The sequence below is a fragment of the Shewanella sp. DW31 genome, assembly GCF_015767295.1.
GTDB classification, from domain to species: domain Bacteria; phylum Pseudomonadota; class Gammaproteobacteria; order Enterobacterales; family Shewanellaceae; genus Shewanella; species Shewanella oncorhynchi.
Map to the genome: position 1 here is coordinate 1 of NZ_JADWMP020000026.1, position 57,671 is coordinate 57,671.

The window sequence follows — 57,671 nt, forward strand, 5'->3', positions numbered from 1 at the left end:
CACTCAATGAGTGGCTTTTTTGTATCTGAAATTTGAAGTGTTCAGTACAAAGCGCAACTGACTTACTCTCGATAATTTCAGCAGGTCCCGAGTTCGACTCTTGGTGCCCGCACTATATAAACAATGAAGCCACTCAATGAGTGGCTTTTTTGTATCTGTTTTTTGTATATGAAATTTGAATCGTTTCAAAGCAAAACACAACTGACTTTCCTCAATAATAACGATAGCGCCCTCAATACTGGCACAATAAGCGCTCAAATTGAGCGTATAAGATAATTTATTGACTTCACGCAACAGACAATCACTTCATCCTTTACCCCTATAAATGATAGTTTTATATTCGCCACATAAAAAAGCCACTCATTATTGAGTGGCTTTGCGTTCTTATACAAACTATCTAGTTCCAAATGACTCAATCGTGCTTATTTGATGAGCTCGAGTGGCATAGGCCTATCACCTGCTTGAACTTGATGTTGAACATGGCGCCACCCTTGAGTGAGCTCACTTAGATGTGCTTTTCTCTCGGGGAAATGTGTAGCAAGTTTTTCGATAACATCGATTTGCTTCTTACACAATAATGACCAACGATCTGCATTTGATAAGTACATGGCGTTTTCCTTAACTGAGGGGTTACTTTTCCTTAGCCAGTTAAGTCTAGGCTGGAATCATTTTATTGCCAATTCAAAATTGCGCGTTAGCGCACTGTTAAAACAACTAACTCGGGAGTATCTTGGTTCTATAAACATAAGATAGGAGGCGTTATGACAGCCGATATTTTCAAACTCATTTTTGTCGCTATTGGTATATTTCTCGTTTACAAACTGATATTTGGTGGCAAGAAAGGTCTGACTATTTTTGAAATGCATTTTAAAGATGGCCGTATGACTCAGCATAAGGGCAAGATCCCCGAACGATTCGAACGGGAATGCCGCCAAATCGCTAAAACCGAAAAACTGACTTGTACTGTTAGGGCTGAAAAATCAGGAGATGTACGCTTACATATTTCTGCCAACGTGAGTGACAATGTAAAGCAAAGGATTCGTAATCTGTTTCCGTTTGAATATTATGACAAAAAATCGATAGATAACAGTCGTCAAGCGGGTTAGTTCTTCGCCTCTCCCCTAGCAACCTTAATACTTGCTATTGATAGTTAAGTATTGAGGTTGAAGTGAGTTCCTAAGGCATTTTCTTATTTAAACTTAACTGGATACCTAGGTTTTAGAAAATCGGATTCTAACTGACCGTCTTTTCTCGCATCTCGAATACGACGTTCATTATCTTGCACCATAGGATCGCTTGCGGGTTGATGAGGATCGACTTGTTTCTCAGAATGATCCTCAAACTTAAAGTCAAAAGATGAACAAGCAGTTAACGACAGACTTAAAAATACTCCCCATAAAACAACGTGTTTTTTCATCGACTCCCCCTATCTATTTAGACTTAGACTTAGACTTAGACTTAGACTTAAGCTCAGATTAATTAAATTTAAACAATGGGTTGCAATAACCTTACCCCCATATATCGCTTATGCCACTAGCAAAAATGCCTAGCTGCAACTTTGGTTTGACTTCAACACTTTAATGCAGAAAAAAGGGGGTTATTAGCCAAGCTATACTGTTTAAGCCAATTTAAGTCTTAATCAACAGAGTTAATCCAAGACAAGCTGGGGTAAGCCAACTTAACTAAAAATTGCTGAAACTATTTTTGAATAACTAAAGTGACTTTAGCAACTGTGATGCCAAACTTAATAATATCACTCTGATTTATAATGGTATTATCATTCACTAAGAACATCCAATCGTCGAAATGAACTTGATATTCCTCACCATCCACAGGCAATAACATATCGTATTTCCAATGTAGCGCACTGCCACTAGATTGGCCATCGGCAGTCCCGATAATGTCACCTGCAGTTCCTGAGTATCGCCCTTCCCCTAGTGCCTTGATGCGCCACACACGAGTTTGAGTTTCACCATCATCATACACAAACCATTCATTAATGACTCCCTCACTTCCCTGCCAACTGGCTTCCATAATGACATTGAATTTGCGGATCACTTTGCCACTAAAATCATGTACAACCCCAGAGGCTTTTAATGGCCCATTAAAAAATGACTCCAAAACCAATGTCGGATGAGTATCTTTATAATCAGTCACTTCCACCGATGAACAACTCGACAACAGCCCTATCATTATTAAACCTAAAAATAACTTTCGGCCGACAAGCCGTTTCAACAATCGCATGGTTTTTCTCCGAGTAATTGCGCCCGCAAACTAGGACGACTAGTGGCTTTCGATAACCAAATCGCTAAAAATGCCTCAGCAAAATTAGCATCATGGATAATGTCGAGTGGTTGATGATTAAAGAAAAACTGACTCGTTTGTCCATCTATCACCTTAAAACTTAAATGGTCGCTCTGCTTCACATCGGGCCAAGTCGCATTTAATAAACCCAACCAACGTTGGATATCATTTTCGGCAAACGCTAGATGCTGCCATTGATCTTTTGTCGCTTCGAGCAAATCCTCTGACTCAATATCTCGATAATATTCAATATCTAACAGCAGAGGATATTGCCCCTGTTGATAACGGCCATTTACCGTCATCAGTCTCGCCTTATACAAACTAAACCACAGCCAATCCATTTCTCCGCGGCCCACTTCCTGAAAAGTCTGCGTCACATCGGCGGCATCATTCAGTTCGATAGTAATGTTTTCAAAATCAGGCGTTTTCGCCTCTAACGCTTTTAAAGGTGCGGCCAATAAACTAAGGGCCAATAGACTTAAGCAGCTTGAATTCAAAAATGAAAAACCAAGATTTGGGCTACGATTACGAACTGACGACATGGGATCCCCCTTTTACTGCATGATGTCTTACAACAGGTACTTAACTAAAAACGGCATAATGACTTAACCGCGATCAATTCCTAGATTTCAATAATTAACGCCCAAACACAGTAAAAGAGCGAGCCTTAGTGCTTCGATTAAATCCATAGGGATTAGCAAGTTGGATTAAAAATGGCAGCAAGACTAGCCAAACCAAAAATAACACCACAGCAGAAATAACATTGCCATAGGGCAAACTCACGGCATTAAATTGTGCGCCAGCCAAATAGCTTAACCCACCAAATATGCCCCCGAGTAACGCCTGAAATATCAGCGGTAAAGGTCGCATAAAGGACAAACTATGATTCAGAGTCAAAACAAAATGCAGCCACAGGCAACCAAGCCACCAAGGGAAAAGAGCAAACTCAAACACCCCTAAAACAGAGAGTACTGTATCGACGCCTATTCCTAAGGCTGCAACCTTTAGCATCAATAGCAAATCCACTTTGCGATACTCGGGCTTACTTAAGGAAGCTAGCAGGATAAAGTGAAATAATAACAAAGGGATAGTTAACAACAGTGAGGTGTTAAGCCAGAGTATACTAGACCACCACACAGCCTGAAAACTCAAGGCGTTATAGAGAATAAAGCCCTGATGTTTAAAAGGAACCCGAGAGTTAGCTAACATGGACTTCATCTTTGCCTCACTTTTATCTTGCTGCAAACAAAGCGGCTCATTCCAACGAAAATGGTTATTTCCACTAAAGTGACTGCTTAATCAAAACAGATTACATCGCATTAGGGCTATGGCTTGGGAGATGATGGCTAGCAATGCGATAGTCCGGACGCACAGCCACTAAATGCACTGTGCTTGTGGTGCGTTCTAAAAATCCACCTTCACAATAACTTAGGTAAAATTTCCACATCCGAATAAAATCATCGCCATAACCTAAAGCTTGGATTTCGCCTATCGCATGATCAAAATTCTCATGCCAATGTTTTAAGGTTTTAGCGTAATCGAGCCCCATATCATTGAGCGACCAAACCACCATGTCCGTCTGTTTGGCAATGTGACCGACCATTTGGCTCACTGAGGGTAAGCAGCCACCGGGGAAAATATAACGCTGAATAAAATCCACACTTTTGCGATAGCTGTCATAACGTTGATCGGCAATCGTTATCGCCTGTAGCAGCATGCGCCCATCGGGTTTTAACAATGATTCCAGCTTTTTAAAGAAGCCTGGTAAATACTCATGCCCCACAGCTTCAATCATCTCGATAGAAACAACCCTGTCGTATTCTCCGGTGAGATTGCGATAGTCCTCTGTCAGCAGCGTCACTTTATCGCTTAGCCCTTCGCGTTCGACACGGGCTTTGGTATAGGCGTATTGCGCATCTGAAATCGTTGTTGTTGTCACGTGCACGCCATAATGCTTAGCCGCATAAATAGCCAGCGCGCCCCAGCCAGTACCAATCTCAAGCAAGGTTTGACCCGGCTGTAAATCCAGCCGCTCACAAATAGTCATCAGCTTAAACAACTGCGCTTCCTGCAAACTGGCTTCCTCATGGGGATAAAGCGCGCTCGAATACAACATTTCACGGTCGAGGAATTGCTCATACATAGCATTACCCAAATCATAGTGGGCGAGAATATTCCGCTTTGAGCCCTCTTGAGAATTGCGATTCAGCACATGCTTCACACGGTTTATCGTGCCAGTTAACCAAGAGAATTTGGCTTCAATCTTATCGAGTAAGGCTAAATTGCGGGCAAACAGTTGTACGACTTTGGTGAGATCAGGGCTCGTCCAATGGCCTTGAATATAACCTTCACCCGCACCAATGGAGCCTGAAAGCATGATTTGACGATAAAAACTCGGGTGTTTAACCACAAGCGTGGCGTGCAAGTCGGTATGACTCTCACCAAAACGATAACTCTTGTCGCCCTCAACCAAGGTCAAGCAGCCATGTGGGAGACTTTCCAGCGCCTTAAGCAAGACTTTACGCGCAATACTGTCGGGCAGTTTCCCTGTGGTGACTGAGGTTTGCGAAGCCGTATTTTCCATGTTATTTCTCCATCTGAGCTGGATGCGGCACAAAGGGCACACGTTTAAAAAAGAGTTTTAGCGCTTGCCAATAAATCCCGAAGAAAATCTTGAGAGTCATAAAAGGGAAGCGAAACAAAAGCGTCCGTAAATTGGCCGCCGTGATCGGTTGGCGTTTCATCACTAAATTGGCATTAAACAGTTTTTTGCCATTCTCTTGCATCGACTTGTTTTCAATACCGATGTTTAAGTCCTCACTCGGCGCAGACACATGCCAGAGATAACGCATATCGAGGGTCATAAAGGGAGACACGTGAAACACTTTGTCAGAAGGTTTGGGCGCGGCTAAATCGACTAAATAGCAATGGCGCTGATCCCAAGGCGTGTTACTCACTTCGGCCAACATGTATAAAGGCGTTTGATCTTGATAACAAAAGTAGAAATTTACTGGACTAAAATACACGCCAAAATGGCGGATCTGACCCACAAACAAAACTCGATCGCACAGTTTATCTGCGCCTAACGCTGCCACTTGAGTCAATACGCGACTCTTAAGTGCAGCTGCGCTCGGATCAACAACAGCCACTTCACCGCTGTCATTGGATTTAGTCGTAAAAGAAGTTAAATAGTCTTTAGGATTGAATCTCAGTAAAGCGCGGCGCTGGCTGGCAAAAACTCGCCCCATGGCACTGATCTTATCGACTTCATCTAAATCAATCGCCAACAGCGCCATGGCATAACTAAAGCTATGTTTAATCGGTGTAAAACGGCTGTGGGATACAGTACCGTAATAAATACCGCTATTGAGCTCTGTCATATTTAGACCTGTCACATTTAAACCTGTCATAGGCTGACACCAAAATGGGCACACACATCAAGTGCACTGCGAACGCCATCTTCATGGAAACCATTGTGCCAATAGGCGCCAGCAAAATGGGTATGATTTTGCCCAGATATTTCCTCACGGCGGCCCTGAGCCTTAAGACTGGCTTCGTTAAACACTGGGTGGGCATAATTGAAGCGGCGTATCACTTTCGACTCATCAATCAACTCTGACTGATTCAAGGTGACACAAAAGGTCGGCGCATTGGCTGGCAACTGTTGCAGTATGTTCATGTTGTAAGTCACTGACGCTGGACGTTTTAGATTACCATCTAACCTATAATTCCAACTCGCCCAGGCTGCTTTTCGCTTAGGTAAAATACGCGTATCCATGTGCAGCACCACATCGTTATTCTGGTAGCTGAGATCGCCTAAAATGGCGCGTTCTGTTGGCGTAGGATCGTTTAACATCCGCAGTGCTTGGTCGCTGTGACAGGCTAAAATTACCTCATCAAATTCCAACCATTCACCGTGGACTTGTAACTTCACCCCATGGCCATGGCGCTCAATACCTGTCACGGGTGAGTTAAGGCGGATATTGTCTTTAAAGGGCGCAATAAGATCAGGAATATAGCTACGCGAGCCACCCTTTAGCACATACCACTGGGGTCTATCACTGACATTTAATAAGCCATGGTGCTGAAAGAAACGAATAAAAAACTTCAACGAAAACGAACGCATATCTTCTATGCTCGAAGACCAAATCGCCGCGCCCATGGGCAAAATGTAATGCTCAGCGAAAAATGGTGAGAAGTGTTCATTGTCTAAATAATCACCTAAGTTACCTTCGGGATAAATATCCTGTTGATAGAGTGCTTTACAGCCTTTATTGAAGCGCAAAATTTCTTTTAAAAAGGCCCAAAAGCGTGGATTCAGGAGGTTACGCTTTTGGGCAAACAAACTGCCTAAATTGTGGCCGTTGTATTCAAGCCCAGTCAGAGCATTGTGCACGCTAAAACTCATCTCAGTCGGTAATATGGTGACATTAAGGCGAGCTAATAAACGTTCAAATCGTGGATAGGTTCTGTCATTAAACACGATAAAACCTGTGTCTATAGCGTAGGTTTGCCCTTGATGCTCCACATCGACTGTCGCCGTGTGGCCGCCGATATAGTCATTGGCCTCAAACACTGTAACCCTGTGCGACTCACTTAATAGATGGCCACAGGTTAATCCAGAAATGCCGGTGCCGATGATGGCGATATTTTTCATAAACTCTTGTCCTTTAGCGGCTTGGCTTGAGTATCGTTTGCAATCATTTTTTGCCACACAAAGGCAGGTAAAAACGACATCAACTTCAATAGATAAGTAAAGCGTCGCGGAAAATGGATCTCGCGCTTGCCACCTTTCAGCCCATTACGTATCGCCTTAGAAGCGGTTTGTACACTCACTTGCATTGGCATAGAAAAATCATTTTTTGCGGTCAGTGGTGTCGCCACAAAACCAGGGCAAATCAAGCTCACGCCTATGTCGTTCTTAGCAAGATCGAGCGCGAGACTCGAGGCTAAATACTGCACGCCGGCTTTAGAGGCGCCGTAAGCTTCAGCGCGAGGGAAAGGTAAATAAATAGCGCTGGAGCTCATTAAGCCAATACATGAACCCCTTGGCATTAAAGGTAAAAATGCCCCGAGGCAATATCCCATTGCAATTAGATTGGTATGGATAACGCGCTCGAACAACACATCATCGAAAGCCTTAGCATCATCAATATATTCACAACTGCCCGCATTCAAAATGACCAAATCGAGCTGAGAATCTGTTTTCGCCAATAGCTCAGCTACATTTTGGCCAGCTTGTTGAACTTGGTCGCGCTGGGATATATCGAAGATAAACAACGTAGCACCTACTAGTTCATTCAAGGCTAACGCCTCTAACCTTTCTTGGGAGCGGCCACAGGCAATGACATGCCAACCTAGGGACAAATAATCCTGCGCCAGTTGCAACCCAATGCCAGAGCTTGCACCTGTAATCAGCACTGTATTTACTTTCATCGGCTTAACAGCGTCCATTACTTTGCCGCCCTGTCTTTGAGCAAGCGGATAAGGCCGCCCATGCAAGGCAAATGCTCATACAACATTTGCCCTAAGTCGAAGTAATCCCTGTGAAAATAAATCTTGTCGTTAAATTTAAGTTGACTCATGCCATCAACACGGATAAGTCCGCCTTTATTCAACTTAGGGTGGCTATATTCCATCTGCCAAAACAGCGCGGCTTGATTCGCATCCTGCTGCACTTCTTTAATCTCAAACTGAATATGCTTAACATTCTTATATAACTTCGCGAAGTACTGAGTTAACGACGCTAGCCCAGTGATTTGATGCATAGGATCGGTAAAGCAAATATTGTCGTCATAAACCTGAGCTAACAGATGCAAGTTATCTTTATTTAAAGCTTGATAAAGCTGAATAAAATGCTCAACAAGCGTATTAGCCTCAGTCGTCGCTTGGTTTATCATCTTGTTATTGCTCCTGATCCTATTTATTGGGCCGTGGCCTTTTTCAATACGCCTAATACGGTTAATGCCCTTGCTCTTGCTGCACTGTGCTCGACAATCGCACTTGGATAAGCCGTTTTAGTGTTGAATAACGGTTGTTCAAACAAGGACGGTGTCTGCGCTGTACTGGGTTGATGTAATTGCTTAATTCCCCAAGATGCGAGCTCTGGTAAATACTTACGGATAAAGCTGCCATCTGGATCAAATTTTTCACTCTGGCTTATAGGATTAAAAATACGGAAATAAGGCTGAGCATCGCAGCCACAACCCGCAGACCACTGCCAGCCGCCATTATTCGCGGCTAAGTCACCATCAATCAGTTTTTGGCGGAAATAACGCTCCCCCCAGCGCCAGTCAATCAGCAGATGTTTAGTCAGGAAACTCGCCACCACCATACGCAGCCGATTGTGCATCCAACCCGTTTGATTGAGTTGGCGCATAGCCGCATCCACAATCGGATAGCCAGTACGACCTTCACACCAAGCAGCAAACTCCTGCGGGTTATTACGCCACTGCACATGGTCGGCTTGACGATTGAAATTGTGATTCTTAGATAAATCGGGAAATGCCACCAGCAAATGACGGTAAAACTCACGCCAAGTAAGCTCATTTAACCAAGTACGAGCAGGGCTAGTGTCGTCGACAATCACCTCAGGGAATTGATGCAGTAGCGCGGCAACGCATTGTCTTGGGCTCACCACACCAATGGCAAGATAAGGTGAAATTGAGCTAGTACCATCAATGGCGGGGAAATCCCTATCTTGCTTATAATCCTGCACTTTCTGCTGAATAAATGCGCAGAGCAAACGCTTTGCCTGCCCTTCTCCCGCAGCCCAAAGTTCACTCGACACTTTAGTGACATTGTTAAACAAAAGCGGCTTTGGCTCGGCCAACACAGGTCCAAGTGGCGCCGGAACAGGAAGCGGCAAAATGGCATAGCGGGCGGCAATTTCTCGCCACTTACGGCTAAAAGGAGTGAAAACCTTGTACATGTCGCCGGACAAATTCAGCACAGTGCCCGGCTTAAGCAAACAATGCTCATCGGTTAACACCAGAGGAATCCCCGATTGAATACAGGCTTGGTCGCGCTGTTGCTCGTTAATCTCAGGCTCTCGACCAGCAAACACTCGACCAATCCCCAGTTGCTGGCAATAGTGACCGATAAACTCAGGTACATCAGCAAAGGTATCTAACTGAATTAACTCGAATCCAATACCAAGACTCGCCAGTCCTTGGGCAAGTAAATTGATATGACGTTCGATAAAATCCAACTGAATGGGCGCAACGTCATGGCGCTGCCACTGAGCTGGCGTAGCAATGTAAATGGCCTTAAGTGCCACGCCATTCTCCCGCGCCCAATCGCAAGCGGCGGTTAATGCCTGATTATCGGCAAGGCGTAAATCTTGGCGAAACCACATCAGCGCATTATTGCCCTGCACTTTTATTGGAATTGAATCTATTGGCATTGAATCGTTAGCTAATGTCATTGTTTTTCTCGCTATTTATCTGCTCGCTTTGATTCACGGTATTCATCTTTCCACTGTACTTAAGGCTTCTATTCACCTTCCCCGCTAAACGAGATGACATTTTTCCAATCAAGTCCGTCGTCGAAGACGCCAAAAAAGCAGATAAAGAGCTTAACGTTGGCGCAAAAGGACCCATAAACCAGCATGGGAAAGTCATTTGTTCCAATACAGTCAGCATTTCAGTCTGTTCAGAACCCGAATGATTTGAGTCGGGAATAAGCAAAAGTGCATCGACGTTAAGCCTGCCTCGCAGCAAAGGTAAACTGCCCATGGCTTGCTCGCCAAGATCAATAACCGATACCCGCAGCGACGCTAACTCGAGCGATAGAAGTAGAGAAAACAAAATGTTAGTGCGGGTGGAATTAAGCGAGGTATGTACCCCACGGGATAGACTCACCACAGCGATTCTCGCCGTCACGGCCTGTCCATTAAAGGCATGACGTCCACCCACTCGGTTAAGTAACTCGCTCTTTAACCAAGCAATAATTAACTCGGCATCAAGCCGCTCATTCACTAAGTCCTCGAGTTGATTAAGCCAAGGTTGTAGCAACTTTTCTTTCACCAATTGGAAAGGATATAAGCCAAATGCATCATCTAATATCTGCTGTAATTTGTGCTGATTGAAATCGAATAATGCCGTATTGAGCGCAGTGACTTGCTCGCACCATAAATCAATGGCTTGAGTTTGAACTATTTCTGTAAATGAAGATTTAGCAGCACTCATCAGCAAAGGTTTAACCTTACTGATCGCAACACCTTTAGCTAGCCATGCATTAATCTCATGGATTTCTTGGATATTTTCGCTCGTATATAATCTGTGTCCCTTGGGTGTACGTGCAGGGATCACTAAACCAAAACGGCGCTGCCATGCCCTTAAGGTCACGGCATTCACGCCCGTTAAGGCCGACACTTCACCGATGGGGAGTAATATCTCACCATTGGGTTCTGTGTGGGCCGTGTTCTCTATAGTTTGTTTCATATTCCAGTAATAACTCACTAAATCAAAAGCTAAAATCAACTGAATGCGATTAGATAAACGTTAATAGGCATAGCGCAGCTTTAACGCCTCAGGATGAGGGTTTAAGTACACTTGCTCTTCAATATAAGGTGTTGGAAATTCGCGTAAATAATGGTTAATGAGCGTGATAGGTACTAATAACGGCAATAGACCTTGGCGATATTTCATAATCGCTTCAGACAGTTCTATCTTTTGCTCTTTGCTCAAATGCTTTTTAAAGTAACCCTGAATATGCTGCAGCGTACTGGTATGATTTTTACGGGTCGCATTAATTTTCAGCGCCGTCATAAAGCCTTCAAAGTAGCGGGTCGCGCTTTGCTCAAGATCCTCAATATTGGCCACTATCGGCCCAAGCTCGCGATACCATGTCGGGCTGTGTGCCATTAATAGGTATTTATAGCGGGAATGAAACTTCACTAACTTATGCTTAGTCAGCCCTTCATGTTTCATCAGGTGCCAATCGTGATAGGCATAAACGCGGGTGAAAAAGTTCTCCCGCAGCACCATGTCATGCAAGCGGCCTTCTTCTTCCACGGGCAATAGTGGATACCGTTCCATCAACTTGCGAGCAAATACACCAATGCCAGACTTAGAACCATTGTTAGTGCCAATTTTATACTCTGTTACCCGCTCCATGCCGCAGGTTGGCGACTTAGCGCAAAGTAAGTATCCTCCGAGGAAATCGAGCTCTTCAACCTTGTTTTCGCTGTATTCATTGAGCTTATCGGTCACATCTAAGCTACCGTCACCACTCTGAACTAAGATGGTTTCCCCATCACGGACTAGTCGGATACTTTTACGGGGCGCACCTAAGCCAATCGCTATTTCTGGACAGATAGGCACATAATCGAAAAATTGCTTAATCTCTTGATTACAATAGGTCGAATTTTTATGTCCGCCATCAAAACGAACCTTCTCCCCCAATAGACAAGCGCTGATCCCAATCTGAATTCGCTGCGGGTTAAACTTGTACATAAGTAGACTCCTTGTATCACTATGCCTTTAATTACGGACCATAGTTGTACAAGGATCAAGTTTTTGTATAAATATTTTTTAAAAGTATCGTTTAACAGTGACTCCTGATAAATCAACCACAAATAAACCTAACTTGGCCTATAACTTGCTAATTCAAATTGCAAAGTTGTCATCAGATAATATTGAAACGTCCAGCAACACCCATTAGTTAACCGCTCAACATTTTAAACCGCTGGTGGCCAAGGGACAGATTCATATATAAAGGAGTCGGATATGAGCACAATTAACCCTAATAGTTATACCAATACCTTTGCGAAAAGTTATGCCAATGTGCCACTCAAGCAAGTCGAGCCGAGCCGAGCACAAATGGCCTAGGAACTCGTGCAAATTCAATGACGGCGACGAATCTAACATCATCAATAAGCCAAGATACTGTAACGCTCTCCTCTGCAGCATCGGTAACGACTGCCGATACCTATAGCCATCTGGCCCCTAACGCTAAACAAGGCTACACGGGTAATCTGCAAGCCATTGCAGGCACGCCTGAACCAGACAAAAGCATCAACAGGTTGGACAAAGCCATGCAGGCTATTTTAGATAACCGTACAGGAGTCGATAGGGATAAAATTAATAAGATAGATGAAGAAATGGCGAAGGTTGCAGCCGATGAAAATCTATCTGAAGAACAAAAAGCCAAGCAACTAGAATTACTGCAAGCGCAAAAATTGGATCTGATTAAGGAATCATCGGAGAAAAATGAAGAGCGGCAACGTCGTATCGAGCCCGAGGTGTATTACAGCTAACGAAGAAATGACCCGCAAAGGAAAAATTTGGCAGTGAAGGAAGTAACAAGTGGGATACAGAGTGTATTTTCTCGGTGAAATATCAGTCTAATCATTTAAAACTAGACTGATATTTTATAATGTCGCTCAATCTGTTACTAAAGACACCAACGCTTAGGATTGTTTTTCTACCTTATTAATACTGCCCTTATACCCAGTTTCGTCGACAGCCTTAAGCAAACTATCTAGATTAAAATCCTCTGGCACTGTCACTAAGGCTTGCTCAGTTTTTAACGAAGCCTTAGCCTTAATCACCCCATCGGTTTTACGCAGCGCTTTATTCACGACAGTGACACACAGCGGACAAGTCATGCCCTTAACATCTAAGGTGACCAGCACGTTTGCCGCCCAGCTCGACGCTGAACACAGACTTAAGGCGAGAAATAACACTAACTTCATTCAAGCACCTCTAATAACCAAGGTAATACAAAAGGATATGACTGAAATGCCAGCACAACAGGTACAGTTAACCAGTACAGCCACAGCATCTGAGTACGACTCAACGTCGCGGTACACAGTGGCTTTTTAGCAAAATAGAGCCGCCAAAATCCCATCAGAATCAGCCCAGACGACAGTATCAACATGGGTACTTGCAGCCAGCTAAGTTGCTCAATCCCCGATAGACTTGCGGCCGACACCCCGAACACCAGATAAATAAGCGGTGCAATACAGCATAGGCTTGAAGCAACCGCAGCAACCACTGCGGCGGCCATAGTCGCTAAGAGGCCCTTAGCGTTGTTCGGTTGACTGGTAGTCATAGGCAAACACTTTAGGCTCATAATAGTTCACGGGATCGCCATCAACTTCGGCATACGGGTAGCCAAAATTATTCAGTGGTGTCTGTTCGGCTGTAGGGAATAAATCAAAGTCACGGCCATAGTTAAAGCCAACCCAGTTCATTTCCCAATTGCCAAAGAGGTAATCATTCACGGCCTGAACTGCGGGATCGTTGTGTTCCTTTTTCTCCGTCAAACGCATTTTTGTCACATCAGCAGGATCGGCTGGCAACCAACCATAACCCGCTAAATAGAACATAGCGCGACAATGTTGACCACCACTGACATCGGCAACCCCTTTGTCATCGGCACTACCAAAGGCCTTTTTAGAGTATTCGCCCATCTTGATCGCCTGACCTAAGCGAATCCCAAACATCTCACGGGCAGGGATCCCCACTGCGCGCATTAGCGCCACAAATACTGAGTTAATATCAGTACACTTACCGCCTAACTTGCCACTTTCGAGGATACTTGCTACATCACCCGTACCACAGCCAATCACGCTATTATCGCGAAACATATTAGCGCTAACCCAAAGATAAATCAGTCGTGCTTGCTTCAGTGGTTCAGTCTCGCTACCAACGATCTTATCTGCTGTTTGCTTCACAATACCATTAAGCGGCATGTGTTTAGTCGGCAGCAAATAACGTTCAACATCTGCAGGATAATGTATCTGCTCTGGGGTGCGGTAATGGGTTAAGGCACCGCTTTTAACGGGTTCCCAATCTATCGTTTCAATATCAAGCTCAACCGTTATTGTCATGTTCGCTTTGGCATCGGGCCAAGTCGCAAACAGGGTTTTGGCGCCATAACTGTTGTTTGAGCTGATATAGGCGTCTTTAAAACTACCCGTAAAATTCAGCTGACTCACCAATTGGAATTGCGTGTCTTCGGGCAAAGGGATCCACAACTTAACCACACCCTCAGACCCTTCTGGGGCAATAAGATGGTAAGTATTGATTAAGGTAAAACGGCGGCGTCCATCGCTTGAGCCATGTTCAACGACACTCGATTTAGAGGAAGATGCCAGTACTGGCGTGATAAAACCCGCAGTCGACAAAATAGCCGCACTTTTTAAAAAATTGCGTCTTTGCATTATGACATTCCTTTTATTGGATCATGTTTAGGAAGAAGAGAAACTCAACATAAGAGAGCAAGATTATAGGTGCTATAGCACTGTGCAGCAATCAAGCTGCTAACCATACAGTATAAAACCACTACATCGGAGAAAAAGACTCAGTAAAATATGCTACAGCGTTGGCATACACATGAAAATGGAATAAATATCGACGTTGACTTAACAAGCATAATCAATGATAGATTTAGAGCATTTTTATGTAAAAAGCCCAATTTTAGTTTAATAAAAAAGTATCAATTGCGTTATTTTTATAATCTAAAGGCTAAATAACAACCATATTTAGCTTTGGCTAATATTGTTAATAAAAATAATTATCTCACCACTTTTCACTCAAGCTTTGAGTCTCTCATTTAGCAAAATCAGTAATATTCTTTGGCAAATATTACCTAACGCTTTTTACTCATAAGATATCAAACTTATCTTTCAAAATGGGAGTTAGACCACCATGTTGCAAAAATGTTTAATAAAAGTTTGCGTATGTTTATACCTGTTCTAGGCTTAAAAACGAATATACTCACTTAAAGGGCTTTTTTATGAAACATAAGCTTTCATTAGGTCTTTGCTCACTTTTGCTCAGCTCTACCGCTTATGCAGAAGTCAACATTTCAGGTTTTGCCTCAGTTGTTGCAGGTCAAGTTCTCGAAGGTTCGGGCGTTGCAGAGTTTGATTTAGGCCCCACCTTTCTCGCCGACTATCCACTCGTTGGCGCCTATGATGAAGATATTAGTTTCAAACCCGATACCTTATTTGGTATTCAATTCTCAGCGGATTTGCTCGAAGGTTTATCTGCCACTGCACAGGTTGTTTCCCGGGGGGCTGATGACTTTTCGGCAAGTTTTGAATGGGCTTATCTGTCCTATGAGATCAATGAGCATTGGACAGTACAAGGAGGTAAAAAACGCTTACCGCTCTACTATTACAGTGACTTTTTTGATGTTGGATATGCTTATCCTTGGATACGTCCACCCGCAGATAATTACACATGGCAAATATTTAACTACACAGGTGTCAGCGCCTTATATAACTATTTAATTGGCGACTGGACTATGTCTGGACAAGTCTATTACGGTAGCGAAGATAGCGAACCTAATAAGCTTTTATCTGATTTTTTCTTCCTCGAAAATACCCGAGAAGTATGGAAGGATATAGGCGGTATTGTTGTTCAATTCAACAAAGATTGGTTAGATATTCGCCTCACGCATATGCAATACACTAACGAACGTTATATTGGTGGTATTCAGCAGGAATGGAATGGTAGCAACCAACGTACGGGTAAGTTTTATGGCTTATCCGTTAATATAGATTATGAGAATTTCCTTTTTTTATCTGAGCTTAACCGCTTAGATCTCGATGGGAGTAATCTAGATACTTATCTTCTCTCGTTCGGCTATCGTATCGATTCAGTGATGCCTTACATTTCCTATTCGGACTTCAATGATGGTGAAGGCGGTGAAGTTCACCATACAAGTTCTGCAGGTATACGTTGGGATTTCCATCCTTCGGCGGCCTTAAAAATTCAGTATGATGACGTTAAAGATGACGGTGGCCCAGGCATGAAAGTCGCAGGGGATTCGAAATCAATCAGTCTTGGCATTGACTTAGTATTTTAGGAGAGAGAAATGAATAAGTTACTTTGCTTAATCCTACTCAGCTTAGTCTCAATGCCACTATTTGCTGGTGTGGTTGTCATCGTTCATCCCAGTAATGCAGACACTGTCGACCAAAAGGTTATTGAAAATATTTTTCTAGGGAAAACAAAGACCTTTCCTGGTGGAGCGCAGGCCGTGCCGGTCAATCTTGACAGTGCTATGCCCTTAAGGGAAACCTTTGATACTAAAGTGCTGGGCAAGTCATCCAGCCAACTTAAGTCATATTGGTCACAAAAAGTATTTACAGGCAAAGGAACGCCACCCAAGGAAGTCACTAGTGGGGCGGAGATGATAAAATTAGTTGCATCGAACCCCAATATTATTGGCTATATTGATAGTAGTGAGGCCAATGATTCGGTAAAAGTTATTGCCGAGTTTTAGATTGGAGTGCCGAGCTCAAGCTCGGCACAACTTGGGGGCAAGGGATGAATTTCTTTAATGATATTTCTATTTTTAAAAAAGTTATCGCGATATTTATTTTAGCTGTCATCATTTTCGCTTTAAACTTAAGCATTAGTGTCATCTCCATAAATAAAAATCGCACCACACTTAATTATATGGAGCAGCAAGTTTACCAAAGAGTTGAACTCGCCAATCAAAACGTATTTTTTATCCAACGACTCGATGAACTTTACACTCAATCAGTTTCTTTTGCCGACGAAGACCTGTTAACAAATGCAGGTACTATGTATGAATCTTTACGTAAAAACCTACAACAATTAGATAGTGTCGATCCCTCACAAGCCAATAAACTCAGTAATCTATCCGCTAAATTAACCCGCTATAACGACATGACGATTAAGCTGGCTAAAGGCATGTTGGCGGGTACGATTGATATGGCAAACATTGGCCAGATCAGCCAAGAAAAATCCCAAGCCTACGAAGCTGTACTTAATGAAATACAAGATTACAAACAAAGCAAAGTACTCGAATTTAAACAATCGATAAAAGAAGCTAGCGACAGATCTGCGCAAAGTTTGTGGCTCACCCTCTCCATCGGCATCGCTTTGCTGATCGTGATGTTGATTGTCACTATTGCCATAGCACGCGCTATCAGCTCATCTGCGCGTAATGTCGCCCAGTCACTGAGTGAGCTGGCCGATGGAAAAGGCGATCTTAGTCATCAGCTCAAAGTATCTGGTAGTGATGAACTCGGCCAAGTATCAAGTAACTTCAATCGATTTCTTCGCTTACTCGGAGATTCTATTCGAAGGGTGGTGAATGTTACCGATCCCTTACTTGATAGCTCGCGCTCACTGAAACAGCGCATGGAAGATGCGACGCATGCCACTCAGCGGCAAAGCCATGATGCCAGCGCAGTACAAGTCTCAATGGAAGACATGCGTCACTCTGTCATCGAAATTTCGCAAAATGCCCGCCAAGCCGCCAGTGCAGCACAGGTCGCGGAGAAAGAAGCGATGCAAGGTATGACAGTCGTTCAGCGCACAATCGATATTTCACAGCAATTAAATACAGGAATTCAGGCGGCTTCTAACTCGATCAACGAGCTCGCCAGAGATACTGAAAATGTCACTTCTATCTTAAATGTGATTACCTCTATTGCCGAGCAAACCAACCTGTTGGCACTTAATGCCGCCATCGAAGCCGCCCGCGCGGGTGAGCAAGGACGAGGCTTTGCCGTAGTCGCTGATGAGGTCCGCGCCCTTGCCTCTAAAACAGCCGATGCAACCACTGAAATTCGCCATGTGTTACAAAACCTTAAAACGGCGGCCATTTCCTCGGTCAATACCATGAATGTGGCGATGTCGAAGTCATCGGAAAATGAAACCAATGCTCAAAATACAGGGAGTGCACTGAAATCAATTCAACAGCAGATTGTCAGTATCAATAGTATGAATACTCACATTGCCTCGGCAACGGAGGAGCAAGCCTCGGTTGCTTCTCAAGTAGTCGATAACGTCGTCAATATGAATGCTTCATTTGAACAGACATTGCAAATTCTGTCGCAGGTTCGCAATGTTTCTGAGGGATTAGTCGATTTTGCCGATGAACTGAAAAACGCCACATCTCAATTCAAACTTTGACCATAGAGCATTATCGAAATGATTGCTCAACACAGAAAACCGGTATTAAGTTTACACTTAACACCGGTTTTTTAATTCCTTAAAGCTTATCTTTTTGTACCACTTTATCCCTGTTAACTAAACGCTAAGAAGGGGGATACGCACAGCAATAAGCCTGTGATAATAATGATATACAGCGACACACCCTTGTACTTATGTAATGCAGGTACTTGGTACACTAAATAAGCGGGTATCAAACAACCGACTAAACCAAAAATTGGACTACAAATCGACGTAGAGCTCAGCACTGGCGCATTCAACACAATCGCGCCCCAAGATAATAGAATGGTAAAAATCATGATGCCGTAACCAACAAGCTTTTTGTTGATACGATCTTCAGGCATATAACGGCGCAGCATGTTCATGGTCAATCCTTGGCAAGCTTCCCTAAAACCGAGATATACGCCAAAGTAAGCCGTCATCACCGCAAAAATATTCAAGGTTAAACTCAGCAATTTCAGTGTTTGTCCCTGCATACCTTGGGCAACCATAGCAAGAGCCGAGATATTTTCTTCCGATGCACGCACGGCCTGATCATGTCCCATTGCTAGGGTGAATGACACGGCATAAAAGAACACCACGACAAACAAGACGCCAAAGGCAATATTCATGGCGCGCATTGCTTTAAAGCGCGCTACCGCAAGGGATTTTTCCCGCGAACGGTATGAAATCACCATAGGGCTTAAACTTTGAATAAACAGAATCGATGTTAGCGTAAAGGGCAACATAACGACCGCATCTTTTAACCAATCTCCCGTGGCTGGGATAGCGCCGATATTATTGATATCCCATTTATCCACCATCAATAACCCTAGCACGGCGACAACGCCCAACTTAGTCAGTACCATAAAAGTAGAGATCTTAAACAAAAGATTCTCACCGCGGGAGGCTAAAGCAACAAGACCGCAGATCAAGGCTAAACCATAGAAAGGATTTTCTGACAATAACGCTTTAGTGACCCCAAAACTTTGCAAAAATGAAGCACTGTCGTTTGTAATGGCCGTTGAATAAACGAACACCCAAATGACCAGCATGATGAAATACAAACCACCCAACAACATACCCCAGTTTTTACCTAAGTAACCCGAAATCACACTCGGGTAATCCTTACATTCTGGAGATTCTGCTAAGGTATTGATAAACAACCGTTGGAACATATACATGGCAGGATAGCCAATAATGCCAGACAGTAAGAAAACCCATAACCCCATCAAACCGACCTGCACAGGCAAGAATACGATCCCCGCGCCAATCGCCATTCCGATACTCATGATAATCCAGCCCCAATCCGTACTATCGAAGCGGGTATCTGCTTTCCACTGTGCAGCAGTAATTGTTGCATCCATCATTTCACCTTTACCTAGTTGGTATTATTTTGTGCAAATATATTTGAACAAAACAAACTCAGCAATCAAAATACTCAACTTTTGTTGAACAAAGAGTTAAAGCTCACAACTTGACTGAAAACGAGATAAATAGCGCACAAACCGCAGTGTAAAATGAAATTCATTAAAAAATAATTGCAATAAAACATAAAAATACAAATAATGTTGCACATAAGCCGACCTAGGCATTCAATTTTATTTGCAAGTTGGAGAAACAATGAAAACCATTATTCACGCAGAACGCGCTCCCGCGGCCATTGGCCCTTATTCCCATGGCACAGCCTATGGCAACCTCATTTTTACCTCTGGCCAACTCCCTGTTTGTAAAAAGAAAGGCAGCGTAGTTGACGGTGGGATTACTGAGCAATCGATTCAATCATTAGAGAATCTCAAATACGTGCTCGAAGCGGGTGGTGGCAGCTTAGAAACGATTCTTAAAACCACTTGTTATCTTGCAGAGATCAGTGACTTTGCCGCCTTTAACGAAGTGTATAAAACCTATTTTAAAACCGACTGCCCAGCTCGTAGCTGTTTTGCAGTGAAGGACCTTCCGCTGGGCGTTAAAGTAGAAGTTGAAGCGATAGCACACGTTAAAATCTAAGCATTAACATAAGGTTGTAAGCTCATGAAACCCCAATGGCAGCAGTATATTCAAATCATTAAACAAGTGGTTAAGCCCGCATTAGGCTGCACAGAGCCCATCGCCGCCGCTTACGCCGCCGCCGTCGCCCGCGCCTTGCTGGGTGTTGAACCCGATTCAATTGCAGTACAAGTGTCTGACAATCTTTATAAAAACTCTATGGGTGTGTTTGTGCCTGGCACAGGCAAAATCGGTCTGGCAATTGCCGCTGCAGCAGGCGCCATTGCGGGTAATCCTGATGCGGGCTTAGAAGTATTGGCCGTGATCACACCAGCACAAATCGCCAGAGCACAGGCCCTTATCGATGCGGGCAAAGTAACGGTTGAGCGCACCGAAACAGCAGAATTTATCTATTGTTGTGTCATCGCGAAAAAAGGCGACCGCGAAGCCCTAGTGAAAATCTGCGGCGGCCATACGCTTATTGCCGAAAAGCGCCTCAACGGCGAATCCGTCTTCAGTGTCGATAGCACGCAAGCCAAAGCCACTGGTTCCATCTGTGAAGGAGTGGATATCACTATCGAGTCTATTTATCGCTTCGCCCAAGAAGTCCCCTTTGAAGAGATTAAATTCATTCTCGAAGCCTCTGAGCTAAATGGCAAATTATCCGATGAAGGCATGGCGAATCCCTATGGGCTTGAAGTCGGCCGCACCATGAAAAGCGGCATAGCCGCAGGCATTATCGGTGAAGACTTACTGAATAAAATTGTCATGTTAACTGCTGCAGCATCCGATGCTCGCATGGGTGGGGCGAACTTGCCCGCCATGAGTAATCTTGGCAGTGGTAATCAAGGCATAGCGGCAACTATCCCCGTGGTATTGACGGCACAATGCTATAAGGTTTCGGAAGAAAAACTCGCCCGCGCCTTGATTATGAGCCATCTAGGAGCGATTTATATCAAGTCCCATTATCCACCACTGTCGGCATTTTGTGGCAATACAGTCACCAGCGCAGCCGCTTCTATGGCCATGGTGTATTTAGCTGATGGCTCGTTCGAACAATCCTGTTTCGCGATTCAAAACGTGATCAGCGACAGCTCTGGCATGGTGTGTGACGGCGCTAAAGCATCCTGCGCCATGAAGGTTAGCACTTCATCCAGTGCGGCCGTGCGCTCATTTTTGATGGCGCTCAGTAGTCACAATGTCTCAGGCCAAGGTATTATTGCTACCGACGTAGAGAAAACCATTAAAAACATTGGCAAAATGATCCTCAATGGCATGTCATCCACAGATGTCACTATTATCGATATTATGTCGGCATGATGATTTTAACCCGCTGAATATTTGCGGGTTAATAACTAAAGGTTGAAATTGTGAAACTGCAAGATTTAACGCAAAGTGATCTGGATATTCTGAAATCCATCGAAAATATCGTCGATGGCATCGCTGCCATGTATGGTCAACACACAGAAGTGGTATTGCACAGCCTAGATGCGAAACATCCGTCTGTGGTCAAAATTGCCAATGGCCATGTCACAGGCCGTGAAGTGGGTGCTCCAATAACCAACCTTGCCTTGCTCAAGCTCAAAACCGGTCAGGATATTTCCAACTCTTACCTGACTAAATGTGCCAATGGTAAGACGCTAAGATCAATTACGACGGTGATCCGTAACAGTAAAAATCAACCCATAGGGTTACTGTGTATTAACAGCGACATGGATGCACCACTGCAATCAGTACTGCGCACTATGATGCCAGAGCAACTCCTTGGCAGCGAACTGACCAGCTCGCCCGAGGTGTTTGCCCGCAATATCGATGAAGCGCTCCATAGCACGATTGACAGTGTGAACCATGAGGTTCGCGCGAATCCCGCGATTTCACCTTCACAAAAGAGTCGCGAAATCGTCAATCAACTCCACGAGTTAGGGATTTTCGAACTCAAGGACAGTGCCCAAGTCGCGGCCACTCGATTGGGGATTTCAGTGCATTCGATTTATCGCTATCTGCGGGAAATCAAAGCCAATCAAGCTTAAAGCGAGAAAAAACTCGCCTAAATAGAAAGGGCTAAGGTGTAAATAACCTTAGCCCTTTCTATTTATTATTTTTGCACTTGTGATTGCGCTTGTTATTGCGCAGCTTGTCCGCTAAAGCCCATCATATTCCATGCCTGCACTGTGCCATCGGCCATTAAGGCAATGGCATCGAGCAAATTGCTGCGAATGTCGCGCATTTGGCTCAAATCAACGGCTTGTTTATCTAATGTTAACGCAGCCTCGCCTCCCATCCACACCGCAATCGAACCATCTTGGCGTTTAACCGTAAACCCTAAGCCTGTCGGGAAAATATCCGTTGCTTGGGTGATTTCAGTTTTGGGTCCAGAGTGGCCATCAACCACAGTGCCATCCTGTTTTAAAAAGGCAAACTCCCGCTCATAGGCCACCACTTTGCTCACCTGAGTGACTTCTTGATAACGTGGTTGCTTGTCTACCAAGTCCCAACCTTCCCAAGCAATCGCGGTATTATCCCTGCGTAGCGCGACAAACCCCTCCTCAAAGGGATAAACCTTGTGCACTTTTTGCAACTTATCCTGTAGGACTGATGTATCGGCACCATTGAATTTACTGCCCCATACGTGCAGTTGACGACTGATGGTTAAGGCGGCAAACGCTCCACGATTTGCATAAATATCAATCACTTTATTGGCGCGTTTTGTAGTAGATAAACGAGCTGGAAACGCGACGTGATACTCAGTCAATTCGCCCTCACCCCAGGTATATACGCTGCCATCCGCCAGCAGCGCCGCAAACCCATGATCCGTGTTGACAACTTTCACGGCAGGCGCTAATTGGCTGAGTTTTGCCAGTTGTTCGCGGCCTTTTTGATCATCGTTGACCCCGCCCCAAGACACTAATTTTCCCGTCGCCGTCCTCGCGGTAAAAGCATTATTGTTGGCATAGAGCAGATCGACATGGTTAAGCTCAGAGGCCACGTGGCGACTATCGCCACCATAAGCGGCATCGCCCCAAGTCACTACTGCTCCCCCCAGCTTTAAAGCAGCAAAGGCACCTTTATTAATCAACACAAAATCAATATTGGTCATCGCAGGCGCAGCATATTGACCCGAGAGCAGTTCGGCAGGTGTTGAATCCAGATTAGACCAACTGACTACACTACCATCTTGTTTGATGGCCGCATAAAGTCCTTCTGCCAACACAAAAGAACGAACGCCTGTCAGCACTTGCTTCATCCCCATCCCCCAAGGGATAAGTTTGTCATCACGGGTTAAGGCCGCAAAACCACAGGTATTCTCCGCCGCGTATAACTCTTTTACATTGACCAGAGGCTCTGCGGCATTATTGATATCGCCACCACATTCAGCATCGCCCCATGCCACCACAGTACCGTCTTGCTTGAGTGCCGCAAATGCACTGAGATTACTGTAGATTTGACTCACTTGGGCTAACTGGGCGGGCATAGGGATTTTGGTAGAATCGTCGGCCACCTCAAGATTGCTCGGGATGGACGTTAATGAATTATTCGTGGTGGATGGTGATCTGTGAGCCAATATCGTGTCAGAAATTTGCTGTTTTAATTCGGGCGATATATCAGAATCCTGTTTATCTATGAGTAAGTTAACCACATGACCCAAAGCAAAAATCGCCAGCGCTACACCGCCCCACGAGACCTGTTTTTTATCCACAAGTATATCCTTATAGTAACTGCAAACTCTCACTGAGTTTAAACTGGAACATAACGTCAACTGAGTACGCTAAATGTGAACTGTGATTGTAACCAAAACAGGGCTAAAATGACATTGCCCTAAAGTCGAAAGCTGACCTGATTCAAGTAAGATGAGCATATGAGCAAAAAATAAAAGCAGCGTATCTCGCTGCTTTTATTGGATATGATGTTGAGGTAACAAAGGGCTAATCTCTTTTGCCCACTTTCTCTAACCCCCAAACCAGTGCAATCGCCGCTAACATACACACAATGGCGAACAGCAGTTGTGAAGGCTGACCCGTTACTTGCTCAAAATTAAGCGGGGAAATATTTTGCTCCAGCAAAGGTACTTTTTCGCCGTGGGAGTTGGTCCGCCAAGTTAAGATTTCTTTCCATGGCCAAATTTTACCTAAGGTACCTAACATTAATCCGGTTAGAAACACGATAGTGGCATCATGGTATTTACGCAGCAGCGCCGACAATAAATGGCTGAACGTCAGTAATCCCATCACGGCACCAGCAGCAAAACAGGCCAAAATATCCAGCTGAATATTTTTAGCGGCTGCGAGGACCACAGGATATAACCCTAACAATAATAAGATGAAACTGCCTGAAATCCCCGGCAATACCATAGCGCAAATCGCAATCGCGCCGCCGAAAAAGATATTCATGTAACTGGCTTCTACCGCGACCGGATTCAGTACAGTAATCGCCCATGCAGCCAGCACACCAAACGCAAATAAACCTAAACGTGCCACAGTGAAACCACTCACTTGCTTAAGCATATGCACGACAGAGATAAGAATAAGCCCAAAAAAGAACGACCAGATCGGGATGGGATGTACCGCCAACAACCAAGAAATCAGCTTAGCAAAGGTAAAAATACTGGTCAGGATCCCCGCCAGCAGACTCACTAAAAAGCCACCATTAATATGGGCAAATGCCCCTTTTATGCCCTGCGACTTGATTACGCCCCAAAGGGAAGGATTAATGCGTTTTACACTATCGAGCAAAGTATCGAGAATACCGGTAATAAACGCTATGGTGCCGCCCGAAACGCCAGGCACAACATCAGCAGCGCCCATGGCCATTCCCTTAAAATACGTCAGCAAATATTTCACTGTGAGTCCTTGTAGTTAAATCAACATGCCATTGCCGCTACACGACAAATTGGCCGCAATTATACGGTGTTACACTTAAAACCGCGAAATGAAGTTTACTTAATTAAGCCGACTGGTATTTGTTGTTATCCTAATGTTACACTCATCCGACCAGAGCAACCCAAGCTCAACTTGGAACAGGCTCAAGATAACAACCCCCTTTGCACCATTATTAAGGATGACCATGAGCCAGACAGACTCTTCTAGCACTGCAGAACAAAAACCTAATAAAGTGCTCGCGCTCTACCACAAAACTCGCCGTTATCCCTTCGGCCAAAAACTGTTTTCAATCATGGTTTCACGCATGGCGCCCTATTTCGGCACCATCAAACCACTGATCACTGAATTACGCCTTAATCATTGCGCCTGTTTAATTAAAAAACGCCATGCCGTTCATAATCATATAAAAACTGTGCATGTGATTGCGATTTGTAATGGTCTAGAAATGGCCATGGGCGTGATGGCCGAAGCCTCTATTCCAAAACATTTACGTTGGATACCTAAGGGCATGAGTTTGGATTATACGGCTAAAGCAGGCAGCGATATTTTATGTGTCGCCGAAGTGACCCCAGAGCAATGGACTCCTGGCGATATGCTGGTCCCCGTTACCGCCTACGACACCCAAGGAGTGGTTGTTGTGAAAGGACATATCAAATTGTGGATTTCAGAAAAACCGCAAAAATAAACGATTTGAATCAAGACTTACACTTAATGTCAGCATTTAAAAAGGGAGCTTTGCTCCCTTTACTTTTTAACCTTCAGCCGTATTTCGCAAAAACATTCGGAGAACTGAATTGTGCGGCGCCTTGCTCGCTCACGTTTAAGTACGAACTGTTAGATACGAGCTTTTAAAATCGCAGCCCTATCGCAATATAGCAGCACAGTTATGCAAAATATTAAGCAAAATGGCTTGCAGTAAAACGCTCAATTAAACGGATAAAGTCGGCTTCAGCAAGCTTGGCACACTTTAAGGTTTGTTCATGGGATAACTGCACGTCCCCCAATCCTTCTGCCATATTGGTAATAGCGCACACAGCCAACACGGGCAAACCACAATGCGCCGCCGAAATCACTTCTGGCACCACGGACATTCCCACTACATCGCCACCGATGATTTGCATCATGCGGATTTCAGCCGCGGTTTCAAAACACGGGCCAGAGTAAGACACAAAGACCCCTTGATTCACTTCAATGCCTGCGGCTTTTGCAACACTTAAGGCTTCTGCTCTCAGGTCTTTATCATAAGCATTGGCTAGGCTAAAAAAGCGTGGGCCGTAGCTATCATCATTTGCGCCCGTCATGGGCGTACCCGGCATAGTATTGATGTGATCGCTGAAAATCACTAATGATCCCACGCCGATCCGCTCTGGCCGTAATGAACCCGCAGCGTTAGTCACGAGTAACAATTCACACCCTAACCGTTTGAAAGTACGCACAGGCGTCGTCATCACCTTCATGCTTTGGTGCTCGTAAAAATGCCCGCGGCCTTTCATGCACACTATATCGATGCCATGTAAGCTGCCGAGCACAAGCTCTCCAGAGTGGCCGACGACGGTACTCACAGGAAAGCCGTCTAACTCTTCATAGGGGATCACTACTTTGTTATCTAAATTATCGGCAAACGCGCCAAGCCCTGAGCCCAAAATCATAGCAGCACGGGGAGAGAAATTCGGTTTACAGGCTCGAATCGTCGCAAGGGCATTAATAACAGGATCATGGCTCATACAAGGTACCTCATAGCAAAAGAATGAAAGAGTAAGCGACCCTCAGTATAAGCGGGCTTAGGATTGCAAATAATCGCGATTAACCGCACTATTGTGCTGATAAAAAGGACAATAGCTGAAAATAGTGAGCCTAAAATGAGCACGATAAACGCATCAGAACTCGTCACCTTGAAGATGCTGCGGTATTTTCATCGAGTGGCTGAAGTGAAAAACTTTACCGCTGCCGCCGAACAACTGCATCTATCGAAATCTCCGCTGAGCGCACAAATCAAAGAGTTAGAATCGCTCCTTGGCGTTGAGCTGTTCACCCGCAGCACTCGTCAGGTCGAGCTCACGCCCTATGGCCAATTGTTAAGAGAGAAGTGCGAACAAATATTCGAGCTGGTGAATACCTCATTGGAACAAGTGGCTCAGCTTGGGCGACTCGATAGAAACCATATTCGGATTGGCATCATGAGCTCGCTGTTTTGGATGGGATTTGGTGACATACTGAAAAGCTTTCGCAAGCAACGCCCTGATAATGAGCTGATATTTCAAGAGTTATCACCTGAAACTCAAAAAGTCACCTTAGCACATCAAGAAATCGATTTTGGCCTAGTGCGCTACGCCGACACCTTAAATTTGCCGCACCTTCTCGCCGAAACCATCACCAGCGAACCTATGGTGTTAGCACTGGCAAGTAAGCATCCCTTAGCCAGACGTAAAAGCATCGACTTGAGTGAACTCAAAGATGAGCCTTTTACCTTACTCAGCCGTGCCAATTCCGCCTCTAGCGATTTGATTATCGCCAGCTGTCAGGCCGCAGGATTTATGCCGCAATTAGTACAGGAAATGGTCGAGCCCAATAGCTTGATGGCTATCATCGCTGGCGATAACAGGGTATCCATAGTGCCGCAAAGTTATGCTTCACAACCTTGGCCTAGGGTAAAGTTTATTAAGTTAAAACAAACCATCTCCGCCGATATCTGCCTGATTTATCAGCCAGAAATGGCTTCGCTGCCAATTCTCGATAGCCTGAGGGACTTATTGAAGCAACAAATCAAAACCATTTAGATTGTCTCCCAAACGAGTGCTATGCTGAGTTCAATACTCAGGGTTCATATTTTAAGGATATCAAGATGGATGAATTTTTAGCGGCAGCCATTGAAGAAGCTAAGCAAGGACTCGCCGAGGGCGGCATCCCCATTGGTTCGGTATTAGTGATCGATGGCAAAATCGTCGGGCGCGGCCACAATAAACGGGTACAAAAAGGCAGTTCAGTACTGCATGCCGAAATGGATTGTCTCGAAAATGCCGGCCGATTTAGCGCCGCCGAGTACCAAAGGGCGACCTTGTATTCCACCCTATCGCCCTGCGATATGTGCAGCGGCGCAGTATTACTTTATGGCATACCAAAAGTCATCGTCGGTGAAAACGCTACCTTCCAAGGGCCAGAAGCCTATGTAAAATCCCGCGGCGTGGATGTCACTGTGGTCGATAATGCCGAGTGCAAACAATTGATGCAGGACTTTATCGCCAGTAATCCAACACTCTGGAACGAAGATATCGGCGAGTAATGGTTCGACAGTCTTCTCAATCCGTTTCTGCATTTTTGTATTTCACTTTTTACGTTGGCGCTAGTTCACTTTCTACCTTTCCTGTATTTTACTTTTTGTGTTGACTGTATTTCATTGGAGGCTAGCGCCTGCTAGGCTAGCCCTCCCAAATTCCAGTGAAAAGTGGAACATGTCTACTAGCGAAAGGAACTCAGCTAACGTGCCAGCCAACTTACCTAAAGACCCTTGGTCAAGATCAGACTCCACGCAGCCTGTTGTAATGACGATACCCGCACAGCGTAATGCCAACCTCGATGCTATTCGCGGCTTAGCCGTGTTGGGGATATTTTTTATGAATATCTATTTTATGGGCATTACTTTTTTTGGCTATGCGCCCCATGAAACACAGCCGCTGTCGGATCACATTATCAAAGTGTTCAGTAACTTTTTCATCGAGGCACGCTTTATCAGTCTGTTTTCCATCTTGTTTGGTGTCGGGCTTTTTATTCAATATCAGCGATTTAGCGCCAAAGGCCTAGAAGCTTATTCCCTACTGCGATCACGTTTAAAATGGTTAATTGTATTTGGCCTACTCCACGGCATTTTTATTTGGTCAGGTGATATTTTATTCACCTATGGCATCAGCGGATTTTTAGCTTTGTGTTACAAAGATTTAAGTGTTGAAGCCCTTAAGCGCAAAGCGAATATTTTTATTTTAAGCGCCTTAGTTATCATCACGCTGGTTAGCCTTACTGGAAGCGATGAACCTTTCACTCGAGAATCGAGTCTATTTGCAGAGCAATACAGTGCATGGACCTCTGGCTATGCCGACCAACTATTACTGCAATTGATGCAAGTTGGCTATATGGCACTGGTGATCCCTTTTACCATAATGTGGTTTACGGCTGGCTTGATGTTGCTCGGCATGGCCTTGTATCAACAGGGGACTTTTGAGCGGGGTTTTAGCAAATCGGTACTGGTAAAGTTAGTGCTAGCAAGCGTAACGCTATCACTGCTTGATACCATCTTAGGTTTAACGAAAAATACTATTCTCGTTGCGTTTTCAGATGTATTAATCATGCTAAGTGCTATTCCTATGGCGCTGATTTACATCCATATTATAGTTAAGGTTTGCCATAATAATCCTAATATACTGACTCCGTTGCAAAATGTAGGCAAACTCGCGTTTAGTCTCTATATTCTGCAATCCATCATTGGCGTGTTAGTGTTTAGACACTTAGCTCCCGAATTGCTATTGAGCTTAGATAGATGGGGATACATGGCCATGGCGCTGGTTTATTCAGTAGTGCAACTACTGTTAGCCAGCCTGTACTTACGCTATTTCAAGCAAGGGCTGCTGGAGAAACTGTGGCGCCACCTCACATTTAAAAAATACACGGCATAACAAGAACACAAGCAAGCTTAAAAACACTGACACGAGATTAATACCAGATAATGACGAACAAAAAAACTACTAAAACGGGCAACAGCGCTTCACCTCAAACCAATCGTCCGCAAAAGAGTCGAGCACAAAGCGGTCGCGCTCAGAACAGTCGCACAAAGAACAATCGCGCCCAAAGTAGCCGCACTCAAAAATCCAATACAGCCGCTTCAGGCTCAAGCCTTATGCCGCTGTTATTGGTGGTGATTTTTCTTGCTGGCTTAATCGGCGCAGCGCAGCAACATATGCTGCCAGTCGGGATTGCGGGCATGTACCTCACACTAAGCCTGCTCACCTTTATCGCCTATGCCATCGATAAATCCGCCGCTAAACGTAATAAATGGCGCACTAAAGAAAGCACATTACATCTGCTCGCCCTCATGGGCGGTTGGCCAGGCGCTCTATTTGCCCAAAACCTGTTAAGACACAAGTCCGTTAAAGCCTCATTTAGAAACGTCTTTTGGCTCACCGTTGTCGCTAACTTAGCCGTGCTGGGTTATGGCATAAAAACCGGCGCCGTAGATATGTTTATCTAATGCTCTTATTTAAGGGCTTTTATGTAAGAGCTTTTATACAAAGGCTTTTATATAAGGCGCCTTATCTAAGAATCGCCATCTGAGAGTGGCAGTCTAAGCAGCATGAGTCGCGGCATCGATCAACTGCTCAACCACAGACAACGCCAAGAGTGCTGACTGAGTGTCACCTTTTAGTTGCGCCGACACTGTCGCACCCTCTTTGAGTAAACCTATTGCCGCAACGAGAAATTGGGTCTTGGCTTCTGGCAAGCCCAATGCCGATACTTGCTGTTCAATTAAACTCGCCACTCGCAGTTTATGCAGGGCGCAGAGTTGGTGCACTGGATGACTCGGCTCAGTAAATTCGGCGCTGACATTGATAAAAAAACAGCCGCGAAACTCACACAGTTGCGGCACTCTTTGATTAAACCAATCATCGAGCGCGATAAATAACCCACCAATGCCCTCCCGTCCCGCTGGCAATGCGTTCACTCGCTCGCTAAGCCATTGATAAAATACCTCATCACGATAGCGAACCACGGCTTCAACTAACTCATCTTTACTGGCAAAGTGGTGGTACAGGGTCTTTTTGGCGATCGCCGATTCCTGCAAAATCTGATTAATCCCCACCCCATGCACACTTTGAAAATAAAACAGTTTAAATGCGGTAGTGACCAATTGCTGCCGTTTATCCGATGGCGTACCTGTCTGAATCTCAGTGCCCTGCATCAACTCATTCCTCTTCTTTGGTAAACATTTGTTAGCAAATCTTAGCTAACAAATATGAGTCCTATATTCTCACGAGTAGACAGGTCAGTCTACTCGTGAGAATATCCACAGAGGTAGACAGATCTGTCTTCCTCGGTAACTAAATTAAGTTAATAGTGAAATCAAGAGTGAACACGGAACACCACAGCATGTTAGCGGCGATGGTTTGCTGAACATTCACGTCCACAATTCATGATCAAAATAAGGGCTTAACACAAGCCATTAATGGGAGAAAAGATGCAAAGAATCATTCCACAGAATCTAAAGATGGCCTTGCTCGCAGGGTGTGGAGCCACTTTGTGTATCAGTAGTTTAGCGACGCTTGAACAGCTAACACCGCAAACCATTTGGTTGATGGCCCCCTTTGGTGCCACTATGGTGTTGTTGTTTGCCTTGCCAGAAAGTCCACTCGCTCAACCGAGAAACATTCTCTGCGGCCACTTACTCACGAGTTTGGTTGAACTGATAATTCTAAATACTTTAGGAGTCTCCCCGCTAGCCTTAGGGCTTGCGGTCGGATTAGGCATAGCGGTTATGATGCTAACCCATACTGTGCATCCACCAGCGGGAGCGAATCCTCTGGTCGTTATGCTCACGGCGCAGCACTGGGATTTTCTGTATATGCCCGTCGCCAGTGGTGTTGCGCTCATTCTGGCTTTTGGTTGGCTATATCACAACTTACTTTGCCGCCGGCAATACCCACAAAAGTGGTTTTAATCATTCATCACCAATAAAAAAGGGCAATTTAAAATTGCCCTACACTTTCTCTAAAATGCAAAATTGGCTGTCACTTTGCCTTTAAAACCAGCTCAACGCGATACTGATAATCACGCCAGTGATCATCAATTGCATTAAACAAAAGCCCATAATATCCCGCGCTTTTAAGCCTGCAATCGCCAGCACAGGCAGTGCCCAGAAAGGTTGAATCAAGTTAGTCCACGCATCTCCCCAAGCAACGGCCATTGCGACCCGAGCGACATCAGCACCTAAAGCCTGTGCGGCGGGTAACATAATCGGGGCCTGCACCGCCCACTGGCCACCTCCCGATGGCACAAAAATATTCACAATTCCTGCACTGATAAAGCTCCAAAATGGCAGGCTCTCGGCGCTAGCGATGGCCACAAAACCTTCCGAAATACTTTGGGCTAAACCCGATTGCACCATCACAGCCATAATGCCCGCATAAAAGGGAAATTGGATAACAATCCCTGCGCCGCCCTTAATGGCCTCATTCAAGCTGGTTAATAAACTGCGTGGTGTTTGATGTAACAGTATGGCGAGGAACAGAAATAAGAAATTCACTAAATTGAGATTTAAGCTGCCGCCCTGCACCCAAAAGTAATAACCTAAATATACAAGCCCAGCGCCACCTACACTCCAGCCGAGTAAACGGCTATTTTCTAACTTATCCGCAGGACGGCTTTCAGGCTGACGATCACTCACATTTGCAGAGTTAAGCTCTAACGCCGAAGCATCAAGTTCAGCGCCTTTGTCATCAAGGGCGCTTGGGTCGACATAAACACTGTCTTTTTCTTCTGGCAACATAAAGCGATTTACTAAGGGCATGACCACAAACAGAATTGCCACTAACAATAAATTATAACTCGCGAAAATGGTGTCACTGGTGGGGATGATACCGATTTGCGATTCAGAGAAATGCCCCACCGTCGCTATGGTTAATGGGATCGAACCCGCAAGCCCACCATGCCAAACCACAAAGCCGGAATAGGCGCTGGCGACCAGCAGTCGATAATCCACTTTCACTTTGCGAGCTAAGGCTTTGGCAAATAACGCGCCCACCACTAGCCCAAAACCCCAGTTAATCCAACTGGCGGCCAGTGACACCAAAGTCACTAAAATAATGGCTTGTGGTGCCGACTTAGCCAATCCAGCAATGGCATCGAGCAGCTTTTTAATCGGCGGCGAGCTTGCCAACATAAATCCTGCCACCAGCACTAACAGCATCTGCATCGAAAAACTTAACAGCGTCCAAAAGCCATCGCCCCAATAATTGATGACTTCCAGCGGGGTTTTATGTTCGGCAACCACAGCAGCAATTAATACGACTAAGGTAAGTAAAAGCACGAAAATATAAGGATCGGGTAGATATCGGTCGACGAGTTTGACCAGAGGTTTTGCCGCTTTGTTTAACATAGACTTTCCTTGTTTATTATCTGAACTAAAACGTCAACACGCCCTAGTTCTTATTTGTTTTTATTGAATTTTTATTGAGTCTTAAGCCCACAGATTAAGCGATCTCTAAAGCAGGATAAAGTCTTGAGGGAGTTTTTAACGGTTTGAACTGGTAGCACCAGATATCCAGCTCAACGCACACGCGAGTGCCGATAGCATCTGATGCTAAAAAACTGATAATATGGCAAAAATTAACTAAGGTGCTCTTTATATGAAAATGTTACTTGCCGTTGTGGTGATTGCTGGGGTGATTTTTTACTTCTTTACCTCGATGAACGGCCAAAAAGCCGCCCAAGAAAATATCCGTTTAGGCAATGAGTTTTTAACACAAAACAAAACCAAAGAAGGTGTGATCACCACAGCTTCAGGTTTGCAATATCAAGTATTAACTCAGGGCGATGGCACAGTTCATCCTAAAGCCAGCGATACAGTGACAGTCCATTACCATGGCACTTTGATTGACGGTACTGTGTTTGACAGTTCGGTTGATCGCGGCGAACCCATCGCATTTCCGCTTAATCGGGTGATTAAAGGTTGGACCGAGGGCGTACAGCTTATGGTTGTTGGCGATAAAATGCGTTTTTTTATTCCCAGTGAACTCGCCTACGGTAACCGTAGCACGGGCAAGATTGGTGGTGGTTCTGTGTTAATTTTTGATGTAGAACTGCTTAAGATTGATTAAATCAGTCTTCAATGAGTCTGTCTTAACGCATTCGGCTGTATTCATAAAAAAACCTAACGCTTAATAAAGAAAAAAGCCCTGAATCTTCGCAGGGCTTTATTTTTTAACCAATAATCTCAAAATTTTGGATGATTACTGGCAGGTTGCCGCGCCAATATCAACCCATACTGCTGCAACACCCGGTACATCACCTTTAGTCCAGTAACTCGCCTTCCAAACACGACCGTTATAGCGAGTAGTTTGACCGCCGTTATACACCACACCCGCATCCCAACCGAGATCAACTTGGCTGAGTAGCTGCCATTGGTCTGCGGTGCGAGATGGCATATTGCCCTGCGTCCAATACTTTGCTTTCCATACCAACTGACTATGACTCACAGTATTGCCAGTGTTGTATACCACACTGGTTTGCCAAGCAGGATAGTTACCGGCATTGGGATCGGTTGCATCGCAACCACCGCCGACCACTTTTGGCGTCACAGTCAGATTCGTCGATGCACTTGCATCTAAGGCACCATCGGAAACCAGCACGCTCAAACCATAGAGGGTCGCTTCGGTAACATTGGGGCCAGTAACTACTAACGTGGCACTATTTTGCCCGGTTGCCGACACGCCTGCGGGCACAGTCCAAGCGTAGGTTAAGGCATCACCGTCTGCATCGGAGGCACTCGCTACTATACTGACGGTTTTACCCGCTTCAACTGTCGCAGTCGGAGCCAGAGTCACTACAGGTGCTTGATTAGGCGTATCAGCCTTGTTCGTCACCAGCACAGTATCGCTGGCAAATAGCCCTTCAGGATCGGTGACTTTAAGGCTAAAACCATAGGCGACATCGGTTTGGGTTGCTCCCAGTTGAATAGTCGCATTCGCCATATCCGCATTCGCGATGGCAACACTTGGCCCAGAGACTTGAGTCCAGAGATAGCTTAAGGCAGCGTTTTCAGGATCGCGCGAACCGCTACCATTGAGCGTCACATCGGCGGGACCTGTGACATTCACATCCACGCCCGCATTGGCAATGGGCGCTTTATTCACTGGCGGAGTGGTGCCTTCACCATGGCCTAAACCTTCGTGCATGGCATTCAGAATGTCACCATTATCGGCATCAAGTTCCCACGCAAAAAGCCCACCAAGTTGATTAGAAAGCACATATTGCCCCTTGGCTTTAACTGAACGAGCATCATCGAAAGTGATTAAATCGCCAGTAGATGCCTTGAACAAAGATGGCGCCTCGGCCGTTTCGTCATAGCTGTAAGTCCAACCACTTCCCATGTAATCGTTCGCTATCTGACGATAATCCACCACACCAGCTTCCCAAGTACCTTTCACTTTGCCCGTTGCCGTCCCCGTAAAAGGATTATTACCACTGTAGCCATTAACACCTGTCCAGCCGCGGCCATACATAGCGGCACCGACCACAATTTTCCCAGGGGTCACGCCTTGGCCTAACAGCGCATTAACGCCATTAGCTGTGGTGTAACGAGTATTAGGATCCCAACTCGCTTCATACAGATTGGTTTGATGGCCGAGTTCAGTATTAGTCCAACCACCATTAAAGTCGTAACTCATCAAGAAGATGTAATCCATGTACTGCTGAGCAGCCTGATAATCGACTTTGTGAATTTTATCGTCACCTGCGCTAATAGCTGAGGTCAGCTCATAGGTACGACCCGTTTCGGCGCTTAGTTCATCAAGCATCGCCCGCAGTTCACGCATCAGAGTCACATAGGTTTCACCGTCATTGGCATTACCTAAATTTGGGTTAGCGCCATTCCCCCCTGGAAATTCCCAGTCGATATCAACGCCATCGAAGAATTTCCATGTCTGTAGAAACTCTTTCACCGAAGCGACAAAGATATCGCGCTTGGTTTTATCACCGAAGAAAAAGAAGGGATCCGAGAGGGTCCAACCACCGACCGAAGGTAAAATCTTCAAATCTGGATGTGCTTGCTTAAGTGCCATCAATTGACCGAAGTTACCTTTGTAAGGATCTGAATGCTCACTCACTCCCGCCTGCGGTATTTGAATCGCTGCCCAAGGATCGTGAATCGCAACTTTAAAATCACCACGACCACTACAGGCACGTTGCAACGCTTCGAAACTGCCTTCGATTTCTTTCAAGCTATCATTGATGCCATCACCACCACAAATTGGGGTAAAGCCATATAAAATATGGGTTAAGTTTTGCGCAGGTATCTTATCGACCGGGAATTTACGGCCGTATACGCCCCATTCGACAAAGTAACCTCCCACCACTTTGCCTGATTTATTAGCATAGGGACGGTTGTTTTCTTTTAGGGGAGCATTGAGTGGCACTAAATGGCTGCCGTCGGTATCAGCCACCAGGATTTGTTTAGCATCGCTCGCCGTACAGCCATCACTGTTACACAGTTGTACTTGCATCTGATAACGGCCGCCCTTGTTCACCTTAAAGTTAGCGGTTCCCGACGCGCCAGATGGACCTTCCCAAACCACATTGCCGTTGAGCAACACTTGGGCTTTATTGCCCACATAGCCACTCCAAAGGTTCCAACTGACGGAGACATCGGCGGCATCTTTCACCGTAACTAATTGATTGTAAGCGGTAGCCGCTTGATTCACTTCAATAATAGCGAACTTAGTTTCGCCCCAACCTAAAGTCGGTTTACCGGGCGCCGCTGCAAAAACGCTGGCACTGATGGTAGATGCCAGCGCTGATGCCACTAGCAAGGCTGATGTTGAAATTTGAGTCTTGAACATGAGATATCCCTATTGAATTTTTATATGAATCAATAAGACAAACAAAGCGTAGACAGGAAACAGCACTCTCTTAAAACCATGCAAAACGACTGACAACTGCACGAAGAAAAACCTGTGGTATCCCCGCTATCATAGGTACAGACGAACCCTTAGACCGGAGGCTTTGCGTCCCAGTTTTTCAACTGGTTTGCCTTTTACACACAATGACAACGTTGTCATTGCAAATATCAGAATAAGCGTAAGCGCAATAAAATTGCAACAAAATATTATCAACTGTGTTATTGGCTAAAATCGTAAATAGAACTAGACATCTGATAAGAAAGGAATTATGCAAATTAAACTATCGCTAATATTTACTTTGGGTAATGAGGATTATCTGAATACTTTAAAAATAAAAAAACAGGACTCGATATGCCAAAGGCATCATAAGTCCTGCTTTATATTTCACAATTTACGTCGCTTATGCTGCTAAACCTCAATCACTAAACATTCATGGCGCAAACCATTGTCGAGCAACATGATGATCCTTATGCGCGGGGGTAGTCCCTTGCGAGCATCACTGATAAACCGCGGCAAACCAAGGTTTCCATATCATCGACACGATTGATTTTCATCTCAGCTAAGGGCGCGCTCAATGCCATTTGCTTTAAGCTTTCGAGACAGCCTTTGTAGTAAGGAGCGCTATTCATCATACCGCCAGCAAGCCAAATTCGATTGGGATTAAATAAATTAACCGCCCACGCTAATCCCATGCCGAGATAACTGCCCGCGCGATATAAATCATCCTGAGTGGAGATTTTACGGCTGCGCACTGAATCGCCACTGGCCAGTTGCTCTAAACTAAACTCGCCAGATTCGGTCATCACGCGACAAGGCCCCAACTCCCCCGCCACGCCCGTCGCTCCCGTAAAGACTTGTCCATTAAAAGCAATAGACATACCGATCCCAGTGCCGCACATGACCAATAACTCACAGGCATATTTGGCATCACAAATCGCTTGCATACCCGCATCGATATCGTTGCAGATAAACTTAAGCTTACCCTGGGTTTTGACTGTATCGAAGCTCAATCCATTAAGTCCAGGTAAAGATTTACAAGAAACCAAACGATTATTTTGTACCAGTCCAGGTACGGCAATCGCTAGTTGGTAATGCTGTAAATCATAATCACGTTCAAACGCCGCAATTTGATTATTTAACTCTTCAATTTTAAAACCTTCACCTGTGGGGATTTTATATTGTTCTGTATGTCCCGCGAGCTGAAGTTCGAACAGGGCTTTGGTACCGCCCACATCTATTGTTAGTATTTGCATCGCTTACTCCACTGATACATGTGCCCCACTCTGACCCCGAGTAGAGATGGCAAATGTTAGCATAGGGTCCAAATGTTAGCGATTGAATAAAACTTAAGTTGCTAATTTGTAAGGAACAAGTCCTAATTAAAACATGACCAACCTTTTATTTAATTCACTTTCCATGCTCAAAATCACATAAATAAATTAACAACAAACCCCATAACCTCAAGCGTCTTACCTGCACAAATTCACGATTGTATACAAAATCCTTTATTCGCTACCCTTGCATCTAGCGCGCTAGACTTGCGATAATCCGAGCCGGTTAAAACTCAAATCAACATAAACCTACTCATCCTTAGGCGATCTTCGCCTACCGACTCGCATAGCATGCCAGTCTTAATTGGAGCCCATATGTCACAATCAATCGCTAACCGTCTCGGTGCTATTCGTAACGAATTAACATCTGCTAATCTCGATGCTTTTATTATTCCCCGTGCCGACGAATATCTGGGCGAATATGTGCCAGCACATAACGAACGTTTGTACTGGGCAACCAACTTTACCGGTTCGGCGGGTATGGCTATCGTATTGAAAGATAAAGCCGCAATATTTACCGATGGCCGCTATACGGTTCAAGTTCGTTTGCAAGTCGATGCCACACTTTTCAGTTATGAAAGCCTAACCGATACACCACAAATTGAGTGGTTATGTGACACGCTACCAGCGGGGTCACGCGTCGGCTTCGATGCGCGCTTACACACCTTAGCTTGGTATGAAAATGCCAAAGCAACCTTAAATAAATCCCAAATCGAATTAGTTGCAGTTGAACAAAACCCTATCGATTTGCATTGGCAGAATCGCCCAGCACAGTCGAACGCGCCTATCACTTTGTTTAGCAACGAGAGTGCAGGTAAAACCAGCCTGCAAAAACGCATTGAAATTGGTACCTTAGTAAAAAAAGCCGGTGGTGATGTTGCCTTAATCGCCGCCTTAGATTCTTTCTGCTGGCTACTCAACATTCGCGGCAATGATGTACCGCGCCTGCCCGTTGTACTCGGCAGTGCCCTGCTCCACGCCAATGGCGATATGCAGCTTTTCACCGATTTAAGCAAACTCCCAGAGGGCATTGAGGAGCATGTTGGTGCTGGCGTAAGCTTTAAGGGCGAGGCATCTCTTGCCGATACACTCGCCAGCATGCAGGATGTAAAACTACTTGCCGATCCGAATTCTGCAAACGCTTGGGCGCAAAACATTGCCCGTGAGGCAGGAGCAAAATTGATAGCTGGAATCGATCCTGTCGCTTTACCTAAAGCGCAGAAAAACGCCGCAGAACTGGCCGGCATGCGTGCCTGCCATATCCGCGATGGCGTCGCCGTGAGTCGATTCCTTGCATGGCTCGATGCCGAAGTGGCAGCCAATCGCATGCACAATGAAGGCACCCTTGCGGATAAATTGGAAAGCTTTCGCCTAGAAGATGAGCGTTACCGCGAGCCAAGTTTCGACACGATTTCAGCTGCCGGTCCTAATGCCGCTATGTGCCATTACAATCACAACAATGGCACACCAGCCATGATGACAATGGACAGCATCTACTTAGTGGATTCTGGCGCTCAGTATATTGATGGCACGACAGATGTGACCCGTACCATTGCGATAGGTGAAGTGACCGATGAGCATAAAAAAATGGTTACGCTGGTGCTAAAAGGTCATATTGCCCTCGACCAAGCACGATTCCCGAAAGGCACCTCAGGCCAGCAGCTCGACGCTTTCGCCCGCCAATATTTATGGCAACATGGCTTTGATTACGACCACGGCACAGGCCATGGTGTGGGCCACTTTTTAAGTGTGCACGAAGGTCCACAGCGCATAGGTAAAAATGTCAACGGTATCGCATTGATGCCCGGCATGGTGCTTTCCAATGAGCCGGGTTACTACCGCGCTGAGAGTTTTGGCATTCGCTTAGAAAACCTCGTCGTAGTGCAACACTGTGAAGCACTTAAAGGGGCTGAGCGTGAAATGTATGAATTCGATGCGTTGACTATGATCCCTATGGATGCGCGCCTTATTGATAAGAGCCTGTTAACGCAAGCGGAAATAGACTGGTTTAATGCTTATCATCAGCAAGTATTCAATACACTTTCTCCGTTGATGTCAGGGGATGAATTGGCTTGGTTAACTCAAGTGACTAAAGCAATTTAGCACTCCGCTGATAAGTAGCGATTTAAGTCGTTATTTTAGTCACTTACGCACTATAAAATAGAACGCCCAAGGCAATTAGCATTGGGCGTTTTTTTTAGCGCTATCTGTGTGTTTTAAAACCCACGCCTTATTTCAAAACCATGATTTCAAAACCATGATTTCAAAACACGATTTAAAAACATGAGTCGCTAAACCATAGTAGGTTGTGCCATCGGCTGATAAGCATCATCCAGCGATGCTTTAGACAACACTTCAAAGTCCTGATGAATTTCAATAAAACAATCGACTAATTCAGGGTCGAAATGCTGACCTTTGCCTTCAATAATTAAGTCGATAGCCTCTTGGTGGCTAAAGGGCCGCTTATAACATCGGGGAGAAGTCAGCGCGTCATAAACATCAACTAGGGCCACTATCCTCGCCGAAAGCGGAATATCTTCACCTTTCAAACCAAGGGGATAACCACTACCATCCCACTTTTCATGGTGACCCGAAGCAATATCGCGGCCCATCTGAATAAAAGTACATTGGGGCGCATATTCCAACAAACTGCGTAGCACTTGTCCCCCGATCACAGGATGAGCTTTAATTTGCTCAAACTCCTGCGGCGTTAATTTACCCGGTTTAAGCAAAATCGCATCGGCAATACCGACTTTACCTATATCGTGCAAAATGGCCGACAAACTAATGTCTTGAATATAATCTTCGTTCAATTCTGCAGGAGGATTGGCGGCCAGTAGTCGCTGCGACGCGAGCATTTTCGAATACTGCCGCATACGTAGCAAATGCGCGCCCGTTTCGTTATCTCTGTATTCGGCGAGTTTAGCTAAGCCTAATACGGTAGCTTGGCGTGATGCTAAGGTTGAATCGAGTGCGTCAGCCAACTTACCTAATAAATAAGTGATGGTTAACGTCAACATGGCATTGGTCACGATAAAATTGACCACGACAACGGCCCAAATACCGACACTATAACCTTGGGTTTCAGGCCAATTGAGCCAATTAAAATGATAGGCAAAACCAATCAATACCAAACTTAGCCCATTCAAACACTGGGCATATAAGCTGGCTCGATTTCCTAAAAAAATACCGACTAACGGCGGGAAAATAAATAACCAGAAAAAACCAGCTCCCGAAGGGCCAATCGCAATTAAAAAACCGATGCCGATAGCAAAACCCAGCAAGCAGCCACCGCCAAAACGCGTACTATCAGCAAGCTTAGGAAAATACAGTAAAAGCAGTAAAAACAGATAAGCCAGCGTATCAAATACCACCATAAACCAGAGATCGGCGATGACGCATAAATACACACTAGTGATATATACGGGCACGCAGAGAATCGCTAGAAAGCCAAATAAACGTTCAAAGATCAAACGTCGCCAATGTGGCAGTGCCGCCGCTGTTCCCAAGGACGCTGTGGCTAATTTAGTTACACCACGCCTAAGTGATATCGCCATGGGAAGTTCCTCTTATGTAGCATTCCCGCTGTGAGCTAATAAACTAGAAGAGCAAAATCAAGATACACCACTGAAGCAAGGAAAAATAAGCCATCTTTTGTTGCCCATTAAAGAATAGACTAAGGCCAATAAAGCGCTCCATGAATACTGCGATATCAAGCCGAATCAACGACATTAGCCCAATATCATCGAACATAATTTATATTTAAGATGAATGACAAATACCCACTCAAGACATAAAAGAATAACCCTATACAAAATACTAGAATTAACGATTTAACAGGATAAACGCTCGTTTAACATCATATTCTCACTACTTAAAAACTTTATATATTGCAATAGCTTATAAATACGACGAACGATTGATTTTCACCTATCAGCCATGAGAAACCGCTCTCCTATACCCACACAAAAATGATACTCTTATCACATAACAAGCTTACTCCGATGAGAGTCAGCACAAGAAAATTCGCGCCTAACACCGCGCCCTGAACCCTAATGAACCACATCGGCCCTGAATGGACACACTAAATGAGCCAGAGTAACGCCTCAGCGAATAAAATAGTTAATACACAGAGATCAGATCAAGAAATCCGCTTAACACCACAAGATGAACTCATTTCCACCACTGATACTCGCGGTATCATCACTTACGTTAACGCCCGTTTTGCCGAAGTCTCAGGCTATAGCGATCAAGAATTGATTGGCAGTGCACACAATATGGTGCGCCATCCGGATATGCCGAGCGCCGCCTTTAAAGAAATGTGGGGAAAACTTAAGTCGGGCCAATCTTGGCGCGGCATAGTCAAGAACCGCTGTAAAAATGGTGGCTTCTATTGGGTTGATGCCTTTGTTTCGCCCTTGTTTGAAAACGGCACTATTGTCGGTTACCAATCGGTGCGCATTCAGCCTCAAGCCGCCTACGTCACGAAAGCTAATGAGATTTACCAAAGACTCAAATTAGACAAATCCATTCCTAAACCCTTAAGTTTAATGCAAAAACGTATCGTATCTGCGGTTGTAGCCTCCACAGGTTTACTGATCGCTGGCTACTTTTGGGGCTGGGGCGTAATTATCGCAGGGGCGATTCTGATGAGTTTAAACCTCGCCATTTTCTACGATGAGGCTTTTCGTATTCCCGCTAAACTGATTGAAATGCAAACCAAATATGACTCTATCAGTCGTTACATTTACTCGGGTGCAGATACCTCTTCTATCCTCGATTTCCAGCTCATCATGCTACAGGCCAAAATGAATGGCGTACTTGGGCGTACCCAAGATCAAGCCAATCAATTGCATGCAATTGCCGATCAATTAGTGGTCGCGACCGAGCAAACCTATGTCAGCCTAGATCAAGAGAAAAGTCAGCTAGAACAGCTCTCTGGCGCGATGGAAGAAATGAGTTCAACCATCACAGAAGTGGCGCAGAATACACATCTCACGTCCACCAGCATCAATACCGCCTATGATCTCTGCCTTAAAAGCAGTGCCAACATGAAGGCCAACACTCAAAAAATGGAGCAACTGGCAAAGTCTGTTGCCGATGCCACCAACAATGCCCATCAATTAAATAAAGAAGCCGAGCAAGTCGCTAATGCGATGGGCGAAATTGACTCTATTGCCGAGCAAACTAATCTCCTCGCCCTCAATGCCGCGATTGAAGCTGCCCGTGCGGGTGAACAAGGCCGTGGGTTTGCCGTGGTCGCCGATGAGGTTCGCGCCCTGTCGAGCAGAACCCAGCTATCGACCAACAGTATTTCTAAGAGTGTCGATAAGATGTTCACTATGCTCAATGCATGGGCCAAAGAAATGGAACAAAGCCGTCAACATGCGGAGCGTTGTGCCAGCGATATTCAACTGTCCGCCGACAATGTAAACACCATTTACCAAGAAGTGAGTGATATCCACACCTTTGCCCAACAAAATGCAGTGGCAGCCGATCAACAGCGTCAAGTGGTCAATGAGATCGCCAGTAATATTCACTCCATCACCCATGCCAGCGCCGAGAACTTAGCCGCAACCCATCTGATTGGTGATGCAGCCCATCTTCTTAAACACAACGCCGAAAAAGCCCTTGGCCTGAGGCGCACCTTCGGTTAAACATAAATACAAGATCCAAAATACCGCAGCCTAGGTTGCGGTATTTTCTAATATAGCGAGCTTTAATCCGTATTGTTGAGTCCATATTTTACTCAACCCTTGTATAGATCAATAAGACCTAGCCCACCTGAACCAGTACTAAGCCTTTTATCCCCTCCTGATGAAATGATGCAGATAAAATGCCAAAACACTAAAAAGTACAGGTTTTAACCGAAATTTTTGCTATACTCCGCGCCCGCCATTTTTCTTATAAAATCTGTGTGGAAGAATGAGCCAGCCGATACACCTCTCTCCTTTAGACAAGTGATAAAGAGGCTAGCGGCGCTTGAATGTTTGAATAAGTGAACGATAGGAATCCAAAATGAGATTTGAATCTTTTAGTTTTTCCCCCGAGATTTTGCGCGCTATCTCAGATTGCGGTTATCAACAAATGACGCCTATTCAGCAGCAAGCGATACCTGCTATCCGCCGCGGCCAAGATGTCTTAGCCAGTGCCCAAACCGGTACGGGTAAAACCGCCGCTTTCGCGCTGCCGATCCTGCAAAAGATGGTTGAAAAGCCAAGCGAAACGCTAAAGTCAAATGCCCGCGTATTGATCCTTACGCCGACCCGTGAGCTTGCAGCTCAAGTGGCAGACAACGTTACGGCTTACTGCAAGTACTTAAACTTCAGTGTCTTAACCATTTACGGCGGCGTAAAGATTGAGACTCAAGCGCAAAAGCTGAAACGCGGCGCCGATGTGATTGTTGCCACCCCAGGTCGCTTACTTGAGCACCTTACCGCCTGTAACTTAAGCCTGTCGAACGTCGACTTTTTAGTGCTAGATGAAGCCGATCGAATGCTCGACATGGGCTTTAGCGCCGATATCCAAAAAATCCTTCAAGCGGTAAATAAGAAACGTCAAAACTTGTTATTCTCGGCCACTTTCTCAAGTGCGGTGAAAAAACTCGCCAACGACATGATGGTTAAACCGCAAGTGATCAGCGTTGATAAACAAAACACTACAGCCGACACCGTTAGCCAAGTGGTTTATCCGGTTGAACAACGCCGTAAACGCGAACTGCTTTCTGAGCTTATCGGCAAGAAAAACTGGCAACAGGTATTGGTATTTACTGCGACCCGTGAAGCCGCCGATACGCTAGTCAAAGAATTAAACTTAGATGGTATCCCATCTGAAGTGGTCCACGGTGAAAAAGGCCAAGGCAGTCGTCGCCGCGCACTGCGTGAGTTTGTGGCGGGTGATGTTCGGGTGCTGGTTGCCACCGAAGTCGCCGCCCGAGGTCTGGATATCCCAAGCCTTGAATACGTAGTCAACTATGACTTACCTTTCCTCGCAGAAGATTATGTACACCGTATCGGTCGTACAGGCCGTGCAGGAAAAACAGGCGTAGCCATTTCATTTGTGAGCCGCGAAGAAGAGCGCACGTTAGCCGATATCGAAAAATTGATTGGCCAACAGATTCGCCGTGTCACTGTGCCAGGTTATGAAGTTGGCAGCCGCGAATTGCTATTAAAGCAATTACAAACCCGCCGCAGTTTTGCCAAAAAGCAACAAAGAACCGACAACGTCGGCGCTCAAGTTGCTGCTGAGAAAAACATGCAGGGCCGCCGCGTAAAAATGAAGGTTGGTCAAGCACCGAGCAAGGCAAAAAAACTTAAGTAATTATCCGTTGATTGATATTATCAGTGTTTGTCAATATTGATAAAACAGCGATTTTAAAGCGTCCATAACCGGACGCTTTTTTATACTCACTCAATAATAACCTTGGTAACCTTTATCTCACCGTATTATGTTACCCAATAACGCTTGAAGTCTTGTTTCATTTATACTATTTTCGCCTCGCCACCCCGCGAGAGGAAGCATAATATCCGATCGAGTACTTCCAGGGTATTTCACACTACAGATATCGGTAAAATGGGTGAATCCATCATATAAAGGTTTTACATAAGGATTTGGCATAATTCCCAATTCAGCCAATACCATTAATTGTCCGCGAAAACTATATTTCTCATAGTTAGGAATAATTTTAGCTTTCTTGATGCGCTGTTCTAATTTTCCGGGTGTTTCATCTTGAGGAGCTTGACGGATCATATCGATTAACGATATCAATATACTGATATCCTCTGACGTCGGAGTACAAGGTGAAATGGCAGTAAACTCCTCTAATTCAACGAGATTACCACACCACCTTTCATTCCATACACTCCCAGCATAACAACTGAATATTTTATGCCCTTTTTCTATCCAAACATTTCTTCTTATTGAGCAAACGGGGCAAACATCCCCTTCGCTGACCATTTTATGTTCTGGAACCGCTTGAGCGAACAAATAACTTAATATGGGTTGTCTTCCTCTTGGAAAACTTGAAAAGCCACATATATATGCCGAAATCAAATTCTCAATCGATAAGTGAGGATGCTCAAGCAACGTTTTATAAGCGTTAATACATTCATCATGACTATATTTGATTATCTGATTGACAGGATAACCACTTTTTTCAAGTGTTAGTATTTCTGCATTAGATAAACCGTCATTAGAATAGTGTGTAGTCCCAGACTCACAATCAAACTGGTCCCCATTATCTATTCTTTGCATATATCCATTTTCGTCTTTGATATAAGACTTTTTAAAATAGATTTTCTTTAATATTTTAAATAATCCCTTATCCATTTACAGCTCCCGTGATTGAATATTGAAGTGCAATACAATTTATCGATGACCACGTTGAACGCCACCATAGCGCTCTAAATACTTCACCATTTTTTGACTCGTGGCGGTATAACTCCCTATATGAAACTCGCCATGCCAATGGGCCAGCTCAACAGGAAGGTGACCTAAGTTATTGGCATGATGGACATCGGCCCCAGCTTCAAACAGTAACATGAGAATATCGAGTAATTGAAGTTGGCAGCAATGCAATAAAGCCGTCATATTTTGTGAGTCGACATATTCGAGATCAACACCCTGTTTGATCAACTGTTTTACGGTAATAATATCGTGTTTTACCACTGCATCAATTAAGGCTTGCCCCATCAGCTTGTCGCTCACTCGTTTTAACCACTCTAACACTACGCTGTAATCGCGATAAAATCCAAATGGTTACCGTTATAAATACCTCACCAACAAACTCAATCGATATCACATTTGTGCAATCATCTGCATTGACTTGTAAGAATGTTCGGCAATTGCCGCTCTTTTAATGCTCATACCCGTTTAGTGCTAACTCGAACCACTCTATAAGCGAGTAAGGCATAACAAATACAGATTTACGCAATATCTCTTTGTCTAAAACGAGGGAAATATTAACAACAACGACTTAAAAAACGAAGAAAACAAAACCAAATTAAGGACTTTATATGCAAACAGCTTCGATGTTACACAGGTTTTACTTCACAACCATCTTACTACTAACAAGTCTAACGGCTATGGCGCAACCCATTGCTAAGGATGAGTTTTCCATCAGTCCGCTACTTAATGGTCAGCAAATCCCTAAGGTAAACTTACAAGATATCAATGACAAAACGGTCGATTTAGCAGAATTAACCCAGCAAAAACCGACCATCTTTTTCTTTTACCGCGGTGGCTGGTGCCCATTTTGTAACAATCAAATGGGGCAACTAAAAGCGATTGAGCCTGAGTTATTAAAAATGGGCTTTCAGTTAGTGGGGATTTCACCCGATACGCCTGCTCAACTTAAGGCTTCGGCGGCAAAAAATGAACTTAAATATCTGCTGCTTTCCGATGAAAAAATGCTGGCATCCCAAGCCTTTGGTTTAGCTTTTTACACTAGCGAAAAGGTGACTGAAACCTATACCGCACGCCTTAATCTCGAGAATCCTTTATGGATCACCCCAGAAGGTGCCAAACGTTTAGTCTTACCTGTACCCGCCATTTATATCAGCGACGACAAGGGATTAATTCATTTTCAATATATCAACCCTAACTACAAAGTGAGGCCCGCGCCAAAGCTGATTTTAACCGCCGCGAGTTTGGTGGGATCGCAAGAATAAATATCGGTTTAACGACCGCTTTGCTAAACTAGCTCCGCCGCAATCAATATCGTCCAAGTTCAAATAGATAACATCACTTCAGCCCGCGGCGGAGTCATAATGAATTCTCAAACCTATAACCAAGCTGTGCTCGAACTCGCCCTTGCGGGTCTTGCCGATTTAACCGCTTCAGCACAGACCAAGAAAGCCCAGCGCACCTCTGCGCAGGAAAGTCATTTTTTGTGTAATTGGATGGTCGAGTCCTTAAAGGAAAAACGTTTTTCTAAATTGGTAGCCGACGATCTCACGGCTTGGATACGTTTGGCTCGCAGCCAAGGTGCGGGCGCCGAACTCAAGCGTTTACTAGAAAGGATAGTGTATCAATATCAATCTGTTGAGACATCAGAGCCCGCTTTAGGCACGGCATTAAATGCCATGATAGAAACCTTAAAACAAGCCGATTGGTTAGTCTTTACTGACACTGAAATCAGTGCCAAGCTGAAACTCGATGGTGATGGTCAATCTAGCTTAGTGATTGATGCCAAAGAATTTAATCAACATATTAAAGACAATCAGCTGATCAAGCCAATCAACTTATATGTCCGTGCCGATGAACAGACACTAACGCGTATCGCCCTGTCCCATGGGTTATTACTGAGCCAAGGCAATAAGAAAACCAGCTTGATTAAGCACCATAAAACCTATCAAATTTTCCCTAATAATCAGCAACCAGCTTTGTGTCAGCTATTGGCTTAAGGTGTAATAGCGAAAAGCAGAAAATAGCTTAAATATGGCGGATGTGACTGATTGTGATCCAATAAACAATTCATTCACACAGTTTAGATAGAATGACCATCGGATAGGTCTTAGCTAAAGCAGAGATAACAAGGATAAAAGCAATATGGTTAAGCGATGTTTGCAGTATAAACACTTAGTTCGATTTGCCTTGTTCACCCTTTGCTTGACTCAACAGCACGCCTTTGCGGAACAGCTCAAATACAATATCACTGGCTCCTATTCTTGGTATCCGTATTTTATCGGTGATAAAGCCGAGGCGCCGGGGATGATCACTGAGCTTATTCCGATGATTTTATCTATGGCTGAAATCAAAGGTGAAATCCTCGCCCTGCCGCCAAAGCGCACCAATAATGCGCTAGAAACCGGTCAACTCGACTTTGATATCGTCAGCCCCAGTTGGTTTGAAAAGCAGGATTTAGGGCCGCTGTTTGTCAAATCGGCCCCCATAATGCAAATCACTGAATATGTGGTCACATTACCAGAGAATATCAGTAAATATAAAGATATCAGCCAGATAAAAGGCCAAGAAATAGGTACAGTGCGCGGTTATTTATATCACGACGATAAAGATTTTATCCGCGCAGACTTTACCTCAGAGCAGGAGCTGATCAAAGCCTTAGATAAACACAGAGTCAATGCCGTTATTGCTGGTAATTACCCAGCCTTGTATTGGTCGACTCAGTTGCGGATCCCTGTCGCACTGGCGGCAGTGCATTCTGATGGTGACTTAGTGTTTAGGTTACGAAAAGAACATGCCGATTTGCTTCCTGCCATCAATCAAGCCATAGCGACACTGAAGGCCAATGGTAAAATTGACGAAATCATCAAAAAGTACACTCAAACGCTGGCAAGCTAATCTCACGCTAGCTATATGAGATATTGCGATAAAAAAGCGCCCGAAGGCGCTTAATCAATATCAATGAGGTCGCAGAATCTCAGTTTGACCATTCACAAGGATCATAATTAGCGAGGACGGCCGCATAGCTGTGACTCAATCCCAGAGTCGAGTAGTAATAACCTTTCCCCTGATTATCCACTGCATAATGGATATCCTCGGCCCCAAGCTGTTGTGGTAATTGCTCACGCACATTGGCTAATGTAGGCTCATCATAAAGATAGGGGGCAAACGTCAGTACACTCTCCAGATAGACCTCAGTATGGCGGCAACTATTGCGACGGATCTGGGCAATAATCGCCTCAAACGCTTCACCCCGCTCCAACGCTAACCATTGCTCAGCGTAACGTTCAACTATGCTTCTGTCGGAATAGAAGAAATACCGCTTATCCGACAAACGCATCTGCACATCCTTGTAAGCCTCATTGAGGATCAGGCGAATATAACTGTTAACCGTTTGCTCACTATCCCACTCGAGCCCTGCCACGGCGGCGATTTGCTCCGCCGTGACTAAGCGTCCGTGTTGGCTAAATACCCTGATATAACCGACAAGTTCAATCATAGTGTCCAACTATAGTGTTCAACTGGGTAACAGGCCTCGCGCCGCCAATCTATCGGCAACAAAACCTAGGCTAAACTTGTCGAGCGTGGCCCGAGTTGGCGCACCGGTTTGAATATCCCAACCAAAGGCTTCATAGAACATGTCCAGCGCCGTTTGCATGTCAGCGCGGTCCATCTTGATGGTGCCCTCTTGACCGAAGTTTTTATCTGGATTCAAATCATAAACCCAGTCACTGAGCACATCATGCTCTTCGCGCATATTGCTTTCATTCATTTGCAATACGGTTAAGGCACGGTGTAAATGCAGCACTCTTTCCGCCTTAAAGTCCAATTCCGTTTCTGTGGTTTCAATCCCAGTCACTAAACTGAACATCTGCGATTCAATGGTGCTATCGCCTTCATAGTTGCGATTTTTATCCGGTGATGCCAACAATGGGAACATCCAGTTACACAGTGTCAGAGAGTCATGTAATACGTTTTTCACCAGCGACCATTTTGCAAAACGGATCTTAGCCGCATTGATTGGGGTATACCAATTCACCTTATCGAATGCACCTTCACCCCATTTTTTCTCGGCAATTGCCACTGTCATATCGTGTGGCAAACCACTGTTAACTATGTTGATGTGGGAATGGCACTGAGCATCACGGTTAAAGACGACGTTGATTAACGTACCCACCTGACCCGCGGTTTCACTGGCATGGTGCACGGCAGCATTGGTTTTTTTGTTGAATACCTTAGTGGCACTTTCTTTATGAATATCCCAATTACCTAACTTGGGATTGGTTCCATCTAACCCCCAACGCTTGATCAAATCATATAAGCCGTCGGCCATATGGGAAATTTCACCTTCTTTAAACGCCACTCGGCGATAAAAATCAAGTAAGAAAGCGGGATCTTGGTTATCCCAGAGCGCCCAAGGAATACTGTTAAATTCATCTTCAGGTAATAAATGCTTAAACATATCCTTTGTTTTTAGGAATTTAAATAGATGCGAAATGGAGCCATAGTTACACCAAATACCATAGTCATCGAGAATATGAGCCCCTAAAGCGCCCGCCATCGCATGTGCTTCTGTACCATTTTTGGTGCCCATTAAATACTGTGGTACGAGGAATCCCATACAGACGTTAGATATATGTTCGGTTTTACGACCGTATTTGCTTTTCAATTCAGGGACTTTTAGCTCGCAGAAGCAACGTATAGGGCATGAATGACAGCCTCCCGTACGCTTCATCCACTTATTGGCGTATTCCACACCTATGTAGCTTTCTGCCATCGAAGTTCGAAACCCAATACGATTGCGTTCATTCCATGGCACTTCGCCTAAATCGATTTCTTGATCGGCAGCGCCCCACTTCAAACCGGGCCGAGATTTCCAGCGGCTGATGGGTGCTGAGTACTCAGCCCAAGATTGCGGCGTTGAGGGAACGACACCATTATTGTTGGCACCGATAATACCTAAAATATGGTCATCTAAGGCACGCATCTTTTCATTATTGGCGGCGATTTTAACGGCGCCAGTGCCGATAATGCCGATCCCTTTACAATTTTTGGACCCCATTACCGAGCCATGACCACCTGCTGAGTGCCCGCCCTGAGTCATAATGACAGAAAGAGGCACTTGGTTTTCACCCGCTTGGCCAATCGCAGCGACTTGTGCATTGGGTCCCATCATTTGCGCGATCATAGCGTGGGTATCAAATATACCTTTACCCCATAGGGCATCGGCAGGTTCAATCGTGACCTTATCATCCACAATTTTAAGCCACACAGGACTGCTCGCTTTCCCCTCTATTGCTATCGCATCGAAACCCGCAAATTTCATTGCGGGTGAAAAATGCCCACCAAAATGACCATCGGCAATCAGATGTTTTTCAATTACGGGACTACGGGAAGTAATGGTTGTTCGTCCAGTACAAATAACGCCTGAACCCGTTAATGGCCCGGCAGAAAAGACAATAATATTATCTGGGTCGATTGCAGTAATATTATCCTTATGATCATCCCACAATATTTTATAACCAATACCCATACCACCGATATAGTCATAATATTTATTGATTGGCTCATACCATATATGATTAGTTGTTAAATTAACTCTGAGGACTTTACCCGCCCAACCACCTATTTTATCACTCATATTATTTCTCCTGAATTTAAGAAACTAAGCCGGTATATTTTTCGTATTGTTCTAATGCAGCTTCAGCCTCTTCCCAGTTATAAAATTTAATTGCACCTGTAGGACAAACTTGCGCGCAGGCAGGTTTACCGTTACATAAATCACATTTGACGGCTTTCATTTTACTGCGAACAACTTTAATGACTTGCTGAGGACACTTATCTGCACAATAACCACATCCGACACAACGTTCTTCATCAATCACTTTGGCGCCAGTTTGTTCGTTCGTTGAAATAGCTTGCTGTGGACAAACTTCAGTGCAAACTTCGCAGTGGCGACAAGTGGAAGGAACAACGGTTTTATCGCCGCACTCTCCTCGTTGTATTTCATAGTCAAATTGCACACCATGTGGGCCATAGTTCATATTTCTTTCTACTTTGACGCGGGCAAGTGTCGGACTGCTATCCCCTTCATGGTTCCAACCACAGGCAATTTCACAGCGTCTGCAGCTAACACAAACCGTAGGGTTCACCACCATGAGTCCACCAGGCATGACTTCTACTATCTCTTGGCTATTACTGTCACTGCCACAACCGGTCAGAAAACTTATTAATGTTCCGCTATAAACTGTACCGACAGCAACGCCCATACCGCCTTTAAGCATTCCTCTTCTGGTAATCATATTTGATCCTTTATTAGTCAAAGCAATATAATTAAAATATGCATACACTTTGATTCCCGACAATTTATGCTAAAGTAATTATGTCTTTGATTTTTAACCTGCGTCACAATTACCCATATTGGGGCATTATTAGATCAAGTTACACGACATGCATCAGAGTAACGTTTTCAAGAATTAACAATTCAACATCTAGCAAATTTAAATAATACCTCACTTCAAATTACCTTAATATAATTAACAAATAACTTTTAAATTTGGTTAATTAAGTGCAACTCGACTCATAACTAAGTTAATATCTATACCGCATACATTCCGATTAGAGTCCCGACAGAATCTAATTAAAAAGGAATGGAAAATGATGAAAACGAATACCCGTTCTCAATGGAAAATCTTTACGCCAATGGCAGTCGCAGTCTGTCTGATGACAGCCTGTTCCGATGGTGACGATGGGAAAGAAGGTCCACCAGGGATTGTGAGTATCAGCATTGAACAAGCGGATACACTCAAAGCGACAATAGAAAATGTGGTTATCGATGCGCAAACCCATGTACAGGTCGATTTCTTCCTCAGCAATGCCAATGGTATTGCGGTCACAGGGCTAGAAAACCTGAAGGAGCTAGATACCTTAGGTGTCGGTATTGCCAAATTAGCACCGCCGCAGGAGCACTATCAAATCACCCAAGCCGCGGCGAATGCTATGGCAACAACTGGCGCTGAAGTCACTAACTCTGCAGCAAGCGCGACAGATGCTGCGTTGCAATGGACCAGTTACATCAATAATCAAGTAGAACCTGCAACAAATGCCCAAGCGAATGCACAGACTCAGTGGCAAGCAGGCATTGAAAGCAACTGTAAAACGGCGTGTCTAACCTCCTTAGGCGCGGGCCAATACCGTTACACTTTGAGTAAACCACTCACGGGTTACTCACAATTTACTGGGATAGATACCCAGTACTCGCCTGAGCTCACCCACAGGATTTACCTAGAGTTAAAACCGTTCGCAAATAGCCCAATCGACACTCAGTTGATCAACAGCGTGTACGATTTTGTGCCCGCCACAGGACAGACAGTCGCGGCGGATATGGGCCGTAAAGTGATCGCGCCGGAACAAGCCTGTTTTCGATGCCATAACCCAGACTTAGCCAATACCGATACTCGCCTTTTGATGCACGGCAATAAACGTTTTGCCTTTGAGGGCTGCGTTGTCTGTCACACGACTTACTCTGGCGATCCTGAAACGGGTAATAGCCTTGATATGGCGACATTGACACACCAGATCCACCAAGCCAAATATCAAATTGTAGGTTACAAGGGGCAGCTATATGACTACGCCAATGTGACCTTTCCCGGTGATATGACCCAATGTCAGCAATGCCATATTCCCGGCGCAACGGCGCAAAGTGGCAATAGTAATATCCCCAGTAAAACCGCGTGTCTTGACTGTCACAAAGCGCAAATCCCCGCAGATTGGAATGGTACTGTAGCGGGTTTATTCCACAACAGGGAAATTTTTGCCAACCCATGGGCACAGGGCTGTAGCGGCTGCCACCCTGATAGCACTAATCCTGAAGGTGTCGGGCTTTTCCACAATGCCGCTGTGAAAACAGCCACTAAGCTGGTGAGCGATTACCAAGTTAAGTTACTGAGTTCGCAGCTAAGCGTTGAAGCTAAGACCCTTGCGGTGACATTGCAAGTGCAGCAAATGGAGCAACTGCCCGCCAGTCAACCTATGATAAAATCCTTCTGGTTGATTGCCACAGGTGAAACAAATAGCGCGAATATGCCAATCAATAACGGCCAGCGTAAAGTGTGGGATTTATTAGCAAACACGAGCGACGTCGCCTTAAAAATTACCGCACCCAATCAGCTAACAGTCACTATATCTAACCTGTCGGCTGCCGATTTTGGCGATCTGAGTCAGTCAAAACTCTACAGTAAACTGGTGCTCTGTGCCGATAAAAATACCGGCTTTGCCGTTAACTGTAATATCGCAAATCAAGAGGTGAGTCTCAGTGCCATTAATTCGCTAAGCCTGCAAGGTCAAGCTGTTACGGCAAAAGCTAAGGTCGATGAACAGGCCTGCCGCCAATGTCATGATCAAGGATTAGAAGATAGAGTTCTGTCGGCGCATCAAATGAAAGGAATTTTTGAACCCAATAGCAGCTGTGGCACCTGTCATGCACCGCAAACGGCAACCGCACTGACCGATGGGCAATGTCAAAGTTGCCATAGTAATGATGCAATTATGTATCTCAATGCCAATGTGATGCATACTCCTGGGGCCAGCCAAATCAAGCCCTATCGCACCATCAACAATACTTTGAGCTACAGGGAAATGGTGCATTCACTGCATGCGGGAACCCGCACTGTAGTGGGTTTTGATAACCCACGTCCCGAACTCACTTACCCTAATGCAAAAAATGACTGTAGTGTTTGTCATAGCACAGGACAGCTCAGTCTCGAGGGGCTAAGTGCACAGCAATCCCTGTTAGTTGCGACACCCGATGCAGCCAACATAGGGCAAATTGCCGAGTACTCACCAACCTTAGCAACCTGCACGGCATGTCACACGCTTATCGATAGTTTAGTCGTCCATGCACGCAGCTTTGGCGGAGTTTACCAAAGTGATGCCAGCGGTGGTCGAATTTACCAATCAGGACAGGAGTCATGCGCAACCTGTCATGCCGAAGGTCGCTCATCGGGGGTCGACAAGGTACACAAATAAGCCGTTAGATTTGATTTAATGCCAAAAAAAACGCTCACCATAATGGTGAGCGGTTTTATTTCATTCGTCCTATTTATCAATCTTTTGTCCGCACAAGGCTCAAAAGAGCAACGGCGAGCGCTTTACTTGATTTGACTTAGTTTAATGTCGTTGAGATTAAGGCTTGAGCACACTTTGGCTCTCTACTACCTGCGTTTGGCTATAGTCCTTAGGTCTAGAGTTCGACAAGGTCACACCACCTAAGGCTTCAGCGGTTAAGGTGTTATTGCCGTTCAATAAATCATTCAAGGTTCCAGAGTCGCCATTCACTAACCCTAACTCCCTGAGCATGGCATCGATAACAGGCGCATTAGCGCGATAGTTTAACGCTGCACTGGTCACTTGCTCTGCGATACCACCTTGATGGTGAGCACCTTCGCCACCCGCAGCAAATTGATGACCTGCACCATAACCTTGAAGAATCTTAATACCTTCGATGTTTTCTAACGGCTTAACGGCTTGGGCTACGATTTCAGGCAAGGCCTTCAAAATGGCGAGGGATTTTTGCAGGGCGATCTGCTCATCACTTAAAACGTTTTCAGCTTCATAAAGTGCTTGTTTACCAGCAGCTTCAACGGCATACACTTTTTCATCCGCTTCAGCCTGCAGTTTTTTCGCATCGGCACTGGCGCGCGCTTCAATCAGAATCGCACTCGATCTGTCTTCAGCGGCACGTTTCTCAGCTTCGGCCTGCACTGTTACGCCGACTGCATCACGCTCAGCTTCCTTACGGGCATCAATTACTTCAATCTCTTTGCGACGATTAGCTTCAGCCACTTGGCGCGCTGTGATTACCGCTTCTTCTTTTTCAACTTTCAGTTTTTCGGCTTCAGCTGCACGGGCTCGGGCAGCTGATTCTTCTTCAGATTTGGCCGCAACCGCAATGCGTTTTTCCTGCTCAGAAACTTCAATATCCCTTTGCTGTTGAATGCGCGATTGCTCAATCGACTTATACTTTTCAATCTCACGGGTTTCGATATCTTTGGTCTTTTCGATTTCAGCGGTTTCAATGGCGCGCTCTTTGGCAATCTCGGCTTCGCGTTCTTCACGAGCCTTGTTTTCTTTCTGCTTAATAATCTCCGCTTTTTGATCGGCGCGTTTAAATTCTAACGACTGTTGCTGGATCAAGCGCGCTTCTTCTTCCGACTTTTCAATCTCTAGGGATTCCTTTTCAGCTTCGAGGTTACGCTGCTCGATCTTAATGCGGTTTTCCTGCTGAATATCGTTGGTTTCTTTGCGTTTCTCTTCGATAATCTTCGCCAGACGCGCACGACCTTCGGCGTCAAATGCGTTGTTTTCATTAAAAAACTGCAAATCAGTTTGATCGAAACCCGTTAATGAAACCGATTCGAGTTCGAGACCGTTTTTCTCCAGATCGTTGGCGACGTTATTTTGCACCCGTTGCACAAAATCGGCACGCTGCTCATGCATTTCTGTCATGGTCATTTCGGCGGCCACGGCACGCAGCACGTCGACAAACTTAGACTCCATCAGCTTTTTAAGCTCTTCAACACGGTTTGTACGCGTGCCTAAGGTTTGCGCTGCCATTGAAATACCATCGGAATGTGGGGCTACACGCAAGTAGAAATCGGCCTTCACATCGACACGCATTCTGTCCTTAGTGATCAGCGCATCTTTCTGGGTTTTCTCCACTTCGATACGCAGAGTGTTCATGTTTACCGAGATGGTTTCATGTAATACAGGCAACACAATAGCGCCGCCATCTTTAATGATTTTCTCACCACCAAAGCCGGTACGCACAAAGGCCATTTCTTTGGTTGCACGTTTATATAACTTGGCGAAAATTAACCCGATCACAATGAGGCCGAGTAGCACCATACCCGCAACGAGCAAAATAAAACTACCGGATGAACCTACGTTTGTTAACACATCCATTTGATTTCCTTTCAATTGATTTATGGCTTGGGAAGATTAATTATCAAAACGCGTAGCAGACCAGACTCGGCCTTCTCGCTTAAGCAGCACGACTTGAGTGCCTGAGGCAAACTCTATATCCGAAGTTTCGGGCTCGACTAAAACGTAATGTTTTTGTTGATGTTTATCACGAACGACGGCTTCAGAGGGCATGCCTTTAATTGCGCAACCTAAGGTGATAGTGCC

At 44.9% G+C, this 57,671-nt stretch carries 54 protein-coding genes and 1 riboswitch (1 of these 55 running past the window's edge); of the genes, 22 read left to right on the forward strand and 32 right to left on the reverse strand.

Translation table 11 applies throughout. From position 1 onward, the window contains the following. Nucleotides 1-422: 422 nt before the first annotated feature. Nucleotides 423-608 carry a hypothetical protein gene (locus tag GWI56_RS18375; RefSeq protein WP_105251863.1) on the reverse strand — a complete coding sequence of 62 codons (186 nt, stop codon included), beginning with the start codon at nucleotides 606-608 and terminating at the stop codon, nucleotides 423-425. Between the two features lie 153 nt (nucleotides 609-761). Between GWI56_RS18375 and GWI56_RS18380 the strand changes: the two genes are divergently transcribed. Further along, nucleotides 762-1,106 (forward strand): DUF3634 family protein, encoded by a 345-nt coding sequence (locus GWI56_RS18380; RefSeq protein ID WP_105251862.1) that lies wholly within the window; start codon nucleotides 762-764, stop codon nucleotides 1,104-1,106. 83 nt (nucleotides 1,107-1,189) lie between these two features. Here the strand turns inward: GWI56_RS18380 and GWI56_RS18385 are convergent, their stop codons facing one another. The 12 genes from GWI56_RS18385 to GWI56_RS18440 form a co-directional block, all read right to left on the reverse strand. Further along, nucleotides 1,190-1,417 (reverse strand): hypothetical protein, encoded by a 228-nt coding sequence (locus GWI56_RS18385; protein WP_113939410.1) that lies wholly within the window; start codon nucleotides 1,415-1,417, stop codon nucleotides 1,190-1,192. A 281-nt stretch (nucleotides 1,418-1,698) separates the two neighbouring features. Next, the gene (locus tag GWI56_RS18390) at nucleotides 1,699-2,244 is read right to left on the reverse strand and encodes a DUF3833 domain-containing protein (protein WP_198573737.1); all 546 of its coding nucleotides are present in this window, start codon (nucleotides 2,242-2,244) and stop codon (nucleotides 1,699-1,701) included. Continuing rightward, nucleotides 2,232-2,846 (reverse strand): chalcone isomerase family protein, encoded by a 615-nt coding sequence (locus GWI56_RS18395; protein ID WP_198573738.1) that lies wholly within the window; start codon nucleotides 2,844-2,846, stop codon nucleotides 2,232-2,234. The genes GWI56_RS18390 and GWI56_RS18395 overlap by 13 nt, the downstream gene beginning before the upstream one ends. A 94-nt stretch (nucleotides 2,847-2,940) precedes the next feature. Then, nucleotides 2,941-3,522 carry a DUF2878 domain-containing protein gene (locus tag GWI56_RS18400; protein ID WP_198573739.1) on the reverse strand — a complete coding sequence of 194 codons (582 nt, stop codon included), beginning with the start codon at nucleotides 3,520-3,522 and terminating at the stop codon, nucleotides 2,941-2,943. A 91-nt stretch (nucleotides 3,523-3,613) separates the two neighbouring features. Then, complete coding sequence (locus GWI56_RS18405; protein ID WP_198573740.1) at nucleotides 3,614-4,888, reverse strand: cyclopropane-fatty-acyl-phospholipid synthase family protein; 1,275 nt, start codon at nucleotides 4,886-4,888, stop codon at nucleotides 3,614-3,616. Nucleotide 4,889: 1 nt separating this feature from the next. Continuing rightward, nucleotides 4,890-5,714 carry a DUF1365 domain-containing protein gene (locus tag GWI56_RS18410; RefSeq protein ID WP_198573741.1) on the reverse strand — a complete coding sequence of 275 codons (825 nt, stop codon included), beginning with the start codon at nucleotides 5,712-5,714 and terminating at the stop codon, nucleotides 4,890-4,892. Beyond that, nucleotides 5,711-6,961: an FAD-dependent oxidoreductase gene (locus tag GWI56_RS18415; protein ID WP_198573742.1), complete on the reverse strand. Its 1,251-nt coding sequence runs from the start codon at nucleotides 6,959-6,961 to the stop codon at nucleotides 5,711-5,713. The genes GWI56_RS18410 and GWI56_RS18415 overlap by 4 nt, the downstream gene beginning before the upstream one ends. Beyond that, nucleotides 6,958-7,758 (reverse strand): SDR family NAD(P)-dependent oxidoreductase, encoded by an 801-nt coding sequence (locus tag GWI56_RS18420; RefSeq protein WP_131523639.1) that lies wholly within the window; start codon nucleotides 7,756-7,758, stop codon nucleotides 6,958-6,960. The genes GWI56_RS18415 and GWI56_RS18420 overlap by 4 nt, the downstream gene beginning before the upstream one ends. Further along, entirely contained in the window at nucleotides 7,758-8,204 is a 447-nt protein-coding gene (locus GWI56_RS18425; RefSeq protein ID WP_131523638.1) for a nuclear transport factor 2 family protein, read from the reverse strand. The genes GWI56_RS18420 and GWI56_RS18425 overlap by 1 nt, the downstream gene beginning before the upstream one ends. A 23-nt stretch (nucleotides 8,205-8,227) precedes the next feature. After that, nucleotides 8,228-9,730, reverse strand: a complete 1,503-nt coding sequence (gene phrB / locus GWI56_RS18430) for a deoxyribodipyrimidine photo-lyase (RefSeq protein WP_198573743.1) — start codon at nucleotides 9,728-9,730, stop codon at nucleotides 8,228-8,230. Continuing rightward, a complete protein-coding gene (locus GWI56_RS18435; RefSeq protein WP_198573744.1) occupies nucleotides 9,717-10,748 on the reverse strand; it encodes a MerR family transcriptional regulator in 1,032 nt (343 codons plus the stop codon). Before GWI56_RS18435 ends, phrB begins: the two co-directional genes overlap by 14 nt. A 60-nt stretch (nucleotides 10,749-10,808) precedes the next feature. Then, nucleotides 10,809-11,762 (reverse strand): DUF523 and DUF1722 domain-containing protein, encoded by a 954-nt coding sequence (locus GWI56_RS18440; protein WP_198573745.1) that lies wholly within the window; start codon nucleotides 11,760-11,762, stop codon nucleotides 10,809-10,811. Nucleotides 11,763-12,154: 392 nt separating this feature from the next. Here GWI56_RS18440 and GWI56_RS18445 point away from each other — a divergent pair, with 392 nt between their 5' ends. Further along, nucleotides 12,155-12,565, forward strand: a complete 411-nt coding sequence (locus GWI56_RS18445) for a hypothetical protein (RefSeq protein WP_242068444.1) — start codon at nucleotides 12,155-12,157, stop codon at nucleotides 12,563-12,565. Between the two features lie 153 nt (nucleotides 12,566-12,718). Here GWI56_RS18445 and GWI56_RS18450 read toward each other — a convergent pair whose 3' ends face one another. The 3 genes from GWI56_RS18450 to GWI56_RS18460 are packed head-to-tail and all read right to left on the reverse strand — an operon-like array spanning nucleotide 12,719 to nucleotide 14,476. Continuing rightward, nucleotides 12,719-13,003, reverse strand: a complete 285-nt coding sequence (locus tag GWI56_RS18450) for a heavy-metal-associated domain-containing protein (RefSeq protein ID WP_028761311.1) — start codon at nucleotides 13,001-13,003, stop codon at nucleotides 12,719-12,721. After that, the gene (locus GWI56_RS18455; protein WP_309247085.1) at nucleotides 13,000-13,317 is read right to left on the reverse strand and encodes a hypothetical protein; all 318 of its coding nucleotides are present in this window, start codon (nucleotides 13,315-13,317) and stop codon (nucleotides 13,000-13,002) included. Before GWI56_RS18455 ends, GWI56_RS18450 begins: the two co-directional genes overlap by 4 nt. Before the next feature lie 16 nt (nucleotides 13,318-13,333). Further along, nucleotides 13,334-14,476 carry a transglutaminase domain-containing protein gene (locus GWI56_RS18460; protein WP_131523632.1) on the reverse strand — a complete coding sequence of 381 codons (1,143 nt, stop codon included), beginning with the start codon at nucleotides 14,474-14,476 and terminating at the stop codon, nucleotides 13,334-13,336. Between the two features lie 575 nt (nucleotides 14,477-15,051). Here GWI56_RS18460 and GWI56_RS18465 point away from each other — a divergent pair. Genes GWI56_RS18465 through GWI56_RS18475 form a run of 3 tightly spaced genes read left to right on the forward strand, consistent with a single transcriptional unit; the run spans nucleotide 15,052 to nucleotide 18,212 of the window. Continuing rightward, nucleotides 15,052-16,128: a porin gene (locus GWI56_RS18465; protein ID WP_131523631.1), complete on the forward strand. Its 1,077-nt coding sequence runs from the start codon at nucleotides 15,052-15,054 to the stop codon at nucleotides 16,126-16,128. A gap of 9 nt (nucleotides 16,129-16,137) precedes the next feature. Then, nucleotides 16,138-16,548: a phosphate ABC transporter substrate-binding protein gene (locus GWI56_RS18470; protein WP_105251847.1), complete on the forward strand. Its 411-nt coding sequence runs from the start codon at nucleotides 16,138-16,140 to the stop codon at nucleotides 16,546-16,548. Between the two features lie 44 nt (nucleotides 16,549-16,592). Beyond that, the gene (locus GWI56_RS18475; RefSeq protein ID WP_198573746.1) at nucleotides 16,593-18,212 is read left to right on the forward strand and encodes a methyl-accepting chemotaxis protein; all 1,620 of its coding nucleotides are present in this window, start codon (nucleotides 16,593-16,595) and stop codon (nucleotides 18,210-18,212) included. 113 nt (nucleotides 18,213-18,325) lie between these two features. Here GWI56_RS18475 and GWI56_RS18480 read toward each other — a convergent pair whose 3' ends face one another. Beyond that, nucleotides 18,326-19,597, reverse strand: coding sequence for an amino acid permease (locus GWI56_RS18480; RefSeq protein WP_198573767.1), 1,272 nt, complete (start codon nucleotides 19,595-19,597; stop codon nucleotides 18,326-18,328). Between the two features lie 256 nt (nucleotides 19,598-19,853). Between GWI56_RS18480 and GWI56_RS18485 the strand changes: the two genes are divergently transcribed. Genes GWI56_RS18485 through GWI56_RS18495 form a run of 3 tightly spaced genes read left to right on the forward strand, consistent with a single transcriptional unit; the run spans nucleotide 19,854 to nucleotide 22,246 of the window. Continuing rightward, on the forward strand, nucleotides 19,854-20,237 hold the full coding sequence (locus tag GWI56_RS18485; protein WP_173243577.1) for a RidA family protein: 384 nt from the start codon (nucleotides 19,854-19,856) through the stop codon (nucleotides 20,235-20,237). Between the two features lie 24 nt (nucleotides 20,238-20,261). Further along, nucleotides 20,262-21,536: an L-serine ammonia-lyase, iron-sulfur-dependent, subunit alpha gene (locus GWI56_RS18490; RefSeq protein WP_198573747.1), complete on the forward strand. Its 1,275-nt coding sequence runs from the start codon at nucleotides 20,262-20,264 to the stop codon at nucleotides 21,534-21,536. A 50-nt stretch (nucleotides 21,537-21,586) separates the two neighbouring features. Further along, nucleotides 21,587-22,246 carry a PAS domain-containing protein gene (locus GWI56_RS18495; protein ID WP_113939392.1) on the forward strand — a complete coding sequence of 220 codons (660 nt, stop codon included), beginning with the start codon at nucleotides 21,587-21,589 and terminating at the stop codon, nucleotides 22,244-22,246. Between the two features lie 92 nt (nucleotides 22,247-22,338). On the opposite strand, the gene GWI56_RS18500 is transcribed toward GWI56_RS18495, so the two are convergent. Together GWI56_RS18500 and GWI56_RS18505 are read right to left on the reverse strand one after the other, a co-directional pair. Continuing rightward, nucleotides 22,339-23,913 carry a hypothetical protein gene (locus GWI56_RS18500; RefSeq protein ID WP_198573748.1) on the reverse strand — a complete coding sequence of 525 codons (1,575 nt, stop codon included), beginning with the start codon at nucleotides 23,911-23,913 and terminating at the stop codon, nucleotides 22,339-22,341. A gap of 226 nt (nucleotides 23,914-24,139) precedes the next feature. Next, nucleotides 24,140-25,054 carry a DUF368 domain-containing protein gene (locus GWI56_RS18505; protein WP_198573749.1) on the reverse strand — a complete coding sequence of 305 codons (915 nt, stop codon included), beginning with the start codon at nucleotides 25,052-25,054 and terminating at the stop codon, nucleotides 24,140-24,142. 223 nt (nucleotides 25,055-25,277) lie between these two features. On the opposite strand from GWI56_RS18505, the gene GWI56_RS18510 reads away from it, so the two are divergent. Then, a complete protein-coding gene (locus GWI56_RS18510) occupies nucleotides 25,278-25,778 on the forward strand; it encodes a hotdog fold domain-containing protein (RefSeq protein WP_198573750.1) in 501 nt (166 codons plus the stop codon). Between the two features lie 211 nt (nucleotides 25,779-25,989). Here GWI56_RS18510 and xapA read toward each other — a convergent pair whose 3' ends face one another. Next, complete coding sequence (xapA, locus tag GWI56_RS18515) at nucleotides 25,990-26,817, reverse strand: xanthosine phosphorylase (protein ID WP_198573751.1); 828 nt, start codon at nucleotides 26,815-26,817, stop codon at nucleotides 25,990-25,992. 135 nt (nucleotides 26,818-26,952) lie between these two features. On the opposite strand from xapA, the gene GWI56_RS18520 reads away from it, so the two are divergent. From GWI56_RS18520 to GWI56_RS18535, 4 genes are all read left to right on the forward strand, one after another. Continuing rightward, complete coding sequence (locus GWI56_RS18520; protein ID WP_198573752.1) at nucleotides 26,953-27,870, forward strand: LysR family transcriptional regulator; 918 nt, start codon at nucleotides 26,953-26,955, stop codon at nucleotides 27,868-27,870. 65 nt (nucleotides 27,871-27,935) lie between these two features. After that, complete coding sequence (locus GWI56_RS18525; protein ID WP_028761325.1) at nucleotides 27,936-28,373, forward strand: nucleoside deaminase; 438 nt, start codon at nucleotides 27,936-27,938, stop codon at nucleotides 28,371-28,373. Between the two features lie 199 nt (nucleotides 28,374-28,572). Then, a complete protein-coding gene (locus GWI56_RS18530; RefSeq protein ID WP_198573768.1) occupies nucleotides 28,573-29,757 on the forward strand; it encodes a DUF418 domain-containing protein in 1,185 nt (394 codons plus the stop codon). A gap of 50 nt (nucleotides 29,758-29,807) precedes the next feature. Continuing rightward, entirely contained in the window at nucleotides 29,808-30,329 is a 522-nt protein-coding gene (locus GWI56_RS18535; protein WP_081729096.1) for a DUF1294 domain-containing protein, read from the forward strand. Nucleotides 30,330-30,422: 93 nt separating this feature from the next. Here the strand turns inward: GWI56_RS18535 and GWI56_RS18540 are convergent, their stop codons facing one another. Continuing rightward, nucleotides 30,423-31,037 carry a TetR/AcrR family transcriptional regulator gene (locus GWI56_RS18540; RefSeq protein WP_028761328.1) on the reverse strand — a complete coding sequence of 205 codons (615 nt, stop codon included), beginning with the start codon at nucleotides 31,035-31,037 and terminating at the stop codon, nucleotides 30,423-30,425. A 276-nt stretch (nucleotides 31,038-31,313) separates the two neighbouring features. On the opposite strand from GWI56_RS18540, the gene GWI56_RS18545 reads away from it, so the two are divergent. After that, nucleotides 31,314-31,793, forward strand: a complete 480-nt coding sequence (locus tag GWI56_RS18545; RefSeq protein ID WP_198573753.1) for an HPP family protein — start codon at nucleotides 31,314-31,316, stop codon at nucleotides 31,791-31,793. Between the two features lie 81 nt (nucleotides 31,794-31,874). Here the strand turns inward: GWI56_RS18545 and GWI56_RS18550 are convergent, their stop codons facing one another. Further along, complete coding sequence (locus GWI56_RS18550) at nucleotides 31,875-33,230, reverse strand: short-chain fatty acid transporter (RefSeq protein ID WP_198573754.1); 1,356 nt, start codon at nucleotides 33,228-33,230, stop codon at nucleotides 31,875-31,877. A gap of 250 nt (nucleotides 33,231-33,480) precedes the next feature. Here GWI56_RS18550 and GWI56_RS18555 point away from each other — a divergent pair, with 250 nt between their 5' ends. Continuing rightward, on the forward strand, nucleotides 33,481-33,951 hold the full coding sequence (locus GWI56_RS18555; RefSeq protein WP_028761331.1) for an FKBP-type peptidyl-prolyl cis-trans isomerase: 471 nt from the start codon (nucleotides 33,481-33,483) through the stop codon (nucleotides 33,949-33,951). 132 nt (nucleotides 33,952-34,083) lie between these two features. Here the strand turns inward: GWI56_RS18555 and GWI56_RS18560 are convergent, their stop codons facing one another. Together GWI56_RS18560 and GWI56_RS18565 are read right to left on the reverse strand one after the other, a co-directional pair. Then, on the reverse strand, nucleotides 34,084-36,690 hold the full coding sequence (locus GWI56_RS18560; protein ID WP_198573755.1) for a glycosyl hydrolase family 18 protein: 2,607 nt from the start codon (nucleotides 36,688-36,690) through the stop codon (nucleotides 34,084-34,086). A gap of 113 nt (nucleotides 36,691-36,803) precedes the next feature. Then, a riboswitch (cyclic di-GMP riboswitch) is annotated at nucleotides 36,804-36,892 on the reverse strand. Between the two features lie 325 nt (nucleotides 36,893-37,217). After that, nucleotides 37,218-38,003, reverse strand: coding sequence for an ROK family protein (locus GWI56_RS18565; RefSeq protein WP_198573756.1), 786 nt, complete (start codon nucleotides 38,001-38,003; stop codon nucleotides 37,218-37,220). Nucleotides 38,004-38,396: 393 nt separating this feature from the next. Between GWI56_RS18565 and GWI56_RS18570 the strand changes: the two genes are divergently transcribed. Beyond that, a complete protein-coding gene (locus GWI56_RS18570; protein WP_198573757.1) occupies nucleotides 38,397-40,184 on the forward strand; it encodes an aminopeptidase P family protein in 1,788 nt (595 codons plus the stop codon). Between the two features lie 188 nt (nucleotides 40,185-40,372). On the opposite strand, the gene GWI56_RS18575 is transcribed toward GWI56_RS18570, so the two are convergent. Further along, complete coding sequence (locus GWI56_RS18575) at nucleotides 40,373-41,638, reverse strand: HD domain-containing phosphohydrolase (protein WP_198573758.1); 1,266 nt, start codon at nucleotides 41,636-41,638, stop codon at nucleotides 40,373-40,375. A 531-nt stretch (nucleotides 41,639-42,169) separates the two neighbouring features. Here GWI56_RS18575 and GWI56_RS18580 point away from each other — a divergent pair. Further along, nucleotides 42,170-43,738 carry a methyl-accepting chemotaxis protein gene (locus tag GWI56_RS18580; protein ID WP_198573759.1) on the forward strand — a complete coding sequence of 523 codons (1,569 nt, stop codon included), beginning with the start codon at nucleotides 42,170-42,172 and terminating at the stop codon, nucleotides 43,736-43,738. Between the two features lie 361 nt (nucleotides 43,739-44,099). Continuing rightward, on the forward strand, nucleotides 44,100-45,401 hold the full coding sequence (locus GWI56_RS18585; RefSeq protein ID WP_028761337.1) for a DEAD/DEAH box helicase: 1,302 nt from the start codon (nucleotides 44,100-44,102) through the stop codon (nucleotides 45,399-45,401). Between the two features lie 117 nt (nucleotides 45,402-45,518). Here GWI56_RS18585 and GWI56_RS18590 read toward each other — a convergent pair whose 3' ends face one another. Beyond that, nucleotides 45,519-46,409 (reverse strand): hypothetical protein, encoded by an 891-nt coding sequence (locus tag GWI56_RS18590; RefSeq protein WP_113939380.1) that lies wholly within the window; start codon nucleotides 46,407-46,409, stop codon nucleotides 45,519-45,521. A 39-nt stretch (nucleotides 46,410-46,448) separates the two neighbouring features. Next, nucleotides 46,449-46,787, reverse strand: coding sequence for an ankyrin repeat domain-containing protein (locus GWI56_RS18595; RefSeq protein WP_347339150.1), 339 nt, complete (start codon nucleotides 46,785-46,787; stop codon nucleotides 46,449-46,451). A 308-nt stretch (nucleotides 46,788-47,095) separates the two neighbouring features. Here GWI56_RS18595 and GWI56_RS18600 point away from each other — a divergent pair, with 308 nt between their 5' ends. The 3 genes from GWI56_RS18600 to GWI56_RS18610 all read left to right on the forward strand — a co-directional run bounded on the left by GWI56_RS18600 (nucleotide 47,096) and on the right by GWI56_RS18610 (nucleotide 49,382). Beyond that, complete coding sequence (locus GWI56_RS18600) at nucleotides 47,096-47,749, forward strand: peroxiredoxin-like family protein (protein ID WP_113939378.1); 654 nt, start codon at nucleotides 47,096-47,098, stop codon at nucleotides 47,747-47,749. A gap of 99 nt (nucleotides 47,750-47,848) precedes the next feature. Continuing rightward, entirely contained in the window at nucleotides 47,849-48,484 is a 636-nt protein-coding gene (locus GWI56_RS18605) for a DUF2913 family protein (protein WP_168822978.1), read from the forward strand. A gap of 145 nt (nucleotides 48,485-48,629) precedes the next feature. Then, nucleotides 48,630-49,382 (forward strand): transporter substrate-binding domain-containing protein, encoded by a 753-nt coding sequence (locus GWI56_RS18610; protein WP_198573760.1) that lies wholly within the window; start codon nucleotides 48,630-48,632, stop codon nucleotides 49,380-49,382. Between the two features lie 79 nt (nucleotides 49,383-49,461). Here the strand turns inward: GWI56_RS18610 and GWI56_RS18615 are convergent, their stop codons facing one another. From GWI56_RS18615 to GWI56_RS18625, 3 genes are read right to left on the reverse strand one after another with little or no spacing between them, the layout of a single operon-like run. Further along, nucleotides 49,462-49,983 carry a hypothetical protein gene (locus GWI56_RS18615; RefSeq protein WP_028761343.1) on the reverse strand — a complete coding sequence of 174 codons (522 nt, stop codon included), beginning with the start codon at nucleotides 49,981-49,983 and terminating at the stop codon, nucleotides 49,462-49,464. An 18-nt stretch (nucleotides 49,984-50,001) separates the two neighbouring features. Next, nucleotides 50,002-52,125 (reverse strand): aldehyde ferredoxin oxidoreductase, encoded by a 2,124-nt coding sequence (locus tag GWI56_RS18620; protein WP_105251825.1) that lies wholly within the window; start codon nucleotides 52,123-52,125, stop codon nucleotides 50,002-50,004. A 16-nt stretch (nucleotides 52,126-52,141) separates the two neighbouring features. Then, nucleotides 52,142-52,786: a 4Fe-4S dicluster domain-containing protein gene (locus GWI56_RS18625; protein ID WP_105251824.1), complete on the reverse strand. Its 645-nt coding sequence runs from the start codon at nucleotides 52,784-52,786 to the stop codon at nucleotides 52,142-52,144. 355 nt (nucleotides 52,787-53,141) lie between these two features. Here GWI56_RS18625 and GWI56_RS18630 point away from each other — a divergent pair, with 355 nt between their 5' ends. Continuing rightward, nucleotides 53,142-55,511 (forward strand): OmcA/MtrC family decaheme c-type cytochrome, encoded by a 2,370-nt coding sequence (locus GWI56_RS18630; RefSeq protein WP_198573761.1) that lies wholly within the window; start codon nucleotides 53,142-53,144, stop codon nucleotides 55,509-55,511. Nucleotides 55,512-55,667: 156 nt separating this feature from the next. Here the strand turns inward: GWI56_RS18630 and GWI56_RS18635 are convergent, their stop codons facing one another. Then, nucleotides 55,668-57,446, reverse strand: coding sequence for a flotillin family protein (locus GWI56_RS18635; protein ID WP_198573762.1), 1,779 nt, complete (start codon nucleotides 57,444-57,446; stop codon nucleotides 55,668-55,670). A gap of 36 nt (nucleotides 57,447-57,482) precedes the next feature. Beyond that, nucleotides 57,483-57,671 carry the 3' end of a YqiJ family protein gene (locus GWI56_RS18640; RefSeq protein ID WP_028761348.1) on the reverse strand. Its footprint extends 447 nt past the window's final position, so the window shows 189 of its 636 coding nt (coding positions 448-636); its start codon lies off the right edge, out of view; it ends in the stop codon at nucleotides 57,483-57,485.

What these genes read in the sequence shown, in the direction of transcription:
- GWI56_RS18570 (WP_198573757.1), top strand. Translation starts at nt 38,397, where the DNA reads ATGTCACAATCAATCGCTAACCGTCTCGGTGCTATTCGTAACGAATTA.
- GWI56_RS18385 (WP_113939410.1), bottom strand. Translation starts at nt 1,417, where the DNA reads ATGAAAAAACACGTTGTTTTATGGGGAGTATTTTTAAGTCTGTCGTTA.
- GWI56_RS18425 (WP_131523638.1), bottom strand. Translation starts at nt 8,204, where the DNA reads ATGATAAACCAAGCGACGACTGAGGCTAATACGCTTGTTGAGCATTTT.
- GWI56_RS18575 (WP_198573758.1), bottom strand. Translation starts at nt 41,638, where the DNA reads ATGGCGATATCACTTAGGCGTGGTGTAACTAAATTAGCCACAGCGTCC.
- GWI56_RS18415 (WP_198573742.1), bottom strand. Translation starts at nt 6,961, where the DNA reads ATGAAAAATATCGCCATCATCGGCACCGGCATTTCTGGATTAACCTGT.
- GWI56_RS18390 (WP_198573737.1), bottom strand. Translation starts at nt 2,244, where the DNA reads ATGCGATTGTTGAAACGGCTTGTCGGCCGAAAGTTATTTTTAGGTTTA.
- GWI56_RS18620 (WP_105251825.1), bottom strand. Translation starts at nt 52,125, where the DNA reads ATGAGTGATAAAATAGGTGGTTGGGCGGGTAAAGTCCTCAGAGTTAAT.
- GWI56_RS18490 (WP_198573747.1), top strand. Translation starts at nt 20,262, where the DNA reads ATGAAACCCCAATGGCAGCAGTATATTCAAATCATTAAACAAGTGGTT.
- GWI56_RS18540 (WP_028761328.1), bottom strand. Translation starts at nt 31,037, where the DNA reads ATGCAGGGCACTGAGATTCAGACAGGTACGCCATCGGATAAACGGCAG.
- xapA (WP_198573751.1), bottom strand. Translation starts at nt 26,817, where the DNA reads ATGAGCCATGATCCTGTTATTAATGCCCTTGCGACGATTCGAGCCTGT.
- GWI56_RS18375 (WP_105251863.1), bottom strand. Translation starts at nt 608, where the DNA reads ATGTACTTATCAAATGCAGATCGTTGGTCATTATTGTGTAAGAAGCAA.
- GWI56_RS18455 (WP_309247085.1), bottom strand. Translation starts at nt 13,317, where the DNA reads ATGGCCGCCGCAGTGGTTGCTGCGGTTGCTTCAAGCCTATGCTGTATT.
- GWI56_RS18445 (WP_242068444.1), top strand. Translation starts at nt 12,155, where the DNA reads ATGACGGCGACGAATCTAACATCATCAATAAGCCAAGATACTGTAACG.
- GWI56_RS18565 (WP_198573756.1), bottom strand. Translation starts at nt 38,003, where the DNA reads ATGCAAATACTAACAATAGATGTGGGCGGTACCAAAGCCCTGTTCGAA.
- GWI56_RS18580 (WP_198573759.1), top strand. Translation starts at nt 42,170, where the DNA reads ATGAGCCAGAGTAACGCCTCAGCGAATAAAATAGTTAATACACAGAGA.
- phrB (WP_198573743.1), bottom strand. Translation starts at nt 9,730, where the DNA reads ATGACATTAGCTAACGATTCAATGCCAATAGATTCAATTCCAATAAAA.
- GWI56_RS18555 (WP_028761331.1), top strand. Translation starts at nt 33,481, where the DNA reads ATGAAAATGTTACTTGCCGTTGTGGTGATTGCTGGGGTGATTTTTTAC.
- GWI56_RS18520 (WP_198573752.1), top strand. Translation starts at nt 26,953, where the DNA reads ATGAGCACGATAAACGCATCAGAACTCGTCACCTTGAAGATGCTGCGG.
- GWI56_RS18395 (WP_198573738.1), bottom strand. Translation starts at nt 2,846, where the DNA reads ATGTCGTCAGTTCGTAATCGTAGCCCAAATCTTGGTTTTTCATTTTTG.
- GWI56_RS18625 (WP_105251824.1), bottom strand. Translation starts at nt 52,786, where the DNA reads ATGATTACCAGAAGAGGAATGCTTAAAGGCGGTATGGGCGTTGCTGTC.
- GWI56_RS18460 (WP_131523632.1), bottom strand. Translation starts at nt 14,476, where the DNA reads ATGCAAAGACGCAATTTTTTAAAAAGTGCGGCTATTTTGTCGACTGCG.
- GWI56_RS18420 (WP_131523639.1), bottom strand. Translation starts at nt 7,758, where the DNA reads ATGGACGCTGTTAAGCCGATGAAAGTAAATACAGTGCTGATTACAGGT.
- GWI56_RS18510 (WP_198573750.1), top strand. Translation starts at nt 25,278, where the DNA reads ATGAGCCAGACAGACTCTTCTAGCACTGCAGAACAAAAACCTAATAAA.
- GWI56_RS18440 (WP_198573745.1), bottom strand. Translation starts at nt 11,762, where the DNA reads ATGTACAAGTTTAACCCGCAGCGAATTCAGATTGGGATCAGCGCTTGT.
- GWI56_RS18465 (WP_131523631.1), top strand. Translation starts at nt 15,052, where the DNA reads ATGAAACATAAGCTTTCATTAGGTCTTTGCTCACTTTTGCTCAGCTCT.
- GWI56_RS18470 (WP_105251847.1), top strand. Translation starts at nt 16,138, where the DNA reads ATGAATAAGTTACTTTGCTTAATCCTACTCAGCTTAGTCTCAATGCCA.
- GWI56_RS18450 (WP_028761311.1), bottom strand. Translation starts at nt 13,003, where the DNA reads ATGAAGTTAGTGTTATTTCTCGCCTTAAGTCTGTGTTCAGCGTCGAGC.
- GWI56_RS18560 (WP_198573755.1), bottom strand. Translation starts at nt 36,690, where the DNA reads ATGTTCAAGACTCAAATTTCAACATCAGCCTTGCTAGTGGCATCAGCG.
- GWI56_RS18435 (WP_198573744.1), bottom strand. Translation starts at nt 10,748, where the DNA reads ATGAAACAAACTATAGAGAACACGGCCCACACAGAACCCAATGGTGAG.
- GWI56_RS18590 (WP_113939380.1), bottom strand. Translation starts at nt 46,409, where the DNA reads ATGGATAAGGGATTATTTAAAATATTAAAGAAAATCTATTTTAAAAAG.
- GWI56_RS18605 (WP_168822978.1), top strand. Translation starts at nt 47,849, where the DNA reads ATGAATTCTCAAACCTATAACCAAGCTGTGCTCGAACTCGCCCTTGCG.
- GWI56_RS18380 (WP_105251862.1), top strand. Translation starts at nt 762, where the DNA reads ATGACAGCCGATATTTTCAAACTCATTTTTGTCGCTATTGGTATATTT.
- GWI56_RS18410 (WP_198573741.1), bottom strand. Translation starts at nt 5,714, where the DNA reads ATGACAGGTTTAAATGTGACAGGTCTAAATATGACAGAGCTCAATAGC.
- GWI56_RS18400 (WP_198573739.1), bottom strand. Translation starts at nt 3,522, where the DNA reads ATGAAGTCCATGTTAGCTAACTCTCGGGTTCCTTTTAAACATCAGGGC.
- GWI56_RS18485 (WP_173243577.1), top strand. Translation starts at nt 19,854, where the DNA reads ATGAAAACCATTATTCACGCAGAACGCGCTCCCGCGGCCATTGGCCCT.
- GWI56_RS18525 (WP_028761325.1), top strand. Translation starts at nt 27,936, where the DNA reads ATGGATGAATTTTTAGCGGCAGCCATTGAAGAAGCTAAGCAAGGACTC.
- GWI56_RS18615 (WP_028761343.1), bottom strand. Translation starts at nt 49,983, where the DNA reads ATGATTGAACTTGTCGGTTATATCAGGGTATTTAGCCAACACGGACGC.
- GWI56_RS18635 (WP_198573762.1), bottom strand. Translation starts at nt 57,446, where the DNA reads ATGGATGTGTTAACAAACGTAGGTTCATCCGGTAGTTTTATTTTGCTC.
- GWI56_RS18545 (WP_198573753.1), top strand. Translation starts at nt 31,314, where the DNA reads ATGCAAAGAATCATTCCACAGAATCTAAAGATGGCCTTGCTCGCAGGG.
- GWI56_RS18550 (WP_198573754.1), bottom strand. Translation starts at nt 33,230, where the DNA reads ATGTTAAACAAAGCGGCAAAACCTCTGGTCAAACTCGTCGACCGATAT.
- GWI56_RS18600 (WP_113939378.1), top strand. Translation starts at nt 47,096, where the DNA reads ATGCAAACAGCTTCGATGTTACACAGGTTTTACTTCACAACCATCTTA.
- GWI56_RS18535 (WP_081729096.1), top strand. Translation starts at nt 29,808, where the DNA reads ATGACGAACAAAAAAACTACTAAAACGGGCAACAGCGCTTCACCTCAA.
- GWI56_RS18585 (WP_028761337.1), top strand. Translation starts at nt 44,100, where the DNA reads ATGAGATTTGAATCTTTTAGTTTTTCCCCCGAGATTTTGCGCGCTATC.
- GWI56_RS18630 (WP_198573761.1), top strand. Translation starts at nt 53,142, where the DNA reads ATGATGAAAACGAATACCCGTTCTCAATGGAAAATCTTTACGCCAATG.
- GWI56_RS18475 (WP_198573746.1), top strand. Translation starts at nt 16,593, where the DNA reads ATGAATTTCTTTAATGATATTTCTATTTTTAAAAAAGTTATCGCGATA.
- GWI56_RS18610 (WP_198573760.1), top strand. Translation starts at nt 48,630, where the DNA reads ATGGTTAAGCGATGTTTGCAGTATAAACACTTAGTTCGATTTGCCTTG.
- GWI56_RS18480 (WP_198573767.1), bottom strand. Translation starts at nt 19,597, where the DNA reads ATGGATGCAACAATTACTGCTGCACAGTGGAAAGCAGATACCCGCTTC.
- GWI56_RS18405 (WP_198573740.1), bottom strand. Translation starts at nt 4,888, where the DNA reads ATGGAAAATACGGCTTCGCAAACCTCAGTCACCACAGGGAAACTGCCC.